This is a genomic window from Amycolatopsis sp. NPDC004169 (genome assembly GCF_040610315.1).
GTDB lineage: Bacteria > Actinomycetota > Actinomycetes > Mycobacteriales > Pseudonocardiaceae > Amycolatopsis.
Map to the genome: position 1 here is coordinate 1 of NZ_JBEXMD010000027.1, position 56,698 is coordinate 56,698.

Annotated in this window: 50 protein-coding genes (1 of these 50 cut by a window edge); 37 read left to right on the plus strand and 13 right to left on the minus strand. The window is 72.1% G+C overall.

What is annotated here, in order from left to right:
- Nucleotides 1-297: 297 nt before the first annotated feature.
- Nucleotides 298-615: a DUF4873 domain-containing protein gene (locus ABZX11_RS30560; RefSeq protein WP_176172929.1), complete on the minus strand. Its 318-nt coding sequence runs from the start codon at nucleotides 613-615 to the stop codon at nucleotides 298-300.
- Nucleotides 612-1,388, minus strand: a complete 777-nt coding sequence (locus tag ABZX11_RS30565) for a TetR/AcrR family transcriptional regulator (RefSeq protein ID WP_354919358.1) — start codon at nucleotides 1,386-1,388, stop codon at nucleotides 612-614. The genes ABZX11_RS30560 and ABZX11_RS30565 overlap by 4 nt, the downstream gene beginning before the upstream one ends.
- A 68-nt stretch (nucleotides 1,389-1,456) precedes the next feature.
- Here ABZX11_RS30565 and ABZX11_RS30570 point away from each other — a divergent pair, with 68 nt between their 5' ends.
- Together ABZX11_RS30570 and ABZX11_RS30575 are read left to right on the plus strand one after the other, a co-directional pair.
- Entirely contained in the window at nucleotides 1,457-2,365 is a 909-nt protein-coding gene (locus ABZX11_RS30570; protein ID WP_354919361.1) for a diiron oxygenase, read from the plus strand.
- The gene (locus tag ABZX11_RS30575) at nucleotides 2,362-3,255 is read left to right on the plus strand and encodes an alpha/beta hydrolase (RefSeq protein ID WP_354919364.1); all 894 of its coding nucleotides are present in this window, start codon (nucleotides 2,362-2,364) and stop codon (nucleotides 3,253-3,255) included. Before ABZX11_RS30570 ends, ABZX11_RS30575 begins: the two co-directional genes overlap by 4 nt.
- Before the next feature lie 47 nt (nucleotides 3,256-3,302).
- Here the strand turns inward: ABZX11_RS30575 and ABZX11_RS30580 are convergent, their stop codons facing one another.
- Nucleotides 3,303-3,929, minus strand: coding sequence for a TetR/AcrR family transcriptional regulator (locus ABZX11_RS30580; RefSeq protein ID WP_003095505.1), 627 nt, complete (start codon nucleotides 3,927-3,929; stop codon nucleotides 3,303-3,305).
- A gap of 115 nt (nucleotides 3,930-4,044) precedes the next feature.
- On the opposite strand from ABZX11_RS30580, the gene ABZX11_RS30585 reads away from it, so the two are divergent.
- The 11 genes from ABZX11_RS30585 to ABZX11_RS30635 all read left to right on the plus strand — a co-directional run bounded on the left by ABZX11_RS30585 (nucleotide 4,045) and on the right by ABZX11_RS30635 (nucleotide 18,272).
- Nucleotides 4,045-5,022, plus strand: a complete 978-nt coding sequence (locus ABZX11_RS30585; protein ID WP_354919368.1) for an alpha/beta hydrolase — start codon at nucleotides 4,045-4,047, stop codon at nucleotides 5,020-5,022.
- 81 nt (nucleotides 5,023-5,103) lie between these two features.
- Nucleotides 5,104-6,270 (plus strand): DUF3152 domain-containing protein, encoded by a 1,167-nt coding sequence (locus tag ABZX11_RS30590; protein WP_176172924.1) that lies wholly within the window; start codon nucleotides 5,104-5,106, stop codon nucleotides 6,268-6,270.
- A gap of 155 nt (nucleotides 6,271-6,425) precedes the next feature.
- Nucleotides 6,426-7,601 carry an adenylyltransferase/sulfurtransferase MoeZ gene (moeZ, locus tag ABZX11_RS30595; RefSeq protein WP_354919372.1) on the plus strand — a complete coding sequence of 392 codons (1,176 nt, stop codon included), beginning with the start codon at nucleotides 6,426-6,428 and terminating at the stop codon, nucleotides 7,599-7,601.
- A gap of 87 nt (nucleotides 7,602-7,688) precedes the next feature.
- Nucleotides 7,689-8,486 (plus strand): TIGR02569 family protein, encoded by a 798-nt coding sequence (locus ABZX11_RS30600; protein ID WP_354919375.1) that lies wholly within the window; start codon nucleotides 7,689-7,691, stop codon nucleotides 8,484-8,486.
- Between the two features lie 194 nt (nucleotides 8,487-8,680).
- Nucleotides 8,681-10,729 carry a molybdopterin oxidoreductase family protein gene (locus ABZX11_RS30605; RefSeq protein ID WP_354919378.1) on the plus strand — a complete coding sequence of 683 codons (2,049 nt, stop codon included), beginning with the start codon at nucleotides 8,681-8,683 and terminating at the stop codon, nucleotides 10,727-10,729.
- Nucleotides 10,726-12,153: an FAD-dependent oxidoreductase gene (locus ABZX11_RS30610; RefSeq protein ID WP_354919381.1), complete on the plus strand. Its 1,428-nt coding sequence runs from the start codon at nucleotides 10,726-10,728 to the stop codon at nucleotides 12,151-12,153. Before ABZX11_RS30605 ends, ABZX11_RS30610 begins: the two co-directional genes overlap by 4 nt.
- Nucleotides 12,154-12,199: 46 nt before the next feature.
- A complete protein-coding gene (locus ABZX11_RS30615; protein WP_176172919.1) occupies nucleotides 12,200-13,558 on the plus strand; it encodes a nitrate/nitrite transporter in 1,359 nt (452 codons plus the stop codon).
- A 1-nt stretch (nucleotide 13,559) separates the two neighbouring features.
- Nucleotides 13,560-16,067: a nitrite reductase large subunit NirB gene (gene nirB, locus ABZX11_RS30620; RefSeq protein WP_354919386.1), complete on the plus strand. Its 2,508-nt coding sequence runs from the start codon at nucleotides 13,560-13,562 to the stop codon at nucleotides 16,065-16,067.
- Nucleotides 16,064-16,408: a nitrite reductase small subunit NirD gene (gene nirD / locus ABZX11_RS30625; protein ID WP_354919393.1), complete on the plus strand. Its 345-nt coding sequence runs from the start codon at nucleotides 16,064-16,066 to the stop codon at nucleotides 16,406-16,408. Before nirB ends, nirD begins: the two co-directional genes overlap by 4 nt.
- Nucleotides 16,405-17,508, plus strand: coding sequence for a uroporphyrinogen-III synthase (locus ABZX11_RS30630; RefSeq protein ID WP_354919396.1), 1,104 nt, complete (start codon nucleotides 16,405-16,407; stop codon nucleotides 17,506-17,508). The genes nirD and ABZX11_RS30630 overlap by 4 nt, the downstream gene beginning before the upstream one ends.
- Before the next feature lie 101 nt (nucleotides 17,509-17,609).
- Nucleotides 17,610-18,272: a DUF4097 family beta strand repeat-containing protein gene (locus ABZX11_RS30635; protein WP_354919399.1), complete on the plus strand. Its 663-nt coding sequence runs from the start codon at nucleotides 17,610-17,612 to the stop codon at nucleotides 18,270-18,272.
- Between the two features lie 90 nt (nucleotides 18,273-18,362).
- Here ABZX11_RS30635 and ABZX11_RS30640 read toward each other — a convergent pair whose 3' ends face one another.
- The 3 genes from ABZX11_RS30640 to ABZX11_RS30650 form a co-directional block, all read right to left on the minus strand.
- Nucleotides 18,363-18,668: a hypothetical protein gene (locus ABZX11_RS30640; RefSeq protein WP_354919402.1), complete on the minus strand. Its 306-nt coding sequence runs from the start codon at nucleotides 18,666-18,668 to the stop codon at nucleotides 18,363-18,365.
- Between the two features lie 303 nt (nucleotides 18,669-18,971).
- Nucleotides 18,972-20,072 (minus strand): crosslink repair DNA glycosylase YcaQ family protein, encoded by a 1,101-nt coding sequence (locus ABZX11_RS30645; RefSeq protein WP_354919405.1) that lies wholly within the window; start codon nucleotides 20,070-20,072, stop codon nucleotides 18,972-18,974.
- Nucleotides 20,073-20,081: 9 nt separating this feature from the next.
- A complete protein-coding gene (locus tag ABZX11_RS30650) occupies nucleotides 20,082-20,477 on the minus strand; it encodes a DUF3224 domain-containing protein (RefSeq protein WP_176172913.1) in 396 nt (131 codons plus the stop codon).
- A gap of 62 nt (nucleotides 20,478-20,539) precedes the next feature.
- Between ABZX11_RS30650 and ABZX11_RS30655 the strand changes: the two genes are divergently transcribed.
- Entirely contained in the window at nucleotides 20,540-21,508 is a 969-nt protein-coding gene (locus ABZX11_RS30655) for a YafY family protein (RefSeq protein WP_176172912.1), read from the plus strand.
- Complete coding sequence (locus tag ABZX11_RS30660; protein WP_354919409.1) at nucleotides 21,501-22,310, plus strand: uroporphyrinogen-III synthase; 810 nt, start codon at nucleotides 21,501-21,503, stop codon at nucleotides 22,308-22,310. Before ABZX11_RS30655 ends, ABZX11_RS30660 begins: the two co-directional genes overlap by 8 nt.
- A 128-nt stretch (nucleotides 22,311-22,438) precedes the next feature.
- Here the strand turns inward: ABZX11_RS30660 and ABZX11_RS30665 are convergent, their stop codons facing one another.
- Nucleotides 22,439-23,293 (minus strand): siderophore-interacting protein, encoded by an 855-nt coding sequence (locus tag ABZX11_RS30665; protein WP_354919412.1) that lies wholly within the window; start codon nucleotides 23,291-23,293, stop codon nucleotides 22,439-22,441.
- Nucleotides 23,294-23,321: 28 nt separating this feature from the next.
- On the minus strand, nucleotides 23,322-23,645 hold the full coding sequence (locus ABZX11_RS30670) for an MGMT family protein (protein ID WP_354919415.1): 324 nt from the start codon (nucleotides 23,643-23,645) through the stop codon (nucleotides 23,322-23,324).
- Nucleotides 23,646-23,880: 235 nt separating this feature from the next.
- Between ABZX11_RS30670 and ABZX11_RS30675 the strand changes: the two genes are divergently transcribed.
- The 3 genes from ABZX11_RS30675 to ABZX11_RS30685 are packed head-to-tail and all read left to right on the plus strand — an operon-like array spanning nucleotide 23,881 to nucleotide 30,694.
- Nucleotides 23,881-27,054 (plus strand): ATP-dependent DNA helicase, encoded by a 3,174-nt coding sequence (locus tag ABZX11_RS30675; protein WP_354919596.1) that lies wholly within the window; start codon nucleotides 23,881-23,883, stop codon nucleotides 27,052-27,054.
- 53 nt (nucleotides 27,055-27,107) lie between these two features.
- A complete protein-coding gene (locus ABZX11_RS30680) occupies nucleotides 27,108-27,467 on the plus strand; it encodes a hypothetical protein (protein ID WP_354919418.1) in 360 nt (119 codons plus the stop codon).
- Complete coding sequence (locus ABZX11_RS30685; protein ID WP_354919421.1) at nucleotides 27,464-30,694, plus strand: ATP-dependent DNA helicase; 3,231 nt, start codon at nucleotides 27,464-27,466, stop codon at nucleotides 30,692-30,694. Before ABZX11_RS30680 ends, ABZX11_RS30685 begins: the two co-directional genes overlap by 4 nt.
- A 103-nt stretch (nucleotides 30,695-30,797) precedes the next feature.
- Here ABZX11_RS30685 and ABZX11_RS30690 read toward each other — a convergent pair whose 3' ends face one another.
- Nucleotides 30,798-31,166 carry a hypothetical protein gene (locus ABZX11_RS30690; protein WP_176172906.1) on the minus strand — a complete coding sequence of 123 codons (369 nt, stop codon included), beginning with the start codon at nucleotides 31,164-31,166 and terminating at the stop codon, nucleotides 30,798-30,800.
- Between the two features lie 79 nt (nucleotides 31,167-31,245).
- On the opposite strand from ABZX11_RS30690, the gene ABZX11_RS30695 reads away from it, so the two are divergent.
- On the plus strand, nucleotides 31,246-32,325 hold the full coding sequence (locus ABZX11_RS30695) for a potassium channel family protein (protein WP_354919424.1): 1,080 nt from the start codon (nucleotides 31,246-31,248) through the stop codon (nucleotides 32,323-32,325).
- 81 nt (nucleotides 32,326-32,406) lie between these two features.
- A complete protein-coding gene (locus tag ABZX11_RS30700; protein WP_176177934.1) occupies nucleotides 32,407-32,841 on the plus strand; it encodes a hypothetical protein in 435 nt (144 codons plus the stop codon).
- Here ABZX11_RS30700 and ABZX11_RS30705 read toward each other — a convergent pair.
- Nucleotides 32,834-33,808, minus strand: a complete 975-nt coding sequence (locus ABZX11_RS30705; protein ID WP_354919427.1) for a neutral zinc metallopeptidase — start codon at nucleotides 33,806-33,808, stop codon at nucleotides 32,834-32,836. The two genes, ABZX11_RS30700 and ABZX11_RS30705, sit on opposite strands and share 8 nt — an antisense overlap.
- Before the next feature lie 298 nt (nucleotides 33,809-34,106).
- On the opposite strand from ABZX11_RS30705, the gene ABZX11_RS30710 reads away from it, so the two are divergent.
- The 5 genes from ABZX11_RS30710 to ABZX11_RS30730 are packed head-to-tail and all read left to right on the plus strand — an operon-like array spanning nucleotide 34,107 to nucleotide 39,350.
- On the plus strand, nucleotides 34,107-35,276 hold the full coding sequence (locus ABZX11_RS30710) for a proline-rich domain-containing protein (protein WP_176172903.1): 1,170 nt from the start codon (nucleotides 34,107-34,109) through the stop codon (nucleotides 35,274-35,276).
- Nucleotides 35,270-35,911 carry a DUF4129 domain-containing protein gene (locus tag ABZX11_RS30715; protein ID WP_176172902.1) on the plus strand — a complete coding sequence of 214 codons (642 nt, stop codon included), beginning with the start codon at nucleotides 35,270-35,272 and terminating at the stop codon, nucleotides 35,909-35,911. The genes ABZX11_RS30710 and ABZX11_RS30715 overlap by 7 nt, the downstream gene beginning before the upstream one ends.
- 37 nt (nucleotides 35,912-35,948) lie before the next feature.
- Nucleotides 35,949-37,088: a DUF4350 domain-containing protein gene (locus ABZX11_RS30720; RefSeq protein ID WP_354919431.1), complete on the plus strand. Its 1,140-nt coding sequence runs from the start codon at nucleotides 35,949-35,951 to the stop codon at nucleotides 37,086-37,088.
- The gene (locus tag ABZX11_RS30725) at nucleotides 37,085-38,056 is read left to right on the plus strand and encodes a MoxR family ATPase (protein WP_176172900.1); all 972 of its coding nucleotides are present in this window, start codon (nucleotides 37,085-37,087) and stop codon (nucleotides 38,054-38,056) included. Before ABZX11_RS30720 ends, ABZX11_RS30725 begins: the two co-directional genes overlap by 4 nt.
- A 1-nt stretch (nucleotide 38,057) precedes the next feature.
- A complete protein-coding gene (locus tag ABZX11_RS30730) occupies nucleotides 38,058-39,350 on the plus strand; it encodes a DUF58 domain-containing protein (RefSeq protein WP_176172899.1) in 1,293 nt (430 codons plus the stop codon).
- On the opposite strand, the gene ABZX11_RS30735 is transcribed toward ABZX11_RS30730, so the two are convergent.
- Nucleotides 39,347-40,354 (minus strand): stage II sporulation protein M, encoded by a 1,008-nt coding sequence (locus tag ABZX11_RS30735; RefSeq protein WP_176172898.1) that lies wholly within the window; start codon nucleotides 40,352-40,354, stop codon nucleotides 39,347-39,349. The genes ABZX11_RS30730 and ABZX11_RS30735 overlap by 4 nt on opposite strands.
- Nucleotides 40,355-40,387: 33 nt before the next feature.
- Here ABZX11_RS30735 and ABZX11_RS30740 point away from each other — a divergent pair, with 33 nt between their 5' ends.
- Complete coding sequence (locus ABZX11_RS30740; protein WP_354919436.1) at nucleotides 40,388-41,314, plus strand: RDD family protein; 927 nt, start codon at nucleotides 40,388-40,390, stop codon at nucleotides 41,312-41,314.
- Between the two features lie 6 nt (nucleotides 41,315-41,320).
- On the opposite strand, the gene ABZX11_RS30745 is transcribed toward ABZX11_RS30740, so the two are convergent.
- Entirely contained in the window at nucleotides 41,321-42,670 is a 1,350-nt protein-coding gene (locus ABZX11_RS30745; protein ID WP_354919439.1) for a neutral zinc metallopeptidase, read from the minus strand.
- Nucleotides 42,671-42,900: 230 nt separating this feature from the next.
- Here ABZX11_RS30745 and ABZX11_RS30750 point away from each other — a divergent pair, with 230 nt between their 5' ends.
- The 6 genes from ABZX11_RS30750 (at nucleotide 42,901) to ABZX11_RS30775 (ending at nucleotide 51,208) form a co-directional block, all read left to right on the plus strand.
- Nucleotides 42,901-44,610: a DUF2207 domain-containing protein gene (locus tag ABZX11_RS30750; RefSeq protein WP_354919442.1), complete on the plus strand. Its 1,710-nt coding sequence runs from the start codon at nucleotides 42,901-42,903 to the stop codon at nucleotides 44,608-44,610.
- A 3-nt stretch (nucleotides 44,611-44,613) separates the two neighbouring features.
- Nucleotides 44,614-46,176, plus strand: a complete 1,563-nt coding sequence (locus ABZX11_RS30755) for a DUF2207 domain-containing protein (RefSeq protein ID WP_354919445.1) — start codon at nucleotides 44,614-44,616, stop codon at nucleotides 46,174-46,176.
- A gap of 9 nt (nucleotides 46,177-46,185) precedes the next feature.
- Nucleotides 46,186-47,478, plus strand: coding sequence for a pitrilysin family protein (locus ABZX11_RS30760; RefSeq protein ID WP_176172895.1), 1,293 nt, complete (start codon nucleotides 46,186-46,188; stop codon nucleotides 47,476-47,478).
- Complete coding sequence (locus ABZX11_RS30765) at nucleotides 47,475-48,854, plus strand: pitrilysin family protein (RefSeq protein WP_354919448.1); 1,380 nt, start codon at nucleotides 47,475-47,477, stop codon at nucleotides 48,852-48,854. Before ABZX11_RS30760 ends, ABZX11_RS30765 begins: the two co-directional genes overlap by 4 nt.
- Nucleotides 48,854-49,873: an NAD(+) diphosphatase gene (nudC, locus tag ABZX11_RS30770; protein ID WP_354919451.1), complete on the plus strand. Its 1,020-nt coding sequence runs from the start codon at nucleotides 48,854-48,856 to the stop codon at nucleotides 49,871-49,873. The genes ABZX11_RS30765 and nudC overlap by 1 nt, the downstream gene beginning before the upstream one ends.
- A gap of 219 nt (nucleotides 49,874-50,092) precedes the next feature.
- A complete protein-coding gene (locus tag ABZX11_RS30775) occupies nucleotides 50,093-51,208 on the plus strand; it encodes a hypothetical protein (protein WP_354919454.1) in 1,116 nt (371 codons plus the stop codon).
- Between the two features lie 66 nt (nucleotides 51,209-51,274).
- On the opposite strand, the gene ABZX11_RS30780 is transcribed toward ABZX11_RS30775, so the two are convergent.
- Nucleotides 51,275-51,691 (minus strand): hypothetical protein, encoded by a 417-nt coding sequence (locus ABZX11_RS30780; RefSeq protein ID WP_354919457.1) that lies wholly within the window; start codon nucleotides 51,689-51,691, stop codon nucleotides 51,275-51,277.
- 302 nt (nucleotides 51,692-51,993) lie between these two features.
- Between ABZX11_RS30780 and ABZX11_RS30785 the strand changes: the two genes are divergently transcribed.
- The 5 genes from ABZX11_RS30785 to ABZX11_RS30805 form a co-directional block, all read left to right on the plus strand.
- The gene (locus ABZX11_RS30785) at nucleotides 51,994-53,193 is read left to right on the plus strand and encodes an ROK family transcriptional regulator (RefSeq protein WP_176177931.1); all 1,200 of its coding nucleotides are present in this window, start codon (nucleotides 51,994-51,996) and stop codon (nucleotides 53,191-53,193) included.
- A gap of 23 nt (nucleotides 53,194-53,216) precedes the next feature.
- On the plus strand, nucleotides 53,217-54,575 hold the full coding sequence (locus ABZX11_RS30790) for an extracellular solute-binding protein (protein ID WP_176172892.1): 1,359 nt from the start codon (nucleotides 53,217-53,219) through the stop codon (nucleotides 54,573-54,575).
- Entirely contained in the window at nucleotides 54,572-55,561 is a 990-nt protein-coding gene (locus ABZX11_RS30795) for a sugar ABC transporter permease (RefSeq protein ID WP_176172891.1), read from the plus strand. The genes ABZX11_RS30790 and ABZX11_RS30795 overlap by 4 nt, the downstream gene beginning before the upstream one ends.
- 70 nt (nucleotides 55,562-55,631) lie before the next feature.
- Nucleotides 55,632-56,522: a carbohydrate ABC transporter permease gene (locus ABZX11_RS30800; protein WP_354919461.1), complete on the plus strand. Its 891-nt coding sequence runs from the start codon at nucleotides 55,632-55,634 to the stop codon at nucleotides 56,520-56,522.
- Nucleotides 56,519-56,698: the 5' end (the start) of a 6-phospho-beta-glucosidase gene (locus ABZX11_RS30805; protein WP_354919464.1), read on the plus strand. 1,086 nt of this gene lie beyond the right edge of the window; only the first 180 of its 1,266 coding nucleotides appear in the window; it begins with the start codon at nucleotides 56,519-56,521; its stop codon lies beyond the right edge, outside the window. Before ABZX11_RS30800 ends, ABZX11_RS30805 begins: the two co-directional genes overlap by 4 nt.

Here is a 56,698-nt window from a genome sequence, read left to right on the forward strand (position 1 = left end):
TTCTTTCCTGCGGGTCGTCCGGGGGTGCGGCTGGTGGTAGCCACGCCGCCCCCCTCGGGGGGTTTTTGCTCGCCCGGTGGTTGGTTGTCCTAGGCGGGAAAGCGTGCCTTGACAAACCCACCCGGCGGCTGAACAGACAGCAGGGATGAGGGGCGGGGGAGGTCTGGTGAGGTGGGTGGTCGCCTTGCGCGCCCGGCCTGCGGTTCGCGTGCTGGCCCGGACGGCTTGCGTCGTTGGTCGGCTTGCGCGCCCGGCCTGCGGTTCGCGTCGACGAAGCAGGACCAGCCGAGTGACCGTCTAGGCGTTCAGCTCCTCCAACGTCGTCGGCACGTGGAACGGCGGCGTGCTGGTGCCCGTGATCCGGTACCGGCCCCACGGGTCCGGGTCCGACAGCTCGCCCGTCGCCGAGTGCTCGCCCGCCTGGATGGTCACGGCCTTCTTCTTGCCGCCCGCCAGGCGGGTCAGCTCCTCGTTCACCGCCACCCGGCCGTACCAGCGGTAATAGCCGTCGATCGGCTGGAAGTAGCCGCGCAGCTCGACCGTCACCGGGAGGGAAACCCCGTCGACCACCAGGGTGGCCGAGCCGCTGTAGCCGTCTTCGTCGTGCTCGCTCATGAGGTCTCCTCCAGGGACTCCGATGACTCCGGGGTGCGGCCCAGCTGGACCACCTTGTTGGCTTCCAGGGGCTGGTTCGGGTCGATGACCACGCCGTTCTGGCGGGTCAGCCCGTCGATGGCCGCCCAGATGATCTGCGTCAGGTACTCCACGACCGCGTCGCGGCTCATCGAGCGGCGGTCCAGCCACCACTCGCCGGTGTTCTGGACCATGCCGACGATGCCGTGCGCCCACGGCTCGGCCGCGCCCGAGTCCATGTTGAACATCCGCATGTAGTCGCCGAGCAGGGCGGTCAGCGCGCTCGCGATCAGTTCCTTGTCCTCGGCCACGACGTCCGACGACACCGGCTTCTCCGGCCGCCCGTGCGCCAGCAGCCGGTAGAGGTTCGGGTGCTCCTCGATGACCGTGAAGAACGCGTCGAGGGCCATCCGGATCCGCGGGACCGGCGCCAGCTCGGCGTTGATCGCCGGGATCAGCCGCTCGAAGAGGATTTCCGTGCCGCGCTGGCCGAGGGCCACGTACAGGTCGGCCTTGTCGTCGAAGTGCCGGTAGAGCACCGGCTTCGTGACGCCGGCCTCCGCGGCGACGTCCTCCATGCCGAGGTCCGGGCCGTGCGTGTCGAGTGCCCGCAGCGCCGCCTCGACGAATTCCTTGCGCCGGGCGATGCGGTGCTTGCGCCACCGGTCGCGCCGGGCGTCGCCGGTCGCTTCGTCGCCGCGGGAGGACTTGCCGGCCTGCTTGGTGCGCTTGACACGTTCGATCACCAGGGTCATGCTACGCAGAGGTAACTGTTACCTCAAGTTACACATCTCGAACGAGTGTGGCGGAAGGGGTGTCGGCAATGACGCGGACGCTGAAGGAACCGGATCGCGAAAAGACCGCGGACCGCCTGCTGAAGTCGTCGGCGAACAAGTTCTACGACCCCGACGTCGACATCGACTGGGCCGCGCCGCTGGTCGAGGGCAAGCGGTTCATCCTCGAAGAGCGGTCTTCGCTCTACGGCACCGAACTCTGGGAGAAGCTGACCCCGGAGCAGCGCATCGAGCTGGGCAAGCACGAGGTCGCGAGCGTCGCGACCACCGGCCTGTGGTTCGAGATCCTGCTGATGCAGATGCTGCTCAAGGAGGTCTACGAAGAGGACCCGACGTCCGCGCACGCCCAGTTCGCGCTCACCGAAATCGCCGACGAATGCCGGCACTCGACGATGTTCGCGCGGATGGCCGCGCGGATCGGCTGCCCCGCCTACGGCCCGGTGCCGTGGTTGCGGAAGCTCGCGAAGCTGATGCCGTCGATCTCCTACGGCCCCGCGCGCTACGGCGCGATCCTGGTCGCCGAGGAGGTCCTCGACCGGCTGCAGCGCGAGCAGATGAACGACGAAGGCGTCCAGCCGCTGGTCCGGATGGTCAACCGGATCCACGTCCTGGAGGAGGCCCGGCACGTCACCTTCGCCCGCGAAGAGGTCACGCGCGGCATGGCGAAGCTGTCGAAGGCCGAGATCGCCTACCAGCAGCTCATCATCGCGGTGATCTCCTACTTCGTGACGCGGGCGTTCATCAACCCCGACGTCTACAAGGCGGTCGGCATCCGCCCGCGCGACGGCGTCGAGGCGGCGCTGAACAACCCGCACTGGCAGGGGACGATCGCCTGGGCCGGGGAGAAGATCATGCCGTTCCTGCAGGAGTCCGGCCTGGTCGGGCTGCCGGGGAAGTACTTCTGGCGCAAGTCGTTCCTGCTCCCGGCGGGCCGATGACCGCCGTCCTCTCGCCCGGGCCGCGGTTCGTGGCGAGTGACGGCGCCGCGCTCAACGTCGTGTCCTCGGGGCCGGCCGATTCGGCGATCACGCTGGTTCTCGTGCACGGCTGGACGCAGGACCACCGGACCTGGGACTTCGTCCTGCCGCACCTCGACCCCGGCGTGCGCGTCCTGCGCTACGACCTGCGCGGCCACGGCGGCTCGGCGCCCGCCCGGCCCGGCGGGGCCACGATCGCGCGGCTGGCCGACGACCTCGCCGAGCTGATCGCCGACCGGGTGCCGGGCGGGCCGCTGGTCCTGGCCGGGCACTCGATGGGCGGCATGACGCTGATGGTGCTCGCCGAACGGCACCCGGAGCTGGTGGCCGGCCGGCTGGCGGGTGCGGCGTTCGTGGCGACGTCGTCCGGCGACATGGACAAGCTGACCCTCGGCTTCCCCGGGCTGGTCGGCCGGAGCGTGACGCGGTTCGAGCCGCGGGTGGCGAAGCTGCTGGCGAGACTCCGGAGCGACACGCTGCGGCTGCGGCCGGGCATGGTCCGCTCGGGCGCCCGGCGGCTGGTGTTCGGCGCCCGCCCGGGGCGCGAGCAGGTGGACAGCGTCGTCGAGCAGCTGCTGTGCGCGCACCCGGCGAGCGCGGGGATGTTCCTGGACGCGATCGCGGCCCACCGCGGCGTCGGTGGACTGGGCGCGCTCTGCGACGTGCCGTCCGTGGTGCTGGCGGGGGAGAAGGACCGGCTGTGCCCGCTGCCGCACGCGAAGGTGATCGCGGACGAGCTGCCGCACGCGGAGTTCGTCCGGTTCCCCGGGGCCGGGCACATGCTGCCGCAGGAACGGCCGTACGAGGTGGCGCGCCGGATCAGCGCTCTGGTCCGCGCCGCCGCCCGCTGATTCCCGCCGGAGGCGGCACTTCCACCGGGAGTGCCGCCTCCGGCCGGTCAGGAGTCCTTGAGCGGGAAGCCGCCACCGATGCCGCGCCAGGCGAGGTTGGCCGTCAGTGCCACCGCCTCCTCGCGGCTCATCGACTGGTGGTGTGCCAGCCAGAACCGGGCGCTGACCTGGCTCATCCCGACCAGCCCGACGGCCAGCAGCCGCGCCTTGTCCTCGTCGAGACCGGCGTCCGCGGTGATCGTCTCGGTGATCGCGTCCACGCTCGCCGACGTCGCCCGGTCGACCGCTTCCTGCACCGCGGGCTCGCCGCGCAGGTCCGACTCGAACACCATCCGGAACGCGCCCGCGTCGTTGCTGACGAAGTCGAAGAACGCGCCGACCGTCGCCGGGACGCGCTGCTTGTTCTCCGTCGTCGAGTCCAGGGCGTTCTGGACGCGCTTGACCAGCTCGTCGACGTGGCTCTCCAGCAGCGCGATGTACAGATCGAGCTTGCCGGGGAAGTGCTGGTACAGCACCGGCTTCGAGACGCCAGCGACCTCGGCGATCTCGTCCATCGCGGCGGCGTGGTAGCCGTTCTCGGCGAAGACCCGCTGCGCCGCGGCGAGGAGCTGGGCCCGGCGCTCGGTCCGGGGCAGCCGCACCCCACGTTGCTGCAACCGCGTCATCTCCGTCATGCTTCGTCCTCCCGTCATCGTCTTCTTCGACGGGCGGGGTCGCCACCGCGTGAAGTCGCCCTGAAGATTACTCGCCGGTACGTGTGCCGCGCCAAGGGTCGGGCATTCTGGACCCGTGAACACCCCCGTGCGGGCCCGGCCGCCGCTCACCCACGTGCCGCTCTCGACCAGGGCTTTGCCGTCGCTCGACCCGGTGCCGCCGCCCTGGCCGGCGGCCTTCGAAGAGGTCGGCACCGCGCGCCTGCACGTCCGCCGCACGCCCGGCCCGGACGGCGTACCGGCCGTCTACGTGCACGGCCTCGGCGGCTCGTCGACGAACTGGACCGACCTGGCCGCCCTTCTCGCGCCGGTCGCCGGTGGCACCGCGATCGACCTGCCCGGGTTCGGCTACTCGGAGCCCGAAGAGGGCTTCGACTTCACGCTCCAGGCGCACGCGGACGTCGTCGTGAAGCACATCGAGGCCGTCGGCGGGCCGGTCCACCTGTTCGGCAACTCCATGGGCGGCGCGATCGCGCTGCTGGTCTCGGCGCAGAAACCCGAACTCGTGAAGACGCTGACGCTCATCTCGCCCGCGGTCCCGGACCTGCGGCTCGACCCGCGGCGGCTGTCGGACCCGCGGATGGCGTTCGCCTACCTGCCGCTGGTCGGCGCGCGCGTGCGGGCGCAGCTGGCCGCGCTCGGGCCGCGGGAACGCGCCGCGCAGGTCATCAAGCTGTGCTTCGCCGACCCGTCGCGCTTCCCGGAGAGCCGCCTGGACGAGCTGACCGAGGAACACGGCGCCCGCGCCGGGTTCGCCTGGGCCGCGCCCGCGATGGCGCGCAGCACGTTCGCCATCTTCCGGGCCTGGTCGACGCTGGGGAAGGCGTCGCTGTGGTCGGTCGCGCCGCTCGTGCGGGCGCCGACGCTGGTCGTCTGGGGCCGGGAGGACCGCGTCATCTCGGTGAAACGCGCGGTCCGGACCGCGCGGGCGATCCCGCGGGCCCGGCTGCTGGTGCTGCCGCGCACCGGGCACGTGGCGCAGATGGAGCGCCCGGTCGTCGTCGCGAAGGCCGTCCTGGGCATGTGGGAGCACGTCGAGGCGGGCACCTGGTAGCCCGATCGGGGGATGTCGAGTTCACCCGATGATCCGCCAGTCGGCGAGAGTCGCGCTCCGCCGCTGTGGCACCCTGGTGCGGTGGACCGGGTGAAGCAGGACGCGCGAGGCGAAGATCGGCGGTCACCCCACCGCGCGTCGGCCCGCCGGACGCCGTCCGCCGAGGACCACTCCCGCACCGGCCAGTACCGCCCGTCGAAGTCGCCGGCGCAGCGCCTCGACGAGGATCGCTACCGCCCGGGCAGCCGCCGGACCAGCGCCGAGCCGCTGAGCGCGTCCTGGAAGCCGGAGGTCCCGGTCGCGCCGGAGAAGGCGGACGAGCCGTCGAAGTCCGGCATCGCGAAGCTGACCAAGACCTACGGCTGGCGCGTCTACGCGCTGCCGATCCTGGTCGTGCTGACCGTCCTCGTCGTGGTCAACACGGCCAACAGCCCGGCCCAGCCGATCGCCGAGCAGGGCACCGGCGCCTCCGCGCCCGGCGCCGAGTCGGCGGGCGGCGACTCCTCCGGCGGCGCGATCGACGGCAACGGCGAGCAGCCCATCCCGGAGAACCCGGCCACCCCGGTCGACCTCAAGGTGCCGACCGCGGACCTGCCGGAGGGCATCCCGTTCACCCAGGCCGGCGCGGGCAAGTGGCACGTCGTCCCGGGCAGCGGCCCGAAGATCGGCAACGGCAAGCTCTACACCTACACCGTCGAGGTGGAGGACGGCATCGACCCGGCGAGCTACGCCGGTGACGACGCCTTCGCCACGGCCGTCCAGGGCACGCTGTCCAACCCGACCCAGGGCTGGACCTGGGACGGCAAGATCGCGTTCCAGCGGGTGGACGCCAACTTCCCGAACCCGTCGTTCCGGGTGAGCCTCACCACGCCGGAGACCACCCACCGGCCGGACGCCTGCGGGTTCCAGATCAAGTTCGAGGCGTCCTGCTACCGCAAGAGCCTCGGCCGGGTGCTGATCAACCTGGCCCGCTGGGTGCGCGGTGCGAAGGCCTACGGCGCCGACATGACCGGGTACCGGCAGTACGCCATCAACCACGAGGTCGGGCACGCGCTGGGCAACCAGCACGTCGGCTGCGGCGGCACCGACCAGCCGGCGCCGGTGATGATGCAGCAGTCCTTCGGCGTCTCCGACGACTACGTCTCGATGCTCAACGACATCCCCGGCGGCGACAAGGGCAAGGTGGCCAAGGACGGCCGCATCTGCAAGACCAACTCGTGGCCGAACCCCACCCCGCAGCCGCAGTAGCTCTGACATCCGGGGCTTCGCCCCGGACCGGGGGCTCCGCCACCCGGACCCCCGAAAAGCGGTCTGTCTCACGATCCGGACGCGGGAAGACGAGTTTGCCTGCGCGCGTTGTGCATAGTGGGATGGACGCGATACGCGCGCGAGATGGAGGACCCATGTCAGCACTGCCGCCGCTCGTCGAGCCGGCTGCCGAGCTCACCAAGGAAGAGGTGGCCCGGTACAGCCGTCACCTGATCATCCCCGACGTCGGGGTGAACGGGCAGAAGCGGCTGAAGAACGCGAAGGTCCTGGTGATCGGGGCCGGTGGCCTCGGCAGCCCCGCGCTGCTGTACCTGGCCGCGGCCGGGGTCGGCACGCTCGGCATCGTCGACTTCGACATGGTGGACGAGTCGAACCTGCAGCGCCAGGTCATCCACGGCCAGTCCGACGTCGGCAAGCTCAAGGCCGCGTCCGCGCAGGAATCGATCGCCGAGATCAACCCGCTGGTCAAGGTGCACCTGCACACCGACCGGCTGGACTCGTCGAACGCGCTGGAGATCTTCGAGCAGTACGACCTGATCGTCGACGGCACCGACAACTTCGCCACGCGCTACCTGGTCAACGACGCCGCGGTGATCCTCGGCAAGCCCTACGTCTGGGGCTCGATCTTCCGGTTCGAGGGCCAGGTCAGCGTGTTCTGGGAGGACGCGCCGAACGGCAAGGGCCTGAACTACCGCGACCTCTACCCGGAGCCGCCGCCCCCGGGCATGGTTCCCTCCTGCGCCGAAGGTGGGGTGCTGGGCGTGCTGTGCGCGTCCATCGGCTCGATCATGGTGACCGAGGCGATCAAGCTCATCACCGGCATCGGCGAGCCGCTGCTCGGCCGCCTGATCAGCTACGACGCGCTGGAGATGAAGTACCGCGAGGTCAAGATCCGCAAGGACCCGGACACGCCGAAGATCACCGAGCTGATCGACTACGAGGCGTTCTGCGGCGTGGTTTCGGACGAGGCCGCTTCGGCTGCTTCCGGCCACACGATCACGCCGGCGGAGCTCAAGGCCAAGTTCGACAGCGGCGAGAACTTCGCGCTGATCGACGTCCGCGAGCCGCACGAGTACGAGATCGTCAACATCAAGGGCGCGACGCTGATCCCGAAGGACCGGATCCTCTCGGGCGAGGCGCTCGCGGAGCTGCCGCAGGACAAGCCGATCGTGCTGCACTGCAAGTCGGGTGCCCGGTCCGCCGAGGCCCTCGCCGCCCTGCACGCGGCCGGCTTCAAGGACGCGACGCACCTCGGCGGTGGCGTGCTCGCGTGGGCCAAGCAGATCGATCCGAGCCTGCCGACCTACTGACAGTGTGTCTTTCGCCCGGCCGGGAAACCATGCGTGAGCAGCGCGTCTTCTCATTCGTGGAACACCCGGCCGGGTAACGTCACGGCCGTGCGGTCAACCCTCGAACGTCCCCCGGCGCACGTCTGCGCGGCCTTCGGCGGCCCCGCCGACGACGGCGAACGCCTGCCGGATTCGACGGCGTGGCGCTGCGGCGGCCTGGTGCTCAAGCCGGTGACCGACAAGGTCCGGACCCTGTGGACCGCGCACGCCCTCGACTACGTCCGCGAGCCCGGGCTGCGGGTCGGCAGGCCGGTCCGGTCGACGGACGGCCGCTGGATCGTCGGAGGCTGGACGGCTTCGCGGTTCGTCCCGGGAACGCCCGAGCACCGCGGAGACGCCTCGGTGCTGGCGGCGGTGAAACTGCACCGAGCCACGATCGGCCTGCCCCGGCCGGAGTTCCTGGACGCGCGCACGGACGTGGACGCGATCGCCGACCGCGTGGCCTGGGAGGAACTCGAGGTTCCCCTGGCGGAGACCAAGGGCGGCCGCTGGTTCGAGGTCCTCGCGGGAGCCCGCCGCCCGATCCGCCTGCCATTGCAGGTGGCGCACGGCGAGTTGCTGGCGGGGTTGCTGTTCGACGGAGAAGCCGGCCCGGGTTTGGTCGACTTCGTGCCGTATTACCGGCCGGGTGAGTACGGCGCGGCGATCGTCGCGGTGGACGCGCTGGCCTGGGGTGGGGCGGGGCGGGACTTGCTCGAACGCTGGGCGCACTTGCCGGAGTGGCCGCAGCTGCTGTTGCGCGCGGTGCTGTTCCGGTTGGCGTCGAACGCGCTGAACCCGAGGTCGACCCAGGCATCACTGGACGGCCTGCGCGCGGCGGCGCGCGAGGTGTCCGGCGTCTTGTGACCCACGTCCCAAGTCCCCGTGTCACCTCGAGGAGGCTCCACTGACCTCCCCACTCCCGACAGTTGGACACGGATCTCACCGGACGGGCGCCGGAAACACCGACGCAATGTCAACTGCCTGAAACATTCGGTCGAATCCGGTTAACACGGCCTCCTTAGCGTCAGGGCAAGCCCGAACCGCCGAGGAGGTGCCCGATGCCGCAGGTCGACACCCACTGCCCGTACTGCGCGCTGCAGTGCGGGATGCGCCTCGAGGGCACTCACGTGTCCCCGCGGGACTTCCCGGTCAACGCCGGCGGCCTGTGCCAGAAGGGCTGGACCTCCGGCTCCCTCCTCACCAGCCCGAAGCGGCTGACCACGCCGATGCTGCGCGTGAACGGCGTGCTCGAGCCGGTCGGCTGGGGCTTCGCGCTCGACTTCGTCGCCCGGAAACTGCGTGAGACGCGGGAAACCCACGGCCCCGACGGGGTCGCGGTCTTCGGCGGCGGTGGGCTGACCAACGAAAAGGCCTACCTGCTCGGCAAGTTCGCCCGGGTCGCGCTCGGCACCTCGCAGATCGACTACAACGGCCGGTGGTGCATGTCCTCGGCCGCCGCCGCGGGGATCAAGGCTTTCGGTGCCGACCGCGGGATGCCGTTCCCCGTCACCGATCTCAAGAACGCCGATGTCGTGCTGCTCGCCGGGGCGAACCCGGCCGAGACCATGCCGCCGTTCACCCAGCACCTGCGCGGCAGCGACCTGATCGTCGTCGACCCGCGGCGGACGCCGACCGCGGAGCTGGCGAGCCTGCACCTCGCGCCCGCGCCCGGCACGGATCTGGCGCTGGTGCTGGGCATCCTGCACGCCGTCGGCGAAGGCGGCCACCTCGACCAGTCCTATGTGGACGAGCGAACCAGCGGGTTCGCCGAGACGTGGCGGATCGTGGCGAGCTGGTGGCCGGAACGGGCCGAGCGCGTCACCGGCGTCTCGGCCGCCGACATGCGCCTCGCCGCCGAAAAGCTCGCCGCCGCCCGCAACGCCTACGTCCTCACCGCCCGCGGCACCGAGCAGCACGCCACCGGCACCGCGACCGTCGGCGCCTGGATCAACCTCGCGCTGAGCCTCGGCCTGCCCGGCCGGCCGGGCTCCGGCTACGGCTGCCTCACCGGCCAGGGCAACGGCCAGGGCGGGCGCGAGCACGGCCAGAAAGCCGACCAGCTGCCCGGCTACCGCAAGCTCGACGACCCGGCCGCGCGCGAGTACGTCGCCGGCGTCTGGGGTGTCGACGCGGACAGCCTGCCCGGGCCCGGCCGTTCCGCCACCGAACTGCTCGAAGCGCTCGGCCAGGAGCACGGCCCGAAGGCGCTGATGGTGTTCGGCAGCAACGTGGTCGTCTCGGCCCCGCGCTCGCAGCGCGTCCAGGACCGGCTGGCGTCCCTCGACTTCCTCGTGGTCGCCGACTTCGTGCTGTCGGAGACCGCCGCGCTCGCCGACGTCGTCCTGCCGGTCACCCAATGGGCCGAAGAAGACGGCACGCTCACCAACCTCGAAGGCCGGATCCTGCTGCGCCGCAAGGCCTTGACGCCGCCACCGGGCGTCCGTTCCGACCTCGACGTCCTCCACGGGCTCGCGCAGCGCCTGGGACAGCCCGAAGATCGCTTCCCGGCCGACGCCGAAACCGTGTTCGAAGAGCTGCGGATCGCGTCCAAGGGCGGGATCGCCGACTACTCCGGCGTCAGCTACGACCGGCTGCGCGACGGCGAGGCCCTGCACTGGCCGGTCCCCGCGGACGACCACCCCGGCACCCCGCGGATGTTCCTCGGCACCTTCGCGCACCCGGACGGCCGCGCGCGGTTCGTGCCGGTCGAGCACACCGGCCCGGCCGAGCTGCCGGACGAGGAGTTCCCGTTGCAGGCCACCACCGGCCGCGTGCTCCAGCACTACCAGTCGGGCGCGCAGACGCGCCTGATCGAAGAGCTCAACGAGGTCGTCCCGGAGGCGTTCGTCGAAGTCCACCCGGACACCGCCAAGCGTGCCGGGCTCGAAGAGGGCGACCGCGCGCGGATCCGGTCGCGGCGCGGGGAGATGACCGCCAAGGTCCGGTTCGTCCAGAGCCTCAAGCCCGATCTCGTCTTCCTGCCGTTCCACTTCCCGGGTGAGCAGCGCGCCAACCTGTTCACCAACCCGGCGCTCGACCCGGTCTCCCGGATGCCGGAGTTCAAGGTGTGTGCCGTTGCTCTGTCTACTGTGGATGGTGCCGCATGACCCCGCGTGAAGTCGTCATCGTCGGCTACGGCATGGCCGGTGCCCGGCTGGCCGACGAAATCCGCCGTCGCGACCCGATCGCCGAGCGGGTCCGGCTCACCGTGCTCGGCGCCGAAAAGCACGCTGCCTACAACCGGGTCCTGCTGTCCGCCGTCGTCGCCGGCGGCATGAGCGCCGAGAGCGTCCGACTGCACGACGACGAGTGGGCCCAGCGCCACAACATCGATCTGCGGCTCGGCGTCGACGTCGAGCGCATCGACCGCGAGAAGCGCTGTGTCGAGCTGGCCGACGGATCCTCAGTGGACTACGACGCCTTGGTCCTCGCCACCGGCGCGAACCCGTGGATCCCGCCGGTCGAAGGCCTCGAAGCCGGACCGGGTGTGGTCGCCTTCCGCAGCCTCGACGACTGCGCCAAGATCCTCGACGCCGCCCGCTTCGGCGCGCCGGTCGCCGTTCTCGGCGGCGGCCTGCTCGGTCTCGAAGCCGCCCGCGGGCTGGCCGGGCGCGGCAACCAGGTGACCGTCGTGCACCCGCTGCGGCACGTCATGGAACGCCAGCTCGACGCCGGGGCGGGGCACGTGCTGGCCCGGCAGCTCACCGAGATGGGCGTGACGTTCCGGTTCGGCGCCACCGCCGCCCGCTACCTGCCCGGCGACGGGCTCAAGCTCGACGACGGCAGCCTGGTCCCGGCCGACCTGGTCGTGGTCGCCGCCGGTGTCCGTGCCGAGACGCGCCTGGCTGCCGACGCCGGCCTCGACGTCGACCGGGGCGTCCTGGTCGACGACACGCTGCGCACCAGCGACGGCCGTATCCACGCCCTCGGCGACTGCGCCCGCCACCCGGGCGCCCCCGCCGGCCTGATCCAGCCCGCCTGGGAGCAGGCCGCAGTCCTCGCCGACGTCCTGACCGGGACGAACGCGGCGGCCCGCTACCGCGGCACCACGGCCGTCACCCGGCTCAAGGCCCGCGGCATCGATCTCGCCGCCCTCGGCGAGACCCAGCTCGAAGCATCCGACACCGGCGCCGAGGTGCTCACCTTCAACGACCCCACCGGTGGCCGGTACGGCAAGCTCGTCGTCCGCGAGAACCGCGTCGCCGGGGCGATCCTGCTCGGCCTGCCCGACGCGGCGGCCACGATCACCCAGTTCCACGACCGCGGGACGCCGCTGCCGGACGACCGGCTCGCCGTCCTGCTCGGCCGCGCGCTGCCCAGTGGCAGCACCCCCGCGGCCAGTCCCGCCGACCTGCCCGCCGCGGCGGTGATCTGCCGCTGCAACAACGTCACCAAAAGCCGGCTGGTCGAAGCCTGGAAGGCCGGGGCCACCGACACCCCCGCACTGGCGCGGGCCACGCGAGCCACGACGGGGTGCGGCGGGTGCACGGACACCGTCGGCGGCATCGCGAACTGGCTCGCCGCGCAGTGACCGATCCCCACTGACCACCACGAACCGCCGCACTGAGGAGCACGCCATGGCCCACCAAGGGAAGCACTGGATCGAACACTGGGAACCGGAGAACGAGCAGTTCTGGGAATCCACGGGCAAGAAGATCGCCCGCCGCAACCTCTGGTTCTCGGTCTTCGCCGAGCACATCGGCTTCTCCATCTGGACCCTCTGGTCGGTCATCGTCCTGTTCATGGGCAAGGACTACGGCTTCTCCGCCGCCGACAAGTTCCTGCTGGTCTCGACGCCGACGCTGGTCGGCGGCCTGATGCGGCTGCCGTACACCTTCGCCGTGGCGAAGTTCGGCGGCCGCAACTGGACGGTCGTCTCGGCGGTGCTGCTGCTGATCCCGACCACGCTGGCCGCGATCGTGCTGCACCCCGGCACGTCGCTCGGCACCTTCCTGCTCGTCGCCGCCCTCGGCGGGGTGGGCGGCGGCAACTTCGCCTCCTCGATGACGAACATCAACACCTTCTACCCGGAGAAGCACAAGGGCTGGGCGCTGGGCCTCAACGCCGGCGGCGGCAACCTCGGCGTCGCGGCGATCCAGCTCGTCGGGCTGCTGGTGATCGGCACGGCGGGCGCGACCGCACCGCGGATCGTGCTCTACGTCTACATCCCGCTGATCGTGCTCGCCGCGGTGTGCGCGTACTTCTTCATGGACAACCTCGCCACCGTGAAGGGCGACACCAAGGCGATGCGCGAGGTCGTCAAGGACCCGCACACCTGGGTGATGTCGTTCCTCTACGTCGGCACGTTCGGCTCGTTCATCGGCTACAGCTTCGCGTTCGGCCTGGTGCTGCAGAACCAGTTCGGCCGCACGCCGCTGCAGGCGGCCGCCGTGACGTTCCTCGGCCCGCTGCTCGGCTCGATCTCCCGGCCGGCCGGGGGCTGGCTGTCCGACCGGATCGGCGGCGGCAAGGTCACCTTCGCCACCTTCATCGGGATGGCGCTGGCCACGGTCGTGCTGATCCTGGCCTCGACGTCGAAGTCCCTGACGCTGTTCACGATCGCCTTCATCGTGCTGTTCGTGCTCACCGGCATCGGCAACGGCTCGACGTACAAGATGATCCCGGCGATCTTCCGCGCCAAGGCGAAGGTCGCCATCGCCAACGGCGCCGAGGAGGCGGCCGAGCTGCTCAAGGCGCGGCGGCTGTCCGGTGCGCTGATCGGTCTGGCCGGCGCGATCGGTGCCGAGGGCGGGCTGTTCATCAACCTCGCCTTCCGGCAGTCGTTCGCCGACACGAAGAGCGGCGTGCCCGCCTTCATCGGGTTCCTGGTCTTCTACGGGCTCTGCTTCGCCGTCACCTGGGCGGTCTACCTGCGGAAGCCCGCCGAACAGCCCACGAGTGAGCGCGGTCTGGCGCTCGCCGGAGCGGAGGTCTGAGATGCCCACCCTGGTCGTCGCCGGACACGGCATGGTCGCCCATCGGCTCGTGGAGGCGGTGCGCGCGGAAGACCCCCGAGGAACCTGGCACATCGTCGTCCTGTCCGAGGAGCCGCGCCCGGCGTACGACCGGGTGGCGCTCACGTCCTACGTGGACACCTGGGACCCGGCTTCGCTGGCGCTGCCCGGATCGGACTACGCGGGCGACCCGCACGTCGACCTCCGGCTCGGTGAACTGGCGGTATCGCTGGACCGGTCCGCGAAGACGGTCACCACGGCCTCCGGGGACGTCGTCGCCTACGACGCCCTGGTGCTGGCCACCGGCTCGAAGCCGTTCGTGCCGCCGGTGCCCGGGCACGACCTGGACGGCTGCTTCGTCTACCGGACCATCGAGGACCTCGACGCCATCCGCGCGGCGGCGATCGAGAAGCCGGGCCGCGGCCGCCGGTCGGCCGTCGTCATCGGCGGTGGCCTGCTCGGCCTGGAGGCCGCGAAGGCGTTGCGGGACATGGGTTTGTCCCCGCACGTCGTCGAGATGGCGCCGCGGCTGATGCCGCTGCAGGTCGACGAGGGCGGCGGCTCGCTGCTGCGGCGGCTCATCACGAACCTGGACGTCACCGTCCACACGGGAACGTCCACCAACGCCATCGAAGCCGACGGCTCCCGGCTGCTGGCCAAGCTGGGCAACGGCACCGAGCTCGACGTCGACCTGGTCGTGTTCTCCGCCGGTGTCCGGCCGCGCGACGACCTCGCCCGCCAGTCCGGTTTGGATCTCGGCCCGCGCGGCGGCGTCCTCACCGACGCGTCCTGCCGCACCGGCGACCCGGCGATCTACGCGATCGGCGAGTGCGCCGCGGTCGAGGGGCGCGTGTACGGCATCGTGGCCCCGGGGTACGCGATGGCGGAGATCGTCGCCGCGCAGCTCACCGGCGGGTCCGGGACGTTCCCGGAGCCGGACACGTCCACGAAGCTGAAGCTGATGGGCGTCGACGTCGCCTCCTTCGGGGACGCCCACGCCCAGACGGAAGGCGCCCTCGAGGTCGCCGTCAACGACGCGGTCGCCGGGACGTACAAGAAGCTCGTGGTCACCGACGACGGCAAGACCCTCCTGGGTGGGGTGCTCGTCGGCGACGCGACCGAGTACAACACGCTGCGCGCGCTGGTCGGCCGTCCGCTGCCGGCCGAGCCGGGCGCGATCCTCGCCCCGGCGGGCGGCGGTGCCGCGGTCGGTGTCGACGCGCTGCCGGACGCGGCGCAGATCTGCTCGTGCAACGCCGTCTCCAAGGGCACGATCACCCAGGCCATCCACGAGGACGGCTGCGACACCGTCCCCAAGCTGAAGGCCTGCACCCGGGCGGGCACGGCCTGCGGGTCGTGCGTCCCACTGCTGGGCAGGCTGCTCAGCGCGGCCGGGGTCGAGCAGTCCAAGGCCGTCTGCGAGCACTTCCCGCAGTCGCGCGCGGAGCTGTTCGAGATCGTCAAGGCCACCCGGATCGGCACGTTCAGCGAGCTGATCGCCCGGTACGGCACGGGCACCGGCTGCGCGATCTGCAAGCCGGCGGTGGCGTCCATCCTGGCGACCCTCGGCAACGGGCACGTGCTCGGCGGCGAGCAGATGACCCTGCAGGACACCAACGACCGGTACCTGGCCAACCTGCAGCGCAACGGCACGTACTCGGTGGTCCCGCGGATCCCCGGCGGGGAGATCACACCGGACAAGCTGATCGTCATCGGCGAGGTGGCCCGCGACTTCGGGCTGTACACCAAGATCACCGGCGGCCAGCGGATCGACCTGTTCGGCGCGACGGTGGACCAGCTGCCGCTGATCTGGCGGCGGCTCGTCGACGCGGGGTTCGAGTCCGGGCACGCCTACGGCAAGGCGCTGCGCACGGTGAAGTCGTGCGTCGGGTCGACGTGGTGCCGCTACGGCGTGCAGGACAGCGTCGGCCTGGCGATCGAGCTGGAGCTGCGCTACCGCGGGCTGCGGTCGCCGCACAAGCTCAAGTCCGCGGTGTCCGGGTGCGCCCGGGAGTGCGCGGAGGCGCGCAGCAAGGACTTCGGCATCATCGCCACGGAGAACGGCTGGAACCTCTACGTCGGCGGCAACGGCGGCACCACCCCGCGGCACGCCGAGCTACTCGTGTCCGATGTGGACACCGAGACGCTGATCCGGACCATCGACCGGTTCCTGATGTTCTACGTGCGCACGGCCGACCGGCTGCAGCGGACCGCGCCGTGGATCGAGGAGCTGGAGGGCGGCCTCGACCACCTGCGCGCGGTGATCGTCGACGACTCGCTCGGCATCTGTGAGGACCTCGACGCGGCGATGGCCAAGCACGTCGACAACTACGCCGACGAGTGGAAGGGCGTGCTGGAGGACCCGGAGAAGCTGGCCCGCTTCACCTCCTTCGTCAACGCGCCGGGCACGCCCGACCCGGCCATCTCGTTCCGCGAAGAGCGGCAGCAGAAGGTGCCCGTCATGCTGGGAGTCCCGGAGGTGCGGCGATGACCACGTCGATCGAACGAACGTGGACGGCGGTGTGCTCCGTCGGCGCGGTGCCCGAGTACGCCGGGGTGGCGGCGCTGCTCGACGGCGGCGTACAGGTGGCGATCTTCCGGCTGCCCGGCGACCGGCTGCACGCGCTGTCCAACTGGGACCCGTGCAGCGGCGCGGCGGTGCTCTCGCGCGGCATCGTCGGTGACGCGGACGGCGTCCCGGTGGTCGCCTCGCCGGTCTACAAGGAGCGGTTCGTCCTCGAGACCGGGCAGTGCCTGGACGCCGCGGGCGTCTCGGTGCCGGTCTACGAGGTGCGCGTGCGGGAAGGCGTCGTCGAAGTGGAGAGCCCGTGAGCGATGTGCTCCCGCTGGCCGGTTTCGTGATCGGCATCACCGCGGCGCGCCGGGCTGACGAGCTCGGCGCGCTGCTGGTGCGCAAGGGGGCGAGCGTCCGCTACGGCCCGGCCATCCGGATCGTGCCGCTGACCGACGACACCGAGCTGCACGCGGCGACCACCGCGTTGCTGGCCTCGCCGGTGGACGCGGTCGTCGCGACCACCGGCATCGGCTTCCGCGGCTGGCTCGAGGCGGCCGAGGGCTGGGGGCTGGGGGACACCCTGCTCGACCGGCTGTCGTCGGCGACGCTGCTGGCGCGGGGGCCGAAGGTGACCGGCGCGCTGCGGGCGGCCGGGCTGTCGGAGTCGTACTCACCGGCGTCCGAGAGCAACGCGGAGCTGCTGCAGCACCTGCTCTCGTCGGGGGTCGACGGGCTGCGGATCGCGGTCCAGCTGCACGGCGAGCCGCTGCCGTACTTCGTGGACACGCTGCGCGCGGCCGGCGCCGAGGTGATCGAGATCCCGGTGTACCGCTGGGTCGGGCCGGCCGACCCGGGCCCGGTGGACCGGCTCTTGGACGGCGTCCTGGACGGGGCGATTCACGCACTGCCGTTCACCAGCGCGCCGGCGGCGGCGTCGCTCATCGCGCTGGCCCGGCGCACGGGCCGGCTGCCGGGGCTCGTCACGGCGCTGTCCGGCCCGTGCGTGGCCGCGTGCGTCGGCCCCATCACGGCCGGCCCGTTGGCGGCCTTGGGGGTGCCGACGGTCCAGCCGCACCGAGCGCGGATCGGAGCGCTGGCCAGGACGGTGGCCGAGACCCTGGTGGCCCGCTCCCCGCGGTTGCGAGCGGGAGGACGTTCGATCGAGCTCCGCGGCCAGGCGGCGATCGTGGACGGCGAGTGGTGCGAAGTGGCCCCGGCGCCGATGGCGTTGCTGCGGGCGCTGGCGGCGTCACCGGGGCGGGTGGTGTCGCGGCGCGAGCTGATCTCGGCGCTGCCGGGAGGGGGCGAGGAGCACGCGGTGGAGACGGCGATCGGACGGCTGCGGACGTCACTGGGCGGCGGGAAGGTGGTCCAGACGGTGGTGAAGCGGGGGTACCGGCTGGCTGTCGACGTCTGACGGGCGTGTCAGTGGCCGTGTCAGTGCGGTGGCCCTCCGGTGTCAGCGGGTCCGGCGAAAGTGGTTCTCATCAGCCACTTCGCTTCGTCAAGGAGAATCCGATGCACGAGTTCACCACCACCGCCCCGATCGCCACCGTCCTTTCGATCCCCGCCGGCCGCGTCCGGTTCGCCGCTTCTCTTCGTGAGGACACCGTCGTGGAGGTCCTGCCGGCCGACCCGGCGAAGAGCCGCGACGTGAAGGCCGCCTCGGAAGCCTCCGTGATCTTCGACGACGGCGTCCTGCGCGTTTCGCTCGAAGCCCGGAACCAGTACTTCGGCCCGTCCGGGGCGGTCGACGTGACGGTTTCGCTGCCTGCCGGTTCTTCGGTGGAGGCCAAGGCCGCCAGCGTCTCGCTGAGGGGCGTCGGTCGCCTCGGCGACGTCACGGTCTCCGGTGCCCACGGCGAGGTGGTCTTCGACGAGGCCGCGAGCCTGCGCCTGACGGCCCACGCGGGCGACGTGTCGATCGGCCGCCTGACGGGCCCGGCGGAGATCACCACGGGCAAGGGCGACATCCGCATCGCCGAGGCGGCGAGCGGCGACCTGGTCTTGAGCACCCAGGCCGGGAACATCGAGGTCGGCGCGGCGGCGGGCGTCTCGGCGTCCCTGGACGCGGGGACGACGTACGGCCGGATCCGGAACGCGCTGAAGAACGAGGGAACGGCAGGGCTGAGGATCCAGGCGACCACGGCGTACGGCGACATCGACGCCCACAGCGTGTGAGGGCGGCGGGAGGCGCCCCGATGCGGGACTCGCATGCGCGGGAACCACATTGGGGCGCTTGGGGCCGGCTCTCGTCGACCAGAAACTCGTTCAGTTGTGGTCGGTGAGATGGTTTGTGAGATCGTCCAGGCACTTGACGATTTTCTCCGCACTCGCCAGTTCACGGTGAACCTGATCAATGACGCCGATCACGATGTTCCCGACGGCGAGTTCGGCCGCACCATTCGTCCAAATGATGAGCTGGACCAGCAATTCGTCGGTCTCGCAGTCGACCCAGGCGGCGGATTTGCCACGCTCAGGGCCGAACGTCAGCTGCCACCGAATTCCCGCCTGTTCCCACTGCGGCGCGTGTGCGTGCACGGCCGCAGCGAACTGGGCGAGATCGAGTTCGATCACGTTGGTGATGTTATGCGGCGGAGGTGGTCTCCGGCGCCCCGAACTCGATTGCGCCTTGGCGCCGGCGCGGCGGGGTCGCGGCGGAGTAGCGGGGCTGTTGAGCCGGGGCGAGGTTCAGCCGGCCCAGGTGACCGTGTGTTTCTCGAATCCCCGGGGCGCCGCCACGCGGGCTGCCTGAGCTTCGGCTTCCTCTCGGATCGCCGGGCGCAGGGCCGTCAGCGTCACCGAGTTCCTCTCCGCTGCCACGAACTCGGTTGCGGCTTGCCGCCGGCGTGGAGGGATCGCGGCGGCGTCGGGCGCGGCTCAGCCGGCCCAGGTGACCGTGTGCTTCTCGAACCCCCGGGCCGCCGCCACACGCGCCGCCTCCGCTTCTGCCTCTTCACGAACCGCCGGGCGCAGCGGGTCGAATGCCGTCAGGGTCACCGTCAGCTTCGACCCGCTGCCCTTCGTGCGCCACGTTCCCGCGATGTCGCCGTCCGCCAGCAGCACCCCCGGGTTCCCCAGCATCTTCCAGACCTCCTTGCGCCGCAACGGGTCCGGGACCAACAGCGTCTTGTCTCGCGCCTGGATGAACGGGTCCAGCGGGGGCAGCAGCCGCACCACGTCCGGCTCCGGTGGGTTCTCCAAGGCCGGCAGCCGGTCCGCGGGCAGGTACCGGGTCTTCCCCTCGACGTCCACCGGAACCAGGTCCGCCGGCCACGTCCGGTCGACCACCGCCCGGGCCGTGCCCGCGAACTCCGCCGCGTCGCCCGGGGACGCCGGGCCGTTGAGGCGCAGGTACCGCTCGACCAGCGCCGTCGCCGCGGCCGGGTCCGGGGTTTTCCGCAGCCGCCCCCGGCCCTCCAGCGGGGCCAAAGTTGCCGGGGATGCTCCCGTCACCAGGCGGACGCCGCCGAGCGGGGACGCGATGCGCATCAGCTGCTCGTGGATGTGCGTCGCGTTGCAACCCCGGCACCACCGCGCGAACGACGGCGGCAGGCGCTGGGTGACCGCCGTCGACACCGCGCCCTTCGTCATCGGCGCCGTCACGACCTCGCGCAGCGCCGCCGCCGCGGTGAACACCACCTCCGTCGCCGCCAAGCCCGTTGCCGCCAGTTCCTTGCGCTGCCACAGCATCCGGGCCAGCGCGTCCGCGTCGTCCAGCGGGATCAGCGCGCGGAGCGCCTCCGGCAGGTCGGTGCGCAGGTGGTGGTGCGGCGCGCCCCGCAGCGTCCAGGCCAGGACCAGCCGCTCGTCCTCCAGGGACACCGGGCCGTCGAGCCGGGCCACCAGGGCGAGCAGCGCGGTGTCGCGCATGCTGTCCTGCAGCCCGGCCCGGACGACCGCGAGGTCGGCGACGTCCTTCGCCGAGCGGTGCAGCCCGTGCTCGGCTACGCGGTAGGCGAGTACCTGGCGACGGTCCACTTGCGACTCCTAGAACGCGTACTCGAACGTGTAGCCCACCTTGTCCTCGCCGGTCGCGCCGCCGGCGGTCCCGCCGCCGGTCAGGCCGGCCAGCCCGCCGGTGGCCGAACCGGGGACGACCTCGAAGGTCGAGGCGAAGCCCTTGGCGTCGAACGTGTACTCGTGGCGCACGATGAACGTCCCTTCGCGACCGTCGACCTTGCCCTCGATGCGCTCGAAGCTCGGCGACGTCGTCTGCCCGCTGTCATAGCCTTCGCCCGCGTAGTACAGCAGAAGGTCGCAGATCGACTCGCCCTCGATGACCCCTTCATACGCGAACGTGACGTGCGCGTAGGCCACCCGCGGGCCGCCTTCGGCGCCGCTGACGATCTTTTCTTCCCAGTTCTTCGTCGAGAATCGGTTCATGGGTGCCACCCTGCCGGGGATACCTGTCAGCTTGTGTCAGGTATTTCTGCGAAGATGGGCGAATGCGCGCCAGCCGCCTCCTGTCCGTCCTCCTGCTGCTGCAGAACCGCGGCCGGATGACGGCCGAGGAGCTGGCCGAAGAGCTCGAGGTCTCGGTGCGGACGGTCTACCGGGACATCGACGCGCTCTCCGCGTCCGGCGTCCCGGTGTACGCCGACCGCGGCCGGACCGGCGGCTACCGGCTCGTCGACGGCTACCGCACCCGGCTCACCGGGATGACCGAGGAAGAGGCCCAGTCGCTGTCGCTGGCCGGGCTGCCGGTGGCCGCCGCCGAGCTGGGGCTGGGCACGGTGCTGGCGGCGGCGCAGCTCAAGCTGTACGCGGCGCTGCCCGCCGAGCTGCGCGACCGCGCCGGGCGCGTCGCCGAGCGGTTCTACCTGGACGTCCCCGGCTGGCACCGCGGCATCGAAAGCCTGCCGGCGCTGTCGGCGATCGCCGACGCCGTCTGGTCGTCGCACCGGATCCGGATCCGCTACGAACGCTGGGGGCAGCGAATCGTCGAACGGGACGTCGAGCCGCTGGGGCTGATCCTCAAGGCGGGCAACTGGTACCTCGCCGGCCGCTGCGACGGCACCGACCGCACCTACCGGATCTCGCGCGTGCTGGAGCTGACCGACCTCGGCGAGGTGTTCGAGCGGCCGGACGGCTTCGACCTCGCGCGCTACTGGCAGGAGTGGTCCGAGCAGTTCGAACGCCGGATGTACCCGCGCGTCGCGGTGGTGCGCCTTTCGCCGCGGGCGCAGGCTCTCGTACCGTTCTACGCAGGTTCTGTCGGCGCCCGCGCGTTGCGCGAGTGCCCGAACGAGCCCGACGCGGACGGCTGGCTCACCGTGGAGCTGCCGGTGGAGCCGGGCGAACCGGCCATCGGCGAGCTGCTGCGCTTCGGGCCGCACCTGGAGGTCCTCCAACCGGCGGACCTGCGGGCGGAGCTGGCGGAAGCGATCGAGGAGATGGGCGCGTTCTATGGGTGAGCTGAGCGGCATCGCCATCGGGGTCACGGCCGAGCGGCGAGCCGGCGAGTTCATCGCCGCCCTCGAACGCTACGGCGCCGAGGTCCGCCATGCGCCGACGATCACCATCGTGCCCCTGGACGCCGACCCCGAGCTGCGCGCGGGCACCGAAGCGGTGCTGGCGGCGCCGGTCGGGTACACGGTGGTCACGACGGGCGCGGGCTTCCGCGGCTGGCTCGGCGCGGCCGAAGGCTGGGGCCTGCGCGACCGGCTCGTGGCGGCGATGGGCGAGTCCCGGATCTACGCGCGAGGCCCGAAGGCGGTGGGCGCAGTCCGCGGCGCCGGGCTGCGCGAGTCCTTTTCGGCCGCCTCGGAGTCCAACGCGGAACTGTTCGGGGAGCTGGCCGCGGCCGGGCTCGAGGGCGAGCGGGTGGCCGTCCAGCTGCACGGAACGAGGCTGCCGGAGCTCACGGACTCGTTGGTGCGGGCGGGCGCCTCGCTGGTCGAGCTGCAGCCGTACCGCTGGCACTCGCCGCCGGACGTGACGCCGGTCCACGACCTGATCGGCGCGGCCGTGGCCGGCCGGCTGGACGCACTGGCCTTTACGAGCGCCCCGGCGGCGGCGAACTTCCTGACGCTGGCCCACGCATCCGGCCACTACGACGAGCTGCTGGCGGCGCTGCGCGGCCCGCTGGTGTGCGCGTGCGTCGGCCCGGTGACGGCGGCGCCCCTGGAGGCCGCGGGCATCGGGACACTGCAGCCCGACCGCCAGCGCTTGGGCGCTCTGGTGAAGCTGCTGGTCACGGAGCTGGGGAAGGGTTAGGCCGCTGGCCCTTCCGCCGCATGGGCTGCCGGTAGCCGGGGGTGGTGAAGCTACTGGCCACCGGAGCTCGGAGAGAGCCAGGCAGCGGGCAGTTCCGCCGAAGCTACTGCTCCGAAGCGCGTCAAGACTCAGTCGTCGGCAGGCACTTCGCCCGCCTCCGCCGCCCGGACCGCCTCGCGTCCGGCCGCCTCCTCGCTCATCCCGAGCCGCCAGTAGCCGGTGAAGCAGATCAGCCGCTTGGCGATCTCGCGCTCCCGCACCAGGTGGCGTCGCACCGCCTTCACCACGCCCGCCTCTCCCGACACCCACGCGTACGGCGTCCCGCCCGGGAACGTCGCCGCGCGCACCGCCTCCAGCAACGCCTCGCCCAACGGCCGCGCGCCGCGGACCACCCAGTGGATCTCCACCGCTCCGCGCGTCTCGAACACCTGCCGCTCCGCGCGGTCGCCCAGCTCGACGTACACCGAAGCCCGCGCGCCCGGCGGGAGCTGCTCGATGATCGCGCCGATCGCGGGCAGCGCCGTCTCGTCGCCCACCAGCAACTGCCAGCCGCATTCCTCGGGCAGCGCGTACAGCCCGTACGGCCCGGTGAACACCACCCGGTCGCCCGGCCGCACCCGCGCCGCCCACGCCGAGGCCGGCCCCGAATCGCCGTGCAGGACGAACTCGACGTCGAGCTCCGCCACCTCCGGGCGGTGGGCCCGGACCGTGTACGTCCGCATCGGCGGCCGGACGGCGTCCGGCATCGCCAGGTACGTCCGGTACCAGGACATCACGTCGGCGGCGGCCTCCGGCAGCACCGGCGCCGCCTGCCCCGGCAGCGGGAAGAACACCTTGACGTACTGGTCGGGCGCACCCGGCGGCACGTCGCGGAAGCTCTCCGCGGTGAACGTCACGCGCACCAGGTGCGGCGTGACCGGCCGGACGGCGGTCACCCGCGCCCGGTGGTACGTCAGGGCGGGGCGCTCCAGCTGAGTCGTCATTAGGCGAGGCTAACCTAACGAACGCGGTTCAGAACAGTCCTTCCGGCTCGGTTTCCTCCTCTCCGTCCGGTTTCCACCGGTACTTCCGCAGGTCGACGCGCTGGCCGTCGGCCAGGACGCCCTCCGCTCGCAGGCGCTCCAGCTGGTCGTGGACCAGGTGTGGCGCCGGGGTGCCGTTCGCGCGCAGGATCCGGTGCCACGGCAGGTCGTGCCCGTCCTCCGCCAGGATCGCGCCGACCAGCCGCGGCGACGGCGCCCCCGCGAGGGTCGCGATGTCGCCGTACGTCGCCACCGTGCCGGCCGGCACCGACTCGATGATCTCCCGCACGCGCTCGTGCAGAACGTCGTCCATGGCCCCTACTGTGCCCGACACCACCGACATTTTTCGGGGGTTCGGGTGGCGGAGCCCCCGACCTGGGGCGGAGCCCCAGATGTCACAGCCAGTTTTCGCAGCCGTCCGCCGCACCGCCGGGCGCCTTCACCGAACGGACCCCCGCTAAGCCGTGCCGGTGCGCCACCCGGGGGACCCGGCGTGGTTCCATCGCGGGGTGAACGGGAGGCGAACGGCGCAGGCGGACGCGCGGCTGGTGCGCACGCCGAACACCGCCACACCCGCGTTCACCTGGGACGAAGGCGCGCGGCGCGTGCTCTCCGCACCCGGCGGGTTCCTCCGCGTGCTCGGCGGTCCCGGCACCGGCAAGACGGCGCTGCTGGCCTCGGCCGCCACCCGCCGCATCGCCGAGGGCGCCGACCCGGAGAGCGTGCTCGTGCTCACCACCTCCCGCAAGTCCGCCGACGCGCTGCGCGCCGACATCACCCGCCGGCTCACCGCCGACCCCGACCTGGCGCGGCCGCTGCCCCGGACCGTCCGCGAACCCCTGGTCCGCACCGTGCACTCCTACGCCTACTCGCTGTTGCGGCTGGAGGCGATGGCCGAGGAGCTGCCGCCGCCGCGGCTGCTGGCCGGGGCCGAGCAGGACGTCGTCGTCCGCGAGCTCCTGGCCGGTGACCTCGACGAAGGCGCCGAGTACTGGCCCGAGCAGCTGCGGCCCGCGCTGATGGTCCCCGGCTTCGCCGAAGAGCTGCGTGACCTGCTGATGCGCGCGGCCGAGCGCGGTCTCGGCCCCGGTGACCTCGCCGAACTGGGTCGCCGCCGCGGGCGCGAGGAATGGATCGCCGCCGGGCAGTTCTGGGCGCAGTACGAGGAAGTCACGCAGCTGCAGGGCGCGGGCGGCAACGCGCTCGGCGTGGCGAGTGCGCCCGCGCTGGACGCCGCCGAGCTGGTCACCTCCGCGCTGCTCGCCCTGGAGGACGACGACGAGCTGCGCGAACGCGAGCGCACCCGCGTCCGGCACCTGTTCGTCGACGACGCCCACCACCTCGACCCGCTGCAGACCAGCCTGGTCCGGGTGATCGGGCACACCGCGGCCGAGTTCGTGGTGGCCGGCGACCCCGACCAGAACGTGTTCTCCTTCCGCGGCGCCGACGCGCGGCTGTTCGCCGACGTCGATCCGGACGGCAGCCGGACCGTCACGCTCACCACGGCCCACCGGCTGGCCCCGGCGGTGCGGCTCGCGGTGGCCAAGATCGGCGCGACCCTGCCGGGCGCGTCACCGCACCGCAAGATCGTGCCGCCCAAGGGGGCCACCGGCGGCAACGTCCGCGTCCGCGTGATGCCGACCCCGGCCGCCGAGGCGAGCTGGATCGCCGACCAGCTCCGCCGCGCCCACCTCGTCGACGGCGTGCCGTGGTCGGAGATCGCCGTGCTCGTCCGGTCGCCGGCCCGGACTTTCCTCGTCCTGCAACGAGCTTTGCGCGCCGCCGGCGTCCCGATCGGGTCGGCGACCGAGGAGCTGCCGCTGGCCAAGCAGCCCGCGGTGCGGCCGCTGCTGGCCGTGCTGAAGCTCGCGCCGTCGCCGGAACTGCTGGACGTCGACCTCGCGGAGATGCTGCTGTCGTCGTCGCTCGGCGGCGCGGACCCGTTGGCGCTGCGGCGGTTGCGGCGCGGCCTGCGCCGGCTGGAGCTGGCGGGCGGCGGCGAGCGGCCGAGCGACGAGCTGCTGGTGGAGGCGTTGCGCGGCGGCGACATCCTGGCCGGGCTGGCCGACGCCGAGGCCGAGCCGGTGCGGCGGGTCGGCGGGCTGCTGCGCACCACGCACCACGCCGTCGCGCGCGGTGAGGGCGTCGAGCAGGTGCTGTGGCAGCTGTGGCGGGAAAGCGGGCTCCAGGACAAGCTGCTGAAACAGGTCGAGCGCGGCGGGTCGCTGGGCGCGCAGGCCGACCGCGACCTCGACGCCGTCGTCGCGCTGTTCGACGCCGCGGGCCGGTACGTCGACCGGCTGCCGCGGGCGAGCGTCGCCTCCTTCGCCGATTACCTCGGCGCGCAACGCATCGCAGGCGACACGCTGGCGCCGGCGGCGGTCCCGTCCGACGGCGTCTCGCTGCTCACCGCGCACGCCGCCGCGGGTCGCGAGTGGACGGTCGTCGCGGTGGCCGGCGTCCAGGAAGGCGCGTGGCCGGACCTGCGGCTGCGCGGTTCGGTGCTGGGCGTCGAACGGCTCAAGGACCTGATGGCCGGGGTCGACGACGACGCCGTCTCCCAGACCGCGCCGATCCTCGCCGAGGAGCGGCGCCTGTTCTACCTCGCGATGAGCCGGGCGAAGCAGACGCTGCTGGTCACAGCGGTGTCGGGGGAGGACGAGCAGCCGTCCCGGTTCCTCGACGACCTGGAGGAGAACGGCGCCGACGACGGCGGGCTCGACTCGCGGATGAAGCCGCCGGGCCGGTCGCTGGTGCTCGCCGAGCTGGTCGGCGAGCTGCGCGAGGTGGTCTGCGACGACAAGGCCGACCCCGCGCGGCGGCGCCGGGCGGCGAAGCAGCTGGCCCGGCTGGCCGACGCGAAGGTGCCCGGCGCGCACCCGTCGACGTGGTACGGCCTGCTGCCGGCCTCCAGCGACGAGCCGGTGCACCCGCCGGGCGACCTGATCCGGATCTCACCGTCCACAGTGGAAATCCTGACGAAGTGCCCGCTGCGCTGGATGATCGAGCGCCACGGCGGCAGCGACCCGGCCCAGCTGGCGGCGGTGACCGGGACGCTGGTGCACGGGCTCGCCCAGGCGGTCGCTTCGGGTAGCACGGACGCGGAGCTGCAGCGGGCGCTGGACGAGGCCTGGGTGCGCGTCGACGCCGGGGCGCCGTGGTTCTCGCGGCGGGAGCGGCGGCGGGTCGAGCAGATGCTGCGGAACTTCACGACGTGGCTGGAGCGCAGCCGGGCGGAGCTGAAGGAAGCCGGGGTCGAGCAGGACATCGAGGTCGAGCTGCCCGCCGGGGGTTCGGACGAGGTCCGGGTGCTGCTGCGCGGGCGGGTCGACCGGGTGGAGCTGGACTCCGAGGGACGGCCGGTGATCGTGGACATCAAGACGGGCAAGGTCCCGGTGTCGGGGGCGGAGGCCGAGGCGCACCCGCAGCTGGCGGCCTACCAGCTGGCGGTGCTGCTGGGGGCGATCGAGGGCCGCACGGAGGCCGGCGGCGCGCGGCTGGTGTACGTGGCGAAGGCGAACAACAAGACGGGGTCGACGGAACGGTCCCAGCCGCCGATGGACGAGGTGGCCGGCAAGCAGTGGCTCGAGCTGGTGCAGAAGGCGGCGGCCTCGGCGGCGGGGCCGGATTACCAGGCGCAGGAGAACGTGGACTGCGACCGCTGCCCGGCGCGGGGCTGCTGCCCGCTCCGGCCCGAGGGGCGGCAGGTGCCGGGGCCGTGAACCATCCGGTGAGTTCGCTCGGTGGCGGGGAGAAGTGGTCCGGCCGGGGAGCAATGGACTATCTGGTGAGTTCAGGGGCGTGGCGGGCGGGCCTGCCGGGCTGGGGAGCGATGAACTATCCGGTGAGTTCGGCAGCGTGGTGGGAGCGGCTGCCGGACTGGGGAGCGATGGACTATCCGGTGAGTTCAGGGGCGTGGCGGGAGCGGCTGCCGGGCTGGGGAGCAATGAACTATCCGGTGAGTTCAGCGGCGTGGCGGGAGAGCCTACCGGGCTGGGGAGCGATGAACTATCCGGTGAGTTCAGCGGCGTGGCGGAAGAGGCTGCCGGGCCGAGGAGTGATGAACTACCTGGTGAGTTCAGCCGCCGCGTGTGAGCCGGCCGGCGGGCCGGGGCTTTCCGAGGTGCGCGCGTGAGCCCGCTCCTCATCGCCAACCCCGTCGAGCCCGCCGAACTCGCCGATGCGCTCGGGCTGCACCGGCCGACACCCGAGCAGGCCACCGTCATCGCCGCGCCCGTCGAACCCTCGCTCGTCGTCGCCGGGGCCGGGGCCGGGAAGACCGAAACCATGGCCGCGCGGGTCGTCTGGCTCGTCGCCAACGGGATCGTCAGCCCCGACCGCGTCCTCGGCCTCACCTTCACCCGCAAAGCCGCGCGCCAGCTCGGCGAACGCGTCCGCGCCCGGCTCCGCCGCCTCGCCGGCTCCGGCCTGCTCGACCGCCTCGACCCGACCGGCGGCCTGCGGGCCACCGTGGTCGCCGGCGAACCCACCGTCCTCACCTACCACGCCTACGCCGGGCGGCTGCTGTCCGAACACGGCCTGCGCCTGCCGGTGCAGCCCGGCGTCCGGCTGCTCTCGGAAACGTCGTCGTGGCAGATCGCCCACCGCGTGGTGTCCACTTGGGACAACGAGCTCGACACCGACCGCGTCCCGCCGACCGTCACCGCCGACCTGCTCGCCCTGGCCGGCGAGCTGGGCGAGCACCTCATCTCGACCGAGCAGCTCGCCGAGTACACGACCTGGCTGTGCCGCGTCATCGAGAACGCGCCACGCGCCAAGGGACAGCGGGCCGCGCTGCCGCAGAAACTCACCGAAATCATGGCCGCGCAGCACTTCCGGCTCGCGCTGCTGCCGCTGGTCGACGACTACCACCGCCGCAAGCGCAACGAAGGCGCGCTCGACTTCGCCGACCAGATGTCGCTGGCCGCCCAGCTGGCCGGCGGGTACCCGTCGGTCGTGCGCGGCGAGCGGGAACGCTACGGCGCCGTCCTCCTCGACGAGTACCAGGACACCGGCCACGCCCAGCGCGTGCTGCTGCGCGCGCTGTTCGGCGGCGTCGAAAACCCGCCGATGCCGGTCACCGCCGTCGGGGACCCCGCGCAGGCCATCTACGGCTGGCGCGGGGCCAGCGCGGCGAACCTGCCCCGGTTCACCACGGACTTCCCGCGCTCCGACGGCGAACGGCTCGTCCCCGCGCACGAATTCGGGCTGCTGAACAGTTTCCGCAACCCGCCGGAGATCCTCGACCTCGCGAACGCGATCGCCGAACCGCTGCGCGCCCGCGGCCTCGGCGTCGAACGGCTGCGGGCGCGCGAAGGCGCCGGGCCCGCGGACATCGCCTGCGCGCTGCTGCCGGACATCCGCGCCGAGCGCGCGTGGGTCGCCGACGCCCTCGCCCGGCGCTGGTACGCCCACCAGGAGCAGGCCGGCAAGCCGCCGACCGCCGCGGTGCTCGTGCGGCGCCGCGCCGACATGGCCCCGATCGCCGCCGAACTGCGGGCGCGCGGGCTGCCGGTCGAGGTCGTCGGGCTCGGCGGGCTGCTGGACGAACCCGAAGTCGCGGACCTCGTCTCGACGCTGAAGGTGCTCGCCGACCCGCTGTCCGGGAGCGCGGCGGCCCGGCTGCTGACCGGCGCCCGCTGGCGGCTCTCGGCGGCCGACGTCGCCGCGCTGTGGCGGCGGGCCGGCGAGCTGTCCAGCCCGGAGAAGCCGGACGCGCCGGAGCTCGTCGCCGAGCGCGTCGAGCAGGCCGGGCTGATCGACGCCATCGACGAGCCGGGTGCCCCGGAGCGGTACTCCGAAGAGGGCTACCAGCGGATCCGGCGGATCGGCCGGGAGCTGGCCGCGCTGCGGCGGCGGCTCGACCAGTCGCTGCCGGAGCTGGTCGCCGACGTCGAACGCACCATGCTGCTGGACGTCGAATCGCTGGCGCGGCCGGGTTCGGCGGGCCGGGCGCACCTGGACGCGTTCGCCGAAGTCGTCACCGACTACGCCGAGACCGCGCCGACGGCGACCCTGCTGTCCTTTGTGGACTACCTGAACACCGCCGCGCACGCCGAGGACGGGCTCACCCCGGGCGAGGTCGAGGTCGTCCCGGACCGGGTGCAGGTGCTGACCGTGCACTCGGCGAAGGGCCTCGAATGGGAGGTCGTCGCGGTGCCACACCTGGTGCAGGACGTCTTCCCGGGACGGCGGCGGTCGTCGTCGTGGCTGCGGACGGCGACGTCGCTGCCCGCCGCGTTGCGCGGGGACGCCGAGGACCTGCCGCCGCTGAACATCGCCGAGGGCTACGACCGCAAGGAAGTCCAAGAAGGACTGGAACTGCACGAGGCCGGGTTCGTCGAGCGGGAGCAGGCCGAGGAACGACGGCTCTGCTACGTCGCGCTGACGCGGTCGGAGCACGCGCTGATCGTCTCCGGGCACTGGTGGAACGAAAGCAGCAGCCGGGCGAAGGGGCCGTCGGAGTACCTCACCGAGATCGCCGATGTGCTGCGGGAAACCGGTGTCGGGCAACTCGCCGAGTGGGCGCCGAAACCGACGGAGGACGACGAAAACCCGCTGGTGTCGGACTCGCGGGCGGCGCGCTGGCCGGTCGACCCGCTGGGCGACCGCCGCACCGGCGTGCAGACCGGCGTGGAGCTGGTGTCCGAGGCGCTGGCGTCGTCCGAACCCGAGGAGGACGACGATCCGGACGGCTGGCTGACCGACACCGACGTCCTGCTGGAGGAGTGGGCGCGCAAGGACGACCACGTGCACCGGGTGCCGCTGCCGTCGCGGCTTTCGGTGAGCCAGCTGGTCGCACTGGCCGACGACGCCGCCCGGCTGGCGGCGGACCTGCGCCGTCCGCTCCCGGTGGAGCCCAACAGCTTCGCCCGCCGCGGCACGGAGTTCCACGGCTGGCTGGAACGCCGCTTCGCGGGCGACCAGCTGATCGAGATCGACGACCTCCCGGGCGCGGCCGACTTCGGCGAGGCCCCGGACGCGGACTTCGAGGAACTCCAGACGGAGTTCGAGAAGAGCGAGTGGGCGACGCGGGTCCCGGTGGCGGTGGAGGTGACGTTCTCGGCCGACGTCGAGGGCATCACCCTGCGCGGCCGCATGGACGCGGTCTTCGCCGACCCGGACGGCGGCTGGACGGTCGTCGACTGGAAGACCGGCTCGGTCCCGCCGGAGTCCCGCATCCCGGCGCTGTCGGTCCAGCTGGCGGCCTACCGGATGGCGTGGGCGGCGCTGAAGGACGTCCCGGTGGAGCGGGTCCGCGCGGCGTTCCACTACGTCCGCGCGAACCGCACGATCCGCCCGGCCGACCTGCTGGAGCCGGAAGCCCTCCGCGGCCTCCTCCGCGACCTCCCCGAGGCGTGATCAAGCCGGATCTCGCGTGATCAGAGGCGTAACTCGCGTGATTAGGGACGTAACTCGCGAGTTCCGGACTCAATCACGCGAGATGCGGACTCAATCACGCGAGTTACGCGTTGTCGCGGACCTTCAGGGCCCAGGCGATCAGGGGCCACTGCAGGGGGAGGCGGGCCCAGGCGATCGCGCGCTGCGGGGCCGGGGCCGAAGATGCGTCCACCGCCATCTTCACGTTCCCGGGGAAGACGCCCAGGAACAGCAGGGCCGCCGCGAGACCGCCGAGACGGCGGGTGCGGGGCGTCGCCACCGCGGCCGCGACCGCCAGCTCGGCCACCCCCGATCCGTACGTCCAGGCCCGCCGCGAGCCCGGCAGCGAGGCCGGGATCAGGCCGTCGAACGGCTTGGGGACGGCGAAGTGCAGGACGCCCATGAAGCCCAGCGCGCCCGCCAACACGTGCGCGGGCCGTTGCGAGGTTGCCATGAACTCATCGTTTCACGCGGCGGCGCGGTGTCCGGTTCGGCTATCCTCCGGGCGTGAGTGACGCTCGACACGAGCCAGCATGAAGGCCCTCAAACGGTTGCCGCTGGGCAGTCTCACCGATCGGCCCGACCACGAGCTCGTCGGCGTCCTGCGGATGCCGGAGCTGACGGTCAGCCCGCTCCGCTCGATCGTCAAGCGGATCATCGGTGCGCTGCTCGCGCTGCTGGCCACGGTGATCATCGTCTACGTCGACCGCGACGGCTACCGGGACGCCAACGGCGACGGCCTGTCCCTGCTCGACAGCCTCTACTACGCCACCGTCTCGCTCTCGACCACCGGCTACGGCGACATCGCGCCCGCCACGTCGTCCGCGCGGCTGGTGAACGTCCTGGTCATCACCCCGCTGCGGGTGCTCTTCCTCATCGTCCTGGTCGGCACCACCCTGGAAGTGCTCACCGAGCGCTCCCGCCAGGCGTTCAAGATCCAGAAGTGGAGGACCAAGGTGCGCGACCACACGGTCGTCGTCGGGTTCGGCACCAAGGGCCGGTCCGCCGTCAACGCCCTGCTCGGCGACGAGAACATCGCCCCGGAGCAGATCGTCGTCGTCGACACCGACCAGGCGGCCCTCGACGCGGCGAGCGCGCTCGGCCTGGTCGCCGTGCACGGGTCGGCCACCCGGTCCGACGTGCTGCGCGTGGCCGCGGTCCAGCACGCCCGCGCGGTCGTCGTCGCCCCGAACCGGGACGACACGGCGGTGCTCGTCACGCTCACCGCGCGCGAGCTGGCCCCCAAGGCGCACATCGTCGCGTCGGTGCGGGAGGCGGAGAACGTCCACCTGCTCAAGCAGTCGGGCGCCAACCAGGTCGTCGTCTCCAGCGAGACGGCGGGCAGGCTGCTCGGCATGGCGACGTCGACGCCGCTGGTCGTGGACATCATGGAGGACCTGCTCACGCCCGAATCGGGACTGGCGATCGCCGAGCGGGCGGTCGAACCGTCCGAAGAGGGCGGTTCGCCGCGGCACCTGTCCGACCTCGTCCTCGGCCTGGTCCGCGACGGCGTCCTGTACCGCATCGACGCCCCTCAGGCCGACGCCATCGAACCGGGCGACAAGCTCCTTTACGTCAAAAAAGTCACCCAGGCGGAGAAGATCGAACGCTGACCAGGGCACCTGGGTTTTGCCCGCGGGATCTGGAACCATGGCCGGGTGCCCCCGCGATCCCTCGCCCTCACGTGGCCCACGGTGGCGATCCCCGCCGCGGCGGGCGTGCTCGTCGTGCTGCTCGCGTGGCTGGCCGGGCCCGGGCTGCTCGGCATCGGCAACGACGTCCTCGGCGCGCCGGTGCAGGCGGAAGTCACCAAGCCGGCGCCCTGCGGCCAGGCCGACGCCAGGGAAACCGTGAAGTTCACCGTCGCCGGGAAGAGCCACGAAGGCACGCTCGACGGCTGCGGGCACGGCCAGGGCGAACGCGTCGAGGTCGCCGTCCCGGAGTCGCTGCCGGACCAGGGCGCGGTCACGGTCACCCTCGCGGACACGTCGATGGGCGCGTCCGACGCGCGCCGCCCGCTCGGCCTGGCGCTGCTGGTGTTCGCGTGCTTCTCCGGCGGGATGTTCGTCCACCTCTGGCTGAGCATCCCGCTGCGGCCCAAGGCGGCCGCGCCCAAAACCGCTAGCTGACCTCGGACGACGGCGCCGCGAAGGTGTTGCAGTCGGCGATCCGGTTGCTCGTCGCGCCCGCCCGCCACCAGGACGCGTAGTGCGCGTTCGTCCCGTGGTCGTGGCTTCGGGAGGTGTTGTCGCCGCGGGTCTCCTGGTCGTTCCAGGCCTTGTTGTACATGTCGCGGGTGATCGTGCCGCCCTGGTCGACGTGCGCGCCGAGGAACATCCCGGAGAAGCACTGGGCCTGCAGTTCCTTGCGCCGCGACATCTCCAGGCCGGCCGGGCTGTTCTGGCCGGCCTCGTAGATCTTCTGCCAGGCCGCGTCCATCAGCCCGGCGACCTCCTGCACGTGGTGGCCGTACTCGTGGGCGAACAGGGCCAGGTAGACGCCGGGGTTGTTGCCGTACTGGTCGGTCTGCAGGCCGCGGAACGGGACGTACAGGTTGTTTTCGCAGTAGTACGCGGCCGTCGCGATGCCGACCTGGATGGTGCCGCACTCGGTCTCGAAGCTCGCGCCGGTCGGGAAGTGCAGCGACGGCGGGGTGAACGGCAGGTGGTAGGCCTCGAGGAACGGGCCCCAGGCGGCGTCGAGGCACTTGCTGGCGGCCGTGAAGAACGCCTCCGCGCCCGCCTGCGTGCTCTGCCAGGCCGGCAGCGCGCAGACGCGGTTCTGCAGCCCGGCGTTCGGGTCCTGCAGGATCGGGTGGTCGGCCAGCTTGAGGATCTTCTGCGGACCGGTCGGGCTGGGCGTGGAGAGCTCGGTGGCCGGGTCGGACGCCGACGCCGGGGCACCCGCGCCGCCGGGCGGGAGCTGCTGCGGGGGGACGTCCTGCGAGGTCGGGACGTCCCGGAAGTTCGCGTTGGCCAGTGGGGTTTCGTCGCGGTTGAGGGCGACGATCGCGACCAGGCCGAGCACCAGCACGGCCACCGCGCCGAGGCTGACGCCGATCACCGCCGCCGGGGAACGGCGCTTCGGCGCGGACACGGTGTGCGGTCGGCCCAGCCACGGGAGATCCGGTTGCGCATCCGGCACCGGCGGCGGCTGGACGGTTCCGCGGGGCGGTACCTGGCCGGGGGGCGGTTGCGTCACTAGGCAGTCCCGAAGGGTCTCGGTACGGACCGGGGGTACCCGATCCCGCCATTCAGCATATCGGGGGAACGGGCCCTCTCGCACCCGTCCGTGCGCACCGCGTCACGGCGCACCGACGTCACCCCAGGTCTGGCCGGGTACAACCGGCTCTGAGAGAGTGTGGCCAAGCAGGTACTGCAGGCGAGGGGCTTCGATGACAGACACCGGTGGCGAGGGCGCCGACACGCCGACTCCGAGCCAGGGCGTGCCCGCGGCTCAGACCCCCGGATCGGGTGAGTCCAAGCGGCCCGAAGACCACGCCGCGTCACCGCCGACGCCGCCGCGCGGGTGGCAGGCGCCGGACGCGCAGGCGGCTCCCACGACCCCGCCCCCGGGCTGGCAGCACGGGCCCGGCTACCGGCCGGACGCGCTGCCGCCGTTCACCGGGCAGCAGCCGCAGTACCAGCAGCCGCGCTGGAGCCCGCACGGGCTCGGCAAGCCCGGCGTGATCGCGCTGCGGCCGCTCAACATCGGCGACATCCTCGACGGCGCGATCACCGCGATCCGCAGGCACGCGCTGCTGATCCTCGGCATCGGCGCGGTCGTGGCGGTGCTCAGCGCCGCGCTCACCTTCGTCCTCCAGAAGTACGTGCTCACCGACCTGGAGAGCTTCGCCACGACGGTCGACCTCGGCCCGGCGGCGACCGAAGAGGAGCTCCGCAACGCCCTCTTCGGCACGTTCGGCGACCTCTTCATCGTGCTCATCTCCTCGACGCTGGTGCAGACGCTGCTGCTGACCGTCACCACCGGCCTGATGGCCGCGGTGATGGGCCGCGCCGCACTGGGCCGCGAGGTCACCTTCGGCATCGCCTGGGGCGAGGTGCAGCCGCGGCTGCTGCCGCTGCTCGGCGTGGCGTTCGTCTACGCGCTGCTGAGCACCATCGGCGTCATGCTCTGCATCATCCCCGGCGTGGTCGTCTGGGTGTTCTGGGCGCTGGCCGCCCCGGCGCTGGTACTCGAGCGCGGCACGTTCCGCGCCGCGTTCTCGCGCTCGGTCAAGCTGGTCAGCGGCGCGTTCTGGCGGGTGCTCGGTGTGCTGCTGCTGGCCCGGATCATCGAGTCGTTCTTCGAGAACATCATCCAGCTGCCGTTCACCCTCGGCACGGGCATGTTCAGCGGCATGTTCACCCCCGGCAAGGTGACCGTGCCGAGCACCGGTGACCTGCTGCTGGCCTCGGCCGGGCAGATCATCGCCGGCACCATCGCGATCCCGTTCGTCGCGCTGGTCACCGTGATCGTCTACCTCGACCAGCGGATGCGCCGCGAAGGCATGGACATCGAACTGGCCCGCGCCGCCGGGGTGCAGCCGCCACAGGCATGGTGACCTTCCGGCTGACGGACGTCCCGGTCGACATCGACCGGGACGCGGCCCGCCGCGCGGCCGAGCAGGAACTTTCCGACCCGAAGTACCGGGACGCCCGGCCGAGCTTCCTGCAGGAGGTCGGCCGGTGGCTGGGCGAGCAGCTGGACAAGCTGCTGAACAGCCTGTCTTCGGGTGTGCCCGGCGGGATCTTCGGCGTGGTGCTGATCCTCGCGCTGCTGATCGTGCTGGTCGTGGTGATCCGGCTGCGCACCGGCAAGGTCGCCCGGGCGGCGCGGGCCGGCCGCGTCGTCTTCGGCGGGCAGCGCCGCAGCGCCGCCGACTACCGCCGGTCGGCAGGCGAGGCCGCCGCCGCGGGCCGGTTCGACGACGCCGTGCGCGACCGCTTCCGCGCCGTCGTGCGGTCCCTGGAGGAACGCGCGCTGCTCGACATCCGCTCCGGCCGGACGGCGGACGAGGCCGCCGCCGAAGCCGGCGTGCTGCTGCCGGACGTCGCCGGGCGGCTGCGGGAGGGCGCCCGGCTCTTCGACGACGTCCACTACGGCGGCCGCGAAGGCACCGAAGCCGCGTACCGCACGCTGACCGAGCTGGACGAGCACTGCCGCCGTGCGCGGCCGGTCGCCATGGCGGCCCCGTGACGACCACCGCCGGCGTACTCCCTGGCGCGGAGGCGGCATGAGCACCGCGGTTTCGCCGGACCTGCGCCGGATCTGGCGCGGTGCCCGTATCCCGCTCGCCCTCCTCGCCCTGATCTTCGTCGCCGGGGCGCTGCTGTTGCTCGGCCGCGGCGAGCAGGCCTACGGCGGCCTCGAACCCGGCTCGTACGAACCCGGCGGCGCGCACGCGCTCGTGAAGCTGCTGAAGGACCAGGGCGTCGACGTCCGGACCGTGCGCACGGCCGCCGAAGCGGACGCCGAAACCGGTGACGGCGCAACGCTGCTGGTCACCGCCCCGGACGTGGCCCCGGGCGCGCGGTTCGACGCGCTGCGGGAGCGCGCGGCCGACGTCGTACTGGTGACGCCGGGAGAGGTGACCCTGCGCGATTCGCTGCCGCTGGTGCACCCGGCCGGGCGCAGCGAAGTCGGGACGCTGTCCCCGCGGTGCACGGTCGCCGCGGCGGTCGCGGCCGGCGACGCCACGCTCGGCGGGATCGGCTACGCCTCGCCGGGCGCGCGCTCGTGCTACCCCGGCGAAGACGGCGGCGGCACGCTGCTGCAGCTCGCCGAGGGGGACCGCACGACGACGCTGCTCGGCACGCCGGCGCCGCTGACCAACGAGCGGCTCGGCGAACAGGGCAACGCGGCGCTGGCGCTGCGCCTGCTCGGCGCGCACCCGAAGCTCGTCTGGTACCTGCCGTCGGCGTCGGACCCGGCGCTGGAGAACTCCCGCCGGTCGATCTTCGACCTGATCCCGGACGGCTGGTACTACGGGGCCGCGCAGGCGTTCGTCGCGGTGGCCCTGCTGGCGTTGTGGCGGGCCCGCCGGCTCGGCCCGGTGGTCACCGAGCCGCTGCCGATCGTGGTCCGCGCGGCCGAGACGGCCGAGGGCCGCGCGCGGCTGTACCGGCGGGCGAAGGCGGCCGGGCACGCGGGCGAGACACTGCGGGAAGCGGCCCGTGGCCGGCTGCGCACCGCGCTGGGCCTGCCGCGCGACGCCGATCCGGCGGCGCTGGTGGAGTCGGTGAGCACGCGGACCGGGCGGCAGGCGGCCGACGTCGGCGCGGTCCTCTACGGCCCGCCGGTGCCCGACGACCCCGCGCTGGTCCGGCTGGCAGGGGAACTCGATCAGGTGGAACGAGAGGCAGGGCGAACTTGACCAGCGGTACCGAGAACGCGACCGGGGCCCGCGACGCGCTGATCGCGCTGCGCGCCGAGGTCGGCAAGGCCGTCGTCGGCAACGAAGCCGCCGTCACCGGGCTGATCCTGGCGCTGCTCTGCCGGGGCCACGTGCTGCTCGAAGGCGTCCCGGGCGTGGCGAAGACGCTGCTGGTGCGGGCACTGGCCGCGGCGCTGGACCTGGAGACCACGCGCGTGCAGTTCACCCCGGACCTGATGCCCGGCGACGTCACCGGGTCGATCGTCTACGACGCGCACAGCGGCGAGTTCTCCTTCCGCGAGGGGCCGGTGTTCACCAACCTGCTGCTCGCCGACGAGATCAACCGGACGCCGCCGAAGACGCAGTCGTCGCTGCTGGAGGCGATGGAGGAGCGGCAGGTCTCGATCGACGGCAAGTCGCGGCCGCTGCCGGACCCGTTCATCGTGATCGCCACCCAGAACCCGGTGGAGTACGAGGGCACCTACCCGCTGCCGGAGGCGCAGCTGGACCGGTTCCTGCTCAAGCTGACCATGCCGGCGCCCTCGCGCGAGGACGAGATCGGCATCCTGTGGCGGCACGCGCAGGGCTTCGACCCGCGCAACCTCGCGGCGGCCGGTCTCAAGGCGGTCGCCGGTGCCCCGGAACTTGCGGCCGCGCGCGAAGCCGTGGCCCGGGTGACGGTCGGGCCCGAGGTGATCGGGTACGTCGTCGACCTGTGCCGGGCGACGCGGTCGCTGCCTTCGGTGCGGATCGGCGTTTCCCCGCGTGGCGCCACGGCGTTGCTGGCGGTGACCCGCGCGTGGGCGTGGCTGGCCGGCCGCGACTACGCGACCCCGGACGACGTCAAGGCGCTCGCCCGGCCCGCGCTGCGGCACCGCCTCGACGTCCGGCCGGAGGCCGAGCTCGAGGGCGTCACCGCGGACGGCGTGCTGGACCGCGTGCTCGCGTCCGTGCCCGTGCCGCGCTGACATGGCGGTCACCGGAAGGCTCGGGCTGCTGGCGCTGTTCGGGGCGCTGGTGGTCGGGCTGCTCCTGCCGTCGGTCACCGGGCTGCTGGTGGTCGGCGCGGTGCTGCTGGTGCTCGTCCTGGCCGACCTGGCGCTGGCGGGCAGCGTGCGGGCGCTGGCGTTCGCGCGCTCGGGCGACACGTCGGTCCGGCTCGGCGAGCCGTGCGAGGTGCGGCTCGTGGTCGCGAACCCGGGCGGCCGGGCGGTGCGCGGGCAGCTGCGGGACGCGTGGCCGCCCAGCGCGGGCGCCGAAGACCGGCATGCGCTGCGCGTCCCGGCGGGGGAGCGGCGGGCGCTGGTGACCTCGCTGCGGCCGACCCGGCGCGGCGACCGGACGGCGGCGCGGGTGACGGTCCGGTCGGTCGGCCCGCTGGGTCTGGCCGCGCGCCAGGGTTCGCACGCGGTGCCGTGGACGGTCCGGGTGCTGCCGCCGTTCCACAGCCGCAAGCACCTGCCGTCGCGGCTGGCGCGGCTGCAGCAGCTCGACGGCCGCAACGCGGTGCTGATCCGCGGCCAGGGCACGGAGTTCGACTCGCTGCGCGAGTACGTCATCGGCGACGACGTCCGGTCGATCGACTGGCGCGCGACCGCGCGGGCGGCCGACGTCATGGTCCGGACCTGGCGGCCGGAGCGCGACCGGCACGTGGTGCTGGTCCTCGACACCGGCCGCGTTTCGGCGGGCCGGGTGGGCGACGCACCGCGCCTCGACGCGGCCATGGACGCGGCGTTGTTGCTGGCGGCACTGGCTTCCCGGGCCGGCGACCGCGTCGACCTGCTGGCCTACGACCGGCGCCTGCGGGCGGCGGTGCAGGGGTCGTCGGGAGCGTCGTTGCTGACGTCGCTGGTGAACGCGATGGCCCCGCTCGAACCGTCCCTGGTGGAGACGGACGCGCGCGGGATGATCGCGGAGGTGCTGCAGCGGACGCGCCGCCGCGCCTTGGTCGTGCTGCTGACCGGGCTGGACGCGGCGCCGCTGGAGGAAGGGCTGTTCCCGGTGCTGAGCTCGCTGCGGGGCCGCCACGAGCTGATCGTGGCGTCGGTGGCGGACCCGCGGGTGGCGGAGATGCTGACGGCCCGCGGCGACGCGGAAGCGGTCTACGACGCGGCGTCGGCCGCTCGCACGACGGCCGAGCGCAGCCGGATGACCGAGCGCCTGGTGCGGCACGGGGTGAGTGTGGTGGACGCGGTCCCGGAGGAACTGCCGCCGGCGCTGGCGGACCGGTACCTGGCCTTGAAAGCCGCCGGACGGCTTTAGGCCGCTTCGGGCAGTGCGTCCCCGGTGTCGCGGGCGTCGAGGTCGCCGACCTCGCCGTCCTTCGCCGCGCGCCTGCCGAGGGTGAAGACGTAGACCAGGAAGCCGATTTCCACCGCCACGCCGATGCCCACCCGCAGCCACGTCGGCCAGCCCGACGGGGTCACGAACGCCTCGATCACCCCGGTCACGAACAGCACGCACGTCAGCCCGAGCGCCATCACCACCACCGACCGGCCCTGCTCGGCGAGCGCCGCCGTGCGGGAGCGGCGGCCCGGGTCGATCACCGTCCAGCCGAGCTTCAGGCCCGTTCCGGCCGCGACGAACACCGCCGTCAGCTCCAGGAGGCCGTGGGGGAGCAGGAGACCGATCATCACGTCGCCGCGGCCGGCCGCGCTCATCGCGCCGATGATCACCCCGGCGTTGAGCGCGTTCATCCAGAGCGCGGCGATCACCGGCAGGCCCAGCGCGACGCCGAGGAACAGGCAGGTCGCCGCCACCCACGCGTTGTTCGTCCACACGTGCGCCGCGAAGGACGCCGCCGGCCCGGTCGAGTAATAGGACTCCGCGTCGCCGCCCGGCTTGGTCAGCTCGTTCAGTTCGGCCGCGGAGCCCAGTGACGCCCGCACGACCGGGTCGCGCGCGACCCAGACGGCGATCGCCACCATCACCGCGATCGACACCAGCGCGGCCGGGATCCACCAGCGCCGGGACAGGTAGACGGCGGCCGGGAAGCGGCGCGTGAAGAACCGGGCGACCTCGCGCCACGCCGGGTTGTGCGACCCGGAGACCGCCGACCGGCCGCGCGCGACCAGGTCCGACAGCCGGCCGAGCAGCGCCGGGTCCGGCGCGACCGACCGCACGATCGACAGGTGCGTCGCGGTCCGCTGGTAGAGCGTCACCAGCTCGTCGGCCTCGGGCCCGGTCAGCTTGCCGCCGCGCCGGACCAGCTCGCCGAGCCGGGTCCACTCCGCCGAGTGCGCGGCGACGAAGACGTCCACATCCACACCGGCCACCCTATCCGTCGATACGCTGGACCCGTGCTTGAGGAATCGGAGCTGGTCACCGGCGAAGCGGTCGTCCTGGACCTGCGCGTGGCCAAGCTCGCCAGCCGCGCGCTGGCGCTGGCGCTGGACGTCCTGCTGCAGGTGGCGCTGCTGATCGGGGCGGCCCTGATCCTCTCGTTCACGGTGCAGACCGGCGACGAGTCGCTGTTCGTCGCCCTGCTGCTGGTGTGCCTGGTGCTGGTGATGGTCGGCTACCCGGTCATCTCCGAGACGCTGACCCGGGGCCGTTCGCTGGGCAAGATGGCGGTGGGCCTGCGGGTGGTGCGCGTCGACGGCGGCCCGATCCGGTTCCGGCACGCACTGGTCCGCGGGCTCGCGGGGTTCGTCGTGGACTTCTGGGCGCTCGGGCTGTTCGGCGCGGTCGCGGTGATCGTGTCGCTGTGCTCGTCGAACGGCCGCCGCGTCGGCGACTTCCTGGCCGGGACCCTGGTGGTCCGCGACCGCGTCCCGGACGGCGCGGCGCACGCGCCGATCGCGATGCCGCCGGGCCTCGAGGGCTGGGCGGCCCAGCTCGACCTGACCCGGCTCCCGGACGACCTCGCGCTGGCGAGCCGCCAGTTCCTGGCCCGGTTCCGCGAGCTGCGGCCGGAAGCGTCGCACGCACTCGGCTGGGGGCTCGCGCAGCAGGTGGGCAACGCGCTGGGCACCCCGGTGCCGCCCGGGGTGCCGCCGTGGGCGTTCCTGTCGGCGGTGCTCGCGGAGCGGCGCAACCGGGACCACGCGCGGGCGTTCCAGGCGTACGTCGCCCAGACGCGGCCGGGTTACCAGCCGTACCCGGGGCCGCAGGCGGCTCAGCCCTCCTGGCCGGGGCCGCAGCCGGGCGGTGTCCCGCCGGAGCCGCCGACCCCGCCGTCCGGGACGCCGGTGCCGGTGGAGAACCCGTTCACCCCGCCGAGCTGACCGGCGCTACGAGACGTCGCCCGAGGGCGAAAGCCACGTGTTGCACTGCTGGTTGCGGTTCTTGGTGGCGCCGTGCTGCCACCAGCTGATGTTGTGCCTGGCGCTGCCGTGGTCGCGTTTGCCGTTGCGGGCGTAGTCGTCGCCGCGGTCCTGGGCGTTCCAGGCTTCGTTGTAGACGTTCTTGTCGACCGAGCCGCCCGAGACCGAGGCTGAGCCGAGGAACATGCCGGAGAAGCACTGGGCCTCGAGTTCCAGCCGGCGGGACAGTTCGAGGCCGGCCGCGGAGTCGGCGCCCGCGTCGTAGCGCTGGTTGGCGAACGCCTCGGTGATGCCCGACATGTTCTGCACGTGGTGGCCGTACTCGTGGGCCAGGATCGACAGGTACGGACCGGGGTGGTTGCCCCACACGTCGAGCTCGATGCGGTCCATCGGCATGTAGATCGTGTTGTTCGCCGAACAGTAGAACGGCGTGACGCCGGTGGTCGTGCCCCCGCTGCCGCACGGGGTCGACGATTCCGACAGCGACCGCGGCACCGACAGGTTCGGCGACTTGAACGGCAGGTCGGCGGCGCCGAGCATGCGCGACCACATCGCGTCGAGGCAGCCGATGCCGGACTGGAAGAACCGCTGGACGCTGGCCTGGTCGGTCGCCCAGCGGCTGAGTGAGCACGGGATGTTCTGCAGGCCGTAGTCCGCGCGGGCGAAGAGCGGGTTGTCGCCGGTGGCCACGACCGACCGCGGCCCGGACGGCGGTGGTGAGGTCGGGGTTTCCCGTTCGGTGGTGCGGGTGGCCGTGGTTTCTTCGGCCGACGACGTGCTCGCGGCGGTGGTGGTCGTCGCTTCGGTGGTGGTTTCCTCGGTGGTGGTCGGGTAGGTGCTGGCGTAGCCGGCGTCGGCGACGTGCCGCTTGTGGTTGCCGGACAGCGCCACGGCGGCGATGAGCCCACCGGCGACGGCGACGATCGCGAAGATGGCGACGGCGACGATGACACCGGTGTTCGACTTCTTGGCGACGTAGGGGGTGTAGCCGGGCGCGAACCGCGGCCCGAAGGAGGGCGGCGCGGCATAGCCGGGGGTGAAGACGGGCGGCGGCGCGGCGACGGGAGGTGGCAGCGGAGCCCGCGCGGGCGGCGGGAGCGGGCGACCGTACGGAGTCCCGTGCGGCTGGACCGGCCCGCCGGGTGCCCCGAAGGGGTTCGGCGGTGCGGGTGTGCCGGGCCCGGCCGGCCCGGGAGCACCGTGGGGGACCGGCCGGCCACCCGGCCCGGGCGCTCCGAAGCGGCCCGGCGGCCCACCCTGCCCCGGCAGCGGCCGCACCCCGGGCGGCGGCAGCGGCCGCGCTCCCGGCGGCGGCACCGGGCGGCGCGGATCGTGCGGACCTGGGCCGGAGCCAGGGACGTGACCGGGACCGGATCCGGATCCGGGGCCATGACCGGGACCGGGGCCAGGACCGCCCCCGGGACCCTGCGGGCCGTGCGTCATCGAGTGGAACCCCCCGTGCGATTTCCCCGTCGGAAGCGGCGTACCTGCGGTGATCGCGCCGTTCCGGGCGTCAGCATAGATCGGGTGCTCTAGGGTGTGGTGCTGTGTCGAAGAAATGGGCGGTCGCCGCCGCGGTCGCCGTCGTGGCCGTGGTGGCTGCCGCCGGGCCCGCCGGTGCGCAGGGGCCTTCGGCCGGGCCCGTCCTGCCGAACCAGCCCGAGGACCAGGTCAAGAAACCCCAGCTGCTCACCGGCCAGGACGCCCGGCCGGAAGGCACCACCGCCGACGTCGCCCTCAAGCTCCTGCGCGACGGCACCCTCTCCGTCACCGAGCGCGTCACCGTCCCCGGCGGGCAGCACCTCACCTCGCGCGTCCCGCTGAAGGTCCCGGCGAGCGACGACCAGGACCGCGTCTTCGCCGTCCGCGACGTCAAGACCGAGGGCGCCACCGGTGAACTCACCGGCGACCAGCTCGTCCTCACCTTCCCGGCCGGCACCAGCAGCGTCAGCTACACCGTCGACGGCGCCGTCGCCGACCAGGGCGGCCGGCAGCAGGCCCGCTGGCAGGTCGGCAGCGGCTTCGACACCCCGGTCGCCAAGCTGACCGCGTCGCTGCTCGCCCCTTCGCCGCAATTGTCCCCTGTGGACTGTTTGGCCGGCCCGGTCGGCTCGAGCCAGCGCTGCACCCTCGCCGAGCTCGACCACACCGGGGTCGTGCGGCTGGAACAGAACGACGTCCGCCCCGGCGACCGCGTCGACCTCCTCGTCGGCCTGCCCGCGGGCACCACGCCGGCGAACGCGGAGTTCGCCGCCATCGGCCTGCTCGCCAACGCCTTCGCCCTCACGCCACTGACCGGCATCGCCTTCGCCGTCCTGCTCGCCTTCCTCGTCGCGGCCGCCCTCTTCGTGTGGCGCCGCCGCAAGCAGGACGCCGGCGCGCTGCGCGCCGCCACCGGGCCGGTCGAGGTCCTCCTGCGCGACGGCGACCGCGTCTTCTTCGCCAGCCCGGACGGCGTGCTGCCCGGGCAGGTCGGCACGGTCGTCGACGAGACCGTCGACGTCGTGGACATCAGCGCCACCGTGGTCGACCTGGCCGTCCGCAACTACCTGTGGCTGGCCGAAGTCCCGGGTCCGGACTGGCAGATCGCCCGCCGCAACCCGCCGGACGAGCACCTCCACGACTTCGAGCGCGCCGTCTGCGAAACCCTGCTGCCGCCGGGCACCGACACCGTGCTCGTGTCGCAGCTGCGCGCCCGCGGCGGCCTCGACCTGCGCCGGATCAGCGACGCGATGTACGCCGACGTCGTCGGCAAGCGCTGGTTCTCCCGCCGCCCCGACACCGCCCGCGGCCGGCTGACCTGGCTCGGCGCCGGAATCTTCACCCTCGGCCTTGCCGCCATCGCGGTGCTCACCTTCACCATCGGGTACGCGCTGCTCGGCGTGGCCGTCGCGCTGGCCGGGCTCGCCGTCGTCGCGGTGGCCGCGCTGCTGCCGTCCCGCACCGCCCGCGGCCGGGCGCTGGCCGGGCAGGTCCGCGGCCTGCTCGACTACCTGCACACCGCGCGCGCCGAGGACATCCCGCCCGCCGACCGCGAGCTGGTGTTCTCCCGCTCGCTGCCGTACGCGGTCGTGCTGGGCGACACCGAACGCTGGCTCGGCGCCTTCGCCGCGCTCAACCCGGCGGCCGACGGCTCGGCCGGGCTGTACTGGTACGGCGGTATGGAGGCCGAACCCGACCTGCGCCGCTTCGGCGCGCACTTCCCGTCGTTCCTGACCGCGCTCGACGGCGTGCTCACCGCCGCCGCGGCCCGCTGAGGCGTGCTCACCGGGGCGCTGCTGGCGCTCGCCCTGGCCGCCGGCCCCGCGGACCAGCCGCCCCTGCCCACGGTGCCGCAGAGCGCCGAGATCCAGCTGAAGGTCGAGCGCGACGGCTCGCTGTCGGTCGTCGAGGCGATCTCGGTTCCCGACGGCCTCACCATGGACCGCCGGGTCGCGCTGCGCGTCCCCGCGGCCCACCACCGCGACCGCGTCTACGGCGTCCGGGACGTCGTCCTCGAAGGCCGCGGGACGGCGAGCGTCGACGACGACGTGTTCACCGTGCACCTCACCGCGGGCACCTCGGTCGTCCGGTACACAGTGGACGGTGCGGTGGCCGGCGACCGGGTCACCTGGGAGCTGGCCGGTGGCTGGAGCGCCGAGCTGAAGTTCCTCCGCGCCTCCTTCGCCGCGCCGAAGATCCCCACCGCGGTCGACTGCACCGCCGGCGACTTCCCCTGCGCGGCCGCGCAGATCGACCACGCCGGGCTGACCCGCTTCAGCCAGCAGAACCTCGCCGCGGGGCAGCGGATGACGGCGACCGTCGAGCTGCCCGCGGGCACCGTGCCCGCCGACGAGGTCCTGGTCCCGGCGAAGACGATCGCCGGGGCGTTCGTGCTCACCGCCCCGGTCGGCTGGGCCTGGGTCGCCTTCGGCGCGCTGCTCCTGATCGCGGCCGCGCTGGTGGGGGCGGCCCGCCGTCGTGACTCCCGCGCAGGCGAACCGGACAAGGTGAGCCTGCTCGCCGCGAACGGCGGGTTCGCGTCCCCGGCCGGGGTGCTGCCCGGCCACACCGGGGTCCTCCTGCGCGGCCGGGCCGGGCCGCTCGACCTGGCCGCGACCGTGCTCGACCTCGCCGTCCGCAACTACCTCTGGGTGAGCGAGGACGGGACCCGGCTGACCCGCCGCAACCCCGCCGACGAGCACCTGTCGCCCTTCGAACGTGCTGTCTTCGAGGCCGTCCTGCCGGACGACACGGTGACGCTCGCCGAACTGCGGCAGCGACGCGTCGAAATCCCCCGCGCCGAGCTGGAGGCCGACCTCGTCCGGCGGGGCTGGTTCGGGACGCGGCGGCTTCGCCGGGCCGGGATCCGGATCGCCTGCTACGGCGTCTTCCTCACCGCCCTGCTGGCCCTGACCGTCGGGTACGCCCAGCTCGGCCTGATCCTCGCGCTGGCGGGGGTCGCCGCCGTCGCCGCTTCTGCCGCCCTGCCCGCGCGGCGGCGAGCGGGCGCCGAGGTCGCCCGCCGGCTCCGCGGCGTCGCCGCGGTCCGGGCGAAGGACTTCGACAAGCCGCAGCGCGAGCTGGTCTTCTCCCGCGGCCTGCCGTACGCGCTCGCTCTGGGCGAACTGGCCCCCTGGGTGGCCGGGTTCGACGGCCTGAAGCACCCGCCGCGGGTCTACTGGCACGCCGGCGACATCACCCCTGACCAGGCCGGATCCTTCGCGGCCGGGTTGGCGGGGACGTTCGCCGCCGCCCGCCGCGGCCGCCTGCTCGACGGCGCGGCCGGTGACACCCCTTCTCAGCAGCCAGTCGGGACGCAGAGCACCGCCTCGCCGTCGTAGGGTGGGGTCATGGCCGATCCCGAGCTCGTCCGATACACCCTCGACAACGGTCTGCGGGTGGTTCTCGCCCCCGACGCGACCGCGCCGGTGGTCGGCGTCAGCGTGCACTACGACGTGGGTTTCCGCTCCGAGCCGGAGGGGCGCACCGGTTTCGCGCACCTCTTCGAGCACCTGATGTTCCAGGGCTCGGAGAGCCTGGAGAAACTCGCGCACTTCCGGCACGTGCAGTCCAGCGGCGGGACCTTCAACGGGTCCACCCACCCGGACTACACCGACTACTTCGAGGTGCTCCCGAGCGCCGCGCTGGAGCGGGCGCTGTTCCTCGAGGCCGACCGCATGCGCGCGCCCAAGCTGACCGCGGAGAACCTGGCGAACCAGATCGACGTCGTCAAGGAGGAGATCCGGCTCAACGTGCTGAACCGGCCCTACGGCGGGTTCCCGTGGATCACCCTGCCGCCGGTGCTGTACTCGACGTTCCCCAACGCCCACAATGGCTACGGCGGCTTCGAGGACCTCGAAAGCGCCACGGTCGACGACTGCGCGGCGTTCTTCGACACCTACTACTCGCCGGCGAACGCCGTGCTCACGGTGGCGGGTGACTTCGAGGTGGACAACGCCAAGAAGCTGATCGAGGAGCACTTCGGCGACGTCCCGCACCGGCCGGCGCCGGAGCGGCCGTCGTTCGCCGAGCCGCTGCCGACCACCGAGCTGCGCGGCGAGGTCGAGGACGCGCACGCCCCGCTGCCCGCGCTGGGCATCGGGTACCGGATGCCGGACCCGATCAACGATGTCGACAGCTACCTGGCCTACCTGGTCCTGGCCGGCGTGCTCACCGACGGCGACGGCTCCCGCCTGCAGCAGCGGCTGGTGCACAAGGAGCCCCTGGTCGTCGACATCGGGGCGGGCGCCGGGCTGTTCGGCCCGTTCGAGGCACGTGACCCGGACACGTTCACCATCACCCTGATCCACCCGCACGAGGTGCCCCGCGAGCGCGTGCTCGCCGCGCTGGACGACGAGCTGGAGAAGCTCGCCGAGACCCCGCCGAGCGAGGAGGAGCTGCGCAAGGTCACCGCCCGCTGGACGGCGAGCCTGCACTCCGAGCACGACAGGCTGGTGTCGCGGACCCTGGCCCTCGGCTCGTTCGAACTGCTCTACGGCGACGCGTCGCTGGTGTACCGGCTCGCGGACCGGATGTCCGCCGTCACCGCGGAGGCCGTGTCGGCGGCGGCGAAGGCGCTGCGCCCGGACGCGCGCGCCGTGCTGGTGGTCAAGCCCGCTTCGGAAGGGAACAACGAGCAGTGACTTCAGCAACGCACCGCAGCGCCGAGGAGATCGGCCGCACCGCGCGGGGACCGCGGCCGCTGCCGCCGCTCGGGGAGCAGCGGGCCGCCGCCGACCTGTCCCATGTGGACACGACGCTGGCGAACGGCCTGCGCGTGCTGGCCGTGCGCAAGGCGACCGTGCCGCTGGTCGAGGCCCGGCTGTGGATCCCGTTCGCGGGCGACGACGCCCTGCACCCGGCCACGGCCGAGGTGCTCGCCGAGACGATCCTGACCGGCACGGCGCGGCGCAACCGCATCGAGATCGACGCCGAACTGGCGCTCATCGGCGGCGACATCGGCGCCGGTGTCGACCCGGAACGCCTGGTGCTCACCGGGTCCGCGCTGGCCGACAAGCTGCCGACGTTCCTCGACGTCCTCGGCGACGTCCTCACCGGGGCGACCTACGCCGACGAGGAGATCGCGCGCGAGAAGGAGCGGCTGGTCGAGCGGATCGCCGTCTCGCGCACGCAGCCGCGCACGATCGCGCGGGAGGCGCTGCAGAAGCACCGCTACGGCGACCACCCGGCCACGCGCGAGGTCCCGAAGGCCGAAGACGTCGCGGTCGTGACGCCCGAGCAGGTCCGGGCGCTGCACCAGGCGTCGGTGCTGCCGCGGGGCTCGGTCATGGTGCTGGTCGGCGACCTCGACCCGGACGGCGTCATCGGGGAGCTGGAGAAGGTGCTCGGCGGCTGGGCGTCGGACCGCTCCGCCGTGCGGCTGCCGCCGCTGCCGGACCTGACCGGGCCGAGCGTGCTGCTGGTGCCGCGCGCGGGTGCGGTGCAGTCGCAGATCCGGCTGTCGGCGCAGACGGTCCCGCGCACCGACCCGGGCTACGCGGCGCTGCAGCTGGCGAACCTGGCCTACGGCGGGTACTTCTCGTCGCGGCTGGTGGAGAACATCCGCGAGAACAAGGGGTACACCTACTCCGCGCACTCCGGGTTCGAGTTCACCGACGGCACGGCGGTGGTCAACGTCGACGCGGACACCGCGACCGACGCGACGGCCCCGGCGCTGCTGGAGACCCGCTACGAGCTGGGCCGCCTCGGCCAGGTCCCGCCGTCCGGCGACGAGCTGGAGTCGGTGCGGCAGTACGCGATCGGTTCGCTGCTGACGTCGACGTCGTCGCAGTCCGGGCTGGCCGGGCAGGTGCTGGCGCTGGCCTCGACCGGGCTGGGCCTGGAGTGGCTGAACGAGCACCCGGCGCGCGTGGCCGCGGTGACCGCTGAGGACGTGGCGGAGGCGGCGCTGAAGTACTTCGCGCCCAAGCGGTTCACGGGCGTGGTGGTCGGCGACGCGACGGTGCTGGAGCGCAAACTCCTGGCGCTCGGCGACGTCGTCGTTGGCGAGCCGGCCTGATGTCCGTCCCGTTCACCCTCGGTGCCCTGCCGACCCTGTCCCGGTCCACAGTGGACCGCCAGGAAGGCTTGCGCACCAACCCTTCGCGGCTGATCGCCCGCTGGCCTGACGCCCGGGTCGTCCTCCTGGACGACGCCGGGCGCACCCCGGTGGCCGAGGGCGCGTCGACCCTGGCGTTCCGCAAGGCGATCGACTTCGGCTCGGCGCCCCCGGAAGACGCGGTGTTCCTCGGCGAGTGGCAGGACGTCGACTACTGGTCACTGCCGGGCGGACCGTCGGGCTCGGCCGACACCGTGAAGATGGCCGGGAGCTGGGGTTTCGTCGAGGAGGTCCCGCGAGCGGACGGCGAGGTCTGGGTCGAGCTGCGCGGCTACGGGGACATCCTGGACGACACGTCGGCCGGCCTGTTCACGACGGCGCAGGCGTTGCGCTTCTGGCGCCGCCAGGCGAAGTTCTGCACGAGGTGCGGAAGCCCGACGGAGCTGATCCAGTTCGGCTGGGCGAGCAGGTGCACGAACGACGGCCGCGAGGAGTACCCGCGCACGGACCCGGCGGTGATCTGCCTGGTGCACTCGTACGAGGGAACCAACGGCTCGCACGTCCTGCTGGCCCGCCAGCCGATCTGGCCGGCGGGGCGGTATTCGGTCCTGGCGGGTTTCGTCGAGGCGGGGGAGTCCCTGGAGGCCTGCGTGGTCCGGGAGATCCGCGAAGAGGTCGGTGCCGCGGTGTCCGACGTGCGGTACCTGGGGAGCCAGCCGTGGCCGTTCCCGAGGTCGATCATGCTGGGGTTCACGGCCCGGGCGGACCGATCGCTGCCGTTGGTGCCGGCGGACGGAGAGATCGAAGAGGCGTTGTGGGTGTCGCGGGCTGAGGTGCGCGCGGCGTTCGAGAACAGCGCGGACCGGGGGTCGGGGCCGCGGCCGACGCCGATCGCAGACGGGGCGGCGGAGATCATCCTGCCGGGGAACTCGTCGATCGCCCGCGTGATGCTGAAGGCCTGGGCGGACGCGGAGGAGTGATTTACGGGTGAGGGCAGGCGTTACCGCTTGCCCTCACCACCGGTTTCACCCGATTGCTGCCGCCAACTGGCCACTCCTGCGGCTGTAGTGGCGACCGGGATTTGTGAGACCGAAGTTCCTCACAATTGGTGACCACTGGACTACCAGCGTGGCGGTGTTGCCCGCGCGAACCCGCTCGGAAGATCGACAGCGGAGGGTTGTCGAGCGAGGGGTCACCCGATGGCAGCGACCAGAAAGCATCCCGAGAACTGCGAGAAGGCGACAAGGCCCGGCTGCAAATGCGGCAACTGCAGTGGCACACTGCACGGCTGGAGCAACTGGGTCGAGATCGCACGCGAACCGGAGACGGTGCGCGCGGAGAAACGCGATTCGATCATTGACCTGCTGAAGGGTTGGTGGTCGACGAAGTACGGGGCGAAGCCGAAGACGAAGACGAAGACGAAGACGAAGACGAAGATCCACCCCAAGGAAATGACCATCGACTTGGTGCGGATCGACTGCGCCGGCTGGCTCGCGCGGAGCGCCACCGGTTCCGCTCCCGATTCCGCTCCGGTACCTCGTATCGAGTCTCGGACCGAAGCCCAGGAAGCGGTCTCCGGCCGGCTGGCTACGGCCGAGCAAGCCGGTGAACGGGCAGCTGCCGCCGAACCCGTCGGCTTGGCCGCCGGAGCCGAGGGTGCGCCGGTTGCTCACGAGCCCGACTCGGATCGGCCGGACGAGGTCGAGCAGGTCGCCACCTTCGCCCGGGCAATGGCGAAGGACATCTGGCAGGAAGTGCTCGAGGAACTCGACGGCAGTCCGGAGGAAGTCAAAGCGCTTTGCCTCCAGATGGCCCACCACGCCTGGTGCGACCTGTTCATCGGATTCGCGCAGGCTCTCGAGGCGTTCGGCAAGGTGATCGAGAAGGTCCCGGACAAGGCCAAGGAAGTCATCACCGAAGCCATCTGCAGATCCAGTAAGCAGAAGAAGCGGTCAGAACTGACCGAGCGAGTCGTGGGCATGGTCGTGGACAAGGCGTGGTCGGCGTTCAAAGCTGCCACCATCGCCCACTCGCCGTTGTTCGCTCTCCTCAGCAATGAAGAACTGCTGAGGAACCTTCGTATCATCGCGATCTTCATCTGCCCCGCACCGAACAACCACCGGGAAGTGCAGGAGCACGCCGTTGATCCGCTCCTGCGAGATGCGCGCGACTACATCTCGGGCGAAACGAAACAGTGGCTGGCGACCCAGTTCAAGCAGTGGGCGGACGGGGTGGCAAGACCGGAAGTGCCTGGCAGCCGCGAGGGGGTTGGCCGCAGCGAAGTGGCACCGCCGAAGCATCCTCCGGATGAATGAAGCTCGAAGCGTGCGGACGCGGAGGAGTGAACTGCTGAAGGCCGCCCGTCTCGGCGGCCTTCGGCGCTACTCGTAGGTCGTCGCGGCTCGCATCGCGTCCGCGACGACCTCCCAGCCGCTCCACCGGGGCTCGGCGCCCCCGATCGTGTGGTCGCCGCCGTGGTCGTTCAGCCATGCGGCCAATGCTTCGAGGTAGCGCGGGAGCGTGTCGTTCGCCCAGAAGGCGGGCACCCCGTCCGCGCAGTCCGCGGCCAGCCCGTTCACGGCGGCCACCAGCTGGTCCAGGTGCCGGGCGGCCGGGGCGGACGGGCAGTTCAGCAGGCCGCAGTCCTGGTCGGGGTCATTGTCCGGTACGCCGAAACGGTGTTTGAACGCGTAGTGGAAGCACACGAAGTGCATCTGTTCGAAGATGTCGTAGTTGTCCCGGGGCATCCGCACGGGTAAGCCGCAGCGCCGGCAGAGCTGCTGGTCGTCTTCGGACACTCCTCGAATCCTTTCTGACGATAGCCGGGTGCGGGGGCAGCCGACCGCGAAGGCGTGCGGCAGGCGCCACGAAGACCAGCATCCCCACAGCCGCAACCCGAAATCCGCTGACCAACCGCGCGCCGACCGGCGCAACTCGTTCACCGGTGCACCGTCCACCTGGCCCAACGCCCGCAAGCCGTTACCTGGCCGTTTCACCAGACCGTTGACGGCTGTGCCCCGGCTCACTACAGTCCCCGGAAACCGTCTGTAAAGTATCCTAATTAAGTCCGGAGGGACGAGTGCGAGCCGGTAGCCCGCGGATGCTGCGCGAGATCAACGATCGCGCCGCCATCGAGGTCCTCCTGCGGGAGGGGCCGCTCACGCGGGCCGAACTCGAGCTCGCCATCGGGCTCTCCAAGCCCGCCACCGCCCAGCTGCTCACCCGGCTCGAGCAGGACAACCTCGTCACGAAGGCCGGCGTGCGGGGCGGCGGCCGGGGGCCTCGGGCCCAGCTCTGGGCGGCCAACGGCGGCCTCGCCTTCGTCGCCGCCGTCGATCTCACGCCTCATCTGGCCGATTTCGTCGTGGCCGATGTCGCCGGGGTCGTGCTCGCCGAGTACCGGACCCCGCTGCCCGTGCACGCCGGTGCCGACGTCGTCGGGACCTTCGGCGAAGCACTCCAGAGGGTCGCCGAAGAAGCCGGCATCCGGAGGGAAGACCTGGCCCACGTGGTGATCGGCGCGCAGGGGGCGTTCGATCCGCGCACCGGCCTGCTCTCCTCCGCCCCGCACATCCCCGGCTGGCTGGGCTTCGACGTCCCGCAGAAGCTCAGCGACGAGCTCGGCGTCGACGTCCTCATCGAAAACGACGTCAACCTGGTCGCCGTCGAAGAGATGACCGTCGGGATGGCGCAGGACGTCGACGACTTCGTCATGGTCTGGCTGTCCGAAGGCGTCGGCGGTGCCGTCGTCATCGGGCGGCGGCTCCTGCGCGGCGCCACCGGCGGTGGCGGCGAGATCGACTGGATGCGGGTCCCCGATCCGGCCACCGTGGACACCGGGGACGTCTGGCCCGAGGCCGGCGCCCGGTTCGGCAACCTGGTCGACTCGCCCGCCATCTGCCGGCTCGCCGCCGCGCACGGCATCGAGGCCGGAACCGCCTGGGAAGCAGTGGAGAAAGCCGGGAAAGGCCACCCCTTCCTCGACGATCTCGCCAGAAGGGTCGCCGGGGGCGTCGCCAACCTCGTCGCCGTCGCCGACCCCCAGCTCGTGCTCCTCTGCGGCGACACCAGCCGGGCCGGCGGCGAAGAGTTCGCCGCGCTCGTGCAGGAGAAGCTGCACGAACTCGTCCTGCCGCGCACGCCCGTCGGCTGCGCTTCCGTGCAGGGCAACGCCGTTCGCGCGGGCGCGCTGCAGTCGGCGCTCGCCACCACCCGTGAGGACGTCTTCGGCGTCGTCACCCCCACGCTCCTCGGGTCGCGCCGGCCCGAGGGCGACAGCACCCGTTCACGACTCCAGTAGCCCAACCGATGAGGAGGAGGGCCATGCCCCCGACCACCCGGACCCGCCGTGGCGCCTTGCTGGTGGCCGCCGCCGCGGCGTCCGTCCTGCTGACCAGCGCCTGTTCCGGCGCCGCCGCCCCGAGCGGGGGTGACACGGCCGCCGCGCCCGGCAAGGACGACAAGCTCACGATCACCGTGTACTCCAAGTTCACCGACCGCGAGTACGGCGTGGTCACCGCAGGCCTGAACAAGCTCAAGGCGAAGTACCCGAACATCGAGATCAAGCACGAGGGCAACCAGGACGACGACAAGCTCACCCAGTCGATCCGCGGCGGCAATCCACCGGACGTCGCCATCTCCTTCTACACCGACAACCTGGGTGCCTGGTGCTCCACCGGCAGCTTCCAGGACCTCAAGCCCTACATCGACCGCGACAAGATCGACCTGAACCAAATCCCCGAAGCGGTCCGCAACTACACCGAGTACCAGGGCAAGCGGTGCGCGATGCCGATGCTCGCCGACGTCTACGGCTTCTACTACAACAAGGACATGTTCGCGGCGAAGGGGGTCACCTCGCCGCCGAAGACCACGGACGAGCTGCTCGAGGACGCCAAAAAGCTGACCGAGTACAACGCGGACGGCTCGATCAAGGTCGCCGGCTTCCTGCCGTCGATGCCGTTCTACGCCAACCAGGCCCAGTACTGGGCGCCGAACTTCGGCGCGCCGTTCCTCGGCCCGGACGGCAAGTCGGACCTCGCCACCAACCCCGGCTGGAAGGCGATGTTCGAGTTCCAGCAGAAGCTGATCGACGCGCTCGGCGGCCACGACAAGGTCGAGAAGTTCAAGGCCGGTCTCGGGGACGAGTACTCCGCCGACAACGGCTTCCAGAAGGGCAAGCTGGCGATGATCTACGACGGTGAGTTCCGCACCGCGTTCATCAAGGACCAGGCGCCGACCCTGAACTACGCCACCGCGCCCGCCCCGGTGCTCACCACCATGGCGGACAAGTACGGAAGTGCCTTCACCACCGGCACGATCATCGCCATCCCCAAGGGCGCCAAGAACCCCGGCGCCGCGTGGGAGCTGATCAAGCAGGTCACGCTGGACACCGACACCCTGGTGGACATGGCCAACGGCCTGAAGAACGTGCCCAGCACGAAGGCCTCGCTGACGTCGCCGCGCCTCGACCTGCAGCCGCAGTTCAAGACGTTCCTCGACATGTACGACAGCGGCAAGCTCGTCTCGAACCAGACCACGCCGATCGGTGACGCGCACCTCAAGGCGGTCAACGACTTCGCCGAGAAGTGGCAGGCCGGCTCGATCCCCGATCTGACCGCGGGCCTGCAGAAGGTCGACGCGCAGATCAACGACGAGCTGAAGCAGAAGGGCGCGGGCGGATGACCACGCTCGTCGCCAAGACCGACGGTTCCCCGTCCGCACCGGCCAAGGTGCGGGCGGGGGCCCGCCGGGCCAAGCGCCGCCGGACCGTGCTGTTCTTCATGGCCCCGGCGTTCCTCGGGTTCCTCATCTTCTTCGGCTACCCGCTGATCGCCACGGTCTACTACTCCTTCACCCGCTACGACCTGATCAACCCGCCGCAGTTCATCGGCTTCGACAACTACGTCCGGATGTTCACCAGCGAGCCGCTGGTGGGCACGGCCGCGTACAACACGCTGTGGCTGGTGGTCGTGCTGACGGTCTGCCGCGTGGTGTTCTCCCTCGGCATCGCGTCGGTGATTTCGCGGCTGAAGTCGGGCGTCGGCCTGGTCCGGACGCTCTGCTACCTGCCGACCCTCGCCCCGCCCGCGGCGGCCACGCTGGCGTTCGTCTTCGTGTTCAACCCGGAGTTCGGCCCGGTCAACCGGTTCCTGCGGCTCGTCGGCATCGACGGCGGCCTCTGGTTCAACAGCCCGGCCATGTCCAAGCCCGCGCTGACACTGCTGGCGCTGTGGGGCTCCGGCGAGCTGATGATCATCATCCTGGCCGCGCTGCTGGACGTCCCGGCCGAGCAGTACGAAGCCGCCGAGCTGGACGGCGCCGGACCGGTCCGCCGGTTCTGGCACGTCACGCTGCCGTCGATCTCGCCGGTGCTGCTGTTCGGCGTGGTCAACTCGATCATCTACGCCCTGCAGTTCTTCACCCAGGCGATCGTGGCGGCCTCGGCGAGCGCGGGCACCGCGGACGTCGCCGGCAACTCGAAGCTCATCGGGGCACCGCAGAACTCGACGCTGACCTACCCGATTTGGCTGTACGTCCAGGGTTTCCGCTACTTCAACATGGGCTACGCGGCCGCGATGGCCGTCCTGTTGTTCATCGTGAGCTCGGGCTTCACGTGGATCCTCGTGCGGCAGCTCAGGAAGTCCCAGCACCAGGAGGAGGGGGCATGAACATACCCTCGCGACAGCCTGTTCATGACCCCGACCGGGTGCGGGTGTCCCGCATGAATGGAGTGGGGGCATGACCGCACTGGCCGAAGCGCCGCAGAAGGCGGCGGGCGTACCGCCGAAGGTGCGGTTCAAGCGGAACTGGGACAAGCGGCTGTCGTTCATCGCGCTGCATTCGGTCGGCATCGCGCTCGGCGTGATCTTCATGCTGCCGCTGCTGTTCGTCTTCCTCACCGCGGTGATGAAGAGCGACCAGGCGATGACGGCGAGCCTGTGGCCGACCGAATGGCACTTCGAGAACTTCGTCAAGGTGTTCCAGAAGGCGCCGCTGCTCGAATACTTCGGCAACAGCCTGCTGTATTCGGCGCTGGCCACGGTCGGCGCGCTGCTTTCGGCGATCCCGGCCGCGTACGCGCTGTCGAAGCTCAAGTGGCGCGGGCAGAACCTGTTCTTCATGCTGACCGTGGCGGCGATGCTGCTGCCGCCGCAGGTCACCGTCGTGCCGCTGTACGACCTGTGGGTCCGGCTGGGCCTCACCGGCACGCTGGTGCCGCTGATCGTGCCGTACTTCTTCTTCGACGCGTTCTCGATCTTCCTGCTCCGGCAGTTCTTCCTGACGATTCCGAAGGACTACCTCGAAGCGGCGAAGATCGATGGCTGCAACGAGTTCCAGGCGATGTACCGCGTGCTGATCCCGATGGCCAAACCCGGGATCGCGGCCACCGCCATGTTCTGCTTCCTGTTCACCTGGAACGACTACTTCGGGCCGCTGCTCTACACCGGCGAGAACCAGGACCACTGGCCGCTTTCGCTGGCCATCGCGTCCTTCCGCGGCATGCACCACGTGGAGTGGAACATGACGATGGCGGCGACCGCGCTGATCATGGCGCCGGTGATCGTGCTGTTCGTGTTCGCGCAGAAGTCGTTCGTCAAGGGCATCACATTCACGGGGGTCAAGGGATGAAGCTGGCAGTCGTCGGTGGCGGGTCCACCTACACGCCGGAGCTGATCGACGGGATCGCCGGCCGCCGGTCGACTTTGGACGTCGACGAGATCGTGCTGGTCGACCCGGACGCCTACCGCGTCGAGGCGGTCGGCGGGTTCAGCCAGCGGATCCTTGACCACGCCGGCCACCCGGCG

Excerpts from the sequence above, each read along its gene's own strand:
- ABZX11_RS30560 (WP_176172929.1), bottom strand. The coding sequence starts at position 615 with ATGAGCGAGCACGACGAAGACGGCTACAGCGGCTCGGCCACCCTGGTG.
- ABZX11_RS30565 (WP_354919358.1), bottom strand. The coding sequence starts at position 1,388 with ATGACCCTGGTGATCGAACGTGTCAAGCGCACCAAGCAGGCCGGCAAG.
- ABZX11_RS30570 (WP_354919361.1), top strand. The coding sequence starts at position 1,457 with ATGACGCGGACGCTGAAGGAACCGGATCGCGAAAAGACCGCGGACCGC.
- ABZX11_RS30575 (WP_354919364.1), top strand. The coding sequence starts at position 2,362 with ATGACCGCCGTCCTCTCGCCCGGGCCGCGGTTCGTGGCGAGTGACGGC.
- ABZX11_RS30580 (WP_003095505.1), bottom strand. The coding sequence starts at position 3,929 with ATGACGGAGATGACGCGGTTGCAGCAACGTGGGGTGCGGCTGCCCCGG.
- moeZ (WP_354919372.1), top strand. The coding sequence starts at position 6,426 with ATGTCAGCACTGCCGCCGCTCGTCGAGCCGGCTGCCGAGCTCACCAAG.
- ABZX11_RS30605 (WP_354919378.1), top strand. The coding sequence starts at position 8,681 with ATGCCGCAGGTCGACACCCACTGCCCGTACTGCGCGCTGCAGTGCGGG.
- ABZX11_RS30610 (WP_354919381.1), top strand. The coding sequence starts at position 10,726 with ATGACCCCGCGTGAAGTCGTCATCGTCGGCTACGGCATGGCCGGTGCC.
- ABZX11_RS30615 (WP_176172919.1), top strand. The coding sequence starts at position 12,200 with ATGGCCCACCAAGGGAAGCACTGGATCGAACACTGGGAACCGGAGAAC.
- nirB (WP_354919386.1), top strand. The coding sequence starts at position 13,560 with ATGCCCACCCTGGTCGTCGCCGGACACGGCATGGTCGCCCATCGGCTC.
- nirD (WP_354919393.1), top strand. The coding sequence starts at position 16,064 with ATGACCACGTCGATCGAACGAACGTGGACGGCGGTGTGCTCCGTCGGC.
- ABZX11_RS30635 (WP_354919399.1), top strand. The coding sequence starts at position 17,610 with ATGCACGAGTTCACCACCACCGCCCCGATCGCCACCGTCCTTTCGATC.
- ABZX11_RS30650 (WP_176172913.1), bottom strand. The coding sequence starts at position 20,477 with ATGAACCGATTCTCGACGAAGAACTGGGAAGAAAAGATCGTCAGCGGC.
- ABZX11_RS30655 (WP_176172912.1), top strand. The coding sequence starts at position 20,540 with ATGCGCGCCAGCCGCCTCCTGTCCGTCCTCCTGCTGCTGCAGAACCGC.
- ABZX11_RS30660 (WP_354919409.1), top strand. The coding sequence starts at position 21,501 with ATGGGTGAGCTGAGCGGCATCGCCATCGGGGTCACGGCCGAGCGGCGA.
- ABZX11_RS30665 (WP_354919412.1), bottom strand. The coding sequence starts at position 23,293 with ATGACGACTCAGCTGGAGCGCCCCGCCCTGACGTACCACCGGGCGCGG.
- ABZX11_RS30670 (WP_354919415.1), bottom strand. The coding sequence starts at position 23,645 with ATGGACGACGTTCTGCACGAGCGCGTGCGGGAGATCATCGAGTCGGTG.
- ABZX11_RS30680 (WP_354919418.1), top strand. The coding sequence starts at position 27,108 with ATGGACTATCTGGTGAGTTCAGGGGCGTGGCGGGCGGGCCTGCCGGGC.
- ABZX11_RS30690 (WP_176172906.1), bottom strand. The coding sequence starts at position 31,166 with ATGGCAACCTCGCAACGGCCCGCGCACGTGTTGGCGGGCGCGCTGGGC.
- ABZX11_RS30695 (WP_354919424.1), top strand. The coding sequence starts at position 31,246 with ATGAAGGCCCTCAAACGGTTGCCGCTGGGCAGTCTCACCGATCGGCCC.
- ABZX11_RS30710 (WP_176172903.1), top strand. The coding sequence starts at position 34,107 with ATGACAGACACCGGTGGCGAGGGCGCCGACACGCCGACTCCGAGCCAG.
- ABZX11_RS30715 (WP_176172902.1), top strand. The coding sequence starts at position 35,270 with ATGGTGACCTTCCGGCTGACGGACGTCCCGGTCGACATCGACCGGGAC.
- ABZX11_RS30720 (WP_354919431.1), top strand. The coding sequence starts at position 35,949 with ATGAGCACCGCGGTTTCGCCGGACCTGCGCCGGATCTGGCGCGGTGCC.
- ABZX11_RS30730 (WP_176172899.1), top strand. The coding sequence starts at position 38,058 with ATGGCGGTCACCGGAAGGCTCGGGCTGCTGGCGCTGTTCGGGGCGCTG.
- ABZX11_RS30760 (WP_176172895.1), top strand. The coding sequence starts at position 46,186 with ATGGCCGATCCCGAGCTCGTCCGATACACCCTCGACAACGGTCTGCGG.
- nudC (WP_354919451.1), top strand. The coding sequence starts at position 48,854 with ATGTCCGTCCCGTTCACCCTCGGTGCCCTGCCGACCCTGTCCCGGTCC.
- ABZX11_RS30775 (WP_354919454.1), top strand. The coding sequence starts at position 50,093 with ATGGCAGCGACCAGAAAGCATCCCGAGAACTGCGAGAAGGCGACAAGG.
- ABZX11_RS30785 (WP_176177931.1), top strand. The coding sequence starts at position 51,994 with ATGCTGCGCGAGATCAACGATCGCGCCGCCATCGAGGTCCTCCTGCGG.
- ABZX11_RS30790 (WP_176172892.1), top strand. The coding sequence starts at position 53,217 with ATGCCCCCGACCACCCGGACCCGCCGTGGCGCCTTGCTGGTGGCCGCC.
- ABZX11_RS30795 (WP_176172891.1), top strand. The coding sequence starts at position 54,572 with ATGACCACGCTCGTCGCCAAGACCGACGGTTCCCCGTCCGCACCGGCC.
- ABZX11_RS30800 (WP_354919461.1), top strand. The coding sequence starts at position 55,632 with ATGACCGCACTGGCCGAAGCGCCGCAGAAGGCGGCGGGCGTACCGCCG.